42 protein-coding genes and 1 pseudogene (2 of these 43 cut by a window edge) are annotated in these 57671 nt (G+C 38.1%); 35 read left to right on the forward strand and 8 right to left on the reverse strand.

Features of this window, described 5'->3' with window-relative positions; translation table 11 throughout:
• From IPU53_RS09270 to IPU53_RS09295, 6 genes are all read left to right on the forward strand, one after another.
• A protein-coding gene (locus tag IPU53_RS09270; RefSeq protein WP_207450073.1) for an ABC transporter permease crosses the window boundary here: on the forward strand, positions 1-835 show its 3' portion. Its footprint begins 143 nt before the window's first position; 835 of the gene's 978 nt are visible here — the last part of the coding sequence; its start codon lies off the left edge, out of view; the stop codon is at positions 833-835.
• 15 nt (positions 836-850) lie between these two features.
• Positions 851-2344 carry a LamG-like jellyroll fold domain-containing protein gene (locus IPU53_RS09275; RefSeq protein WP_207450075.1) on the forward strand — a complete coding sequence of 498 codons (1494 nt, stop codon included), beginning with the start codon at positions 851-853 and terminating at the stop codon, positions 2342-2344.
• Between the two features lie 217 nt (positions 2345-2561).
• Positions 2562-3899, forward strand: coding sequence for an ABC transporter substrate-binding protein (locus IPU53_RS09280; protein WP_207450077.1), 1338 nt, complete (start codon positions 2562-2564; stop codon positions 3897-3899).
• A gap of 96 nt (positions 3900-3995) precedes the next feature.
• Positions 3996-4241 carry a hypothetical protein gene (locus tag IPU53_RS09285; protein WP_207450079.1) on the forward strand — a complete coding sequence of 82 codons (246 nt, stop codon included), beginning with the start codon at positions 3996-3998 and terminating at the stop codon, positions 4239-4241.
• Between the two features lie 207 nt (positions 4242-4448).
• The gene (locus IPU53_RS09290; RefSeq protein ID WP_207450081.1) at positions 4449-5342 is read left to right on the forward strand and encodes a carbohydrate ABC transporter permease; all 894 of its coding nucleotides are present in this window, start codon (positions 4449-4451) and stop codon (positions 5340-5342) included.
• Positions 5343-5364: 22 nt separating this feature from the next.
• Positions 5365-6966, forward strand: coding sequence for an extracellular solute-binding protein (locus tag IPU53_RS09295; RefSeq protein ID WP_207450083.1), 1602 nt, complete (start codon positions 5365-5367; stop codon positions 6964-6966).
• A 762-nt stretch (positions 6967-7728) separates the two neighbouring features.
• Here IPU53_RS09295 and IPU53_RS09300 read toward each other — a convergent pair.
• The 3 genes from IPU53_RS09300 to IPU53_RS09310 all read right to left on the reverse strand — a co-directional run bounded on the left by IPU53_RS09300 (position 7729) and on the right by IPU53_RS09310 (position 10994).
• Positions 7729-8622: a glycine betaine ABC transporter substrate-binding protein gene (locus IPU53_RS09300; RefSeq protein ID WP_207450095.1), complete on the reverse strand. Its 894-nt coding sequence runs from the start codon at positions 8620-8622 to the stop codon at positions 7729-7731.
• A 390-nt stretch (positions 8623-9012) separates the two neighbouring features.
• Positions 9013-10503, reverse strand: coding sequence for a PH domain-containing protein (locus tag IPU53_RS09305; protein ID WP_207450098.1), 1491 nt, complete (start codon positions 10501-10503; stop codon positions 9013-9015).
• Positions 10500-10994 (reverse strand): PH domain-containing protein, encoded by a 495-nt coding sequence (locus tag IPU53_RS09310; protein WP_207450100.1) that lies wholly within the window; start codon positions 10992-10994, stop codon positions 10500-10502. Before IPU53_RS09310 ends, IPU53_RS09305 begins: the two co-directional genes overlap by 4 nt.
• Positions 10995-11502: 508 nt before the next feature.
• Between IPU53_RS09310 and IPU53_RS09315 the strand changes: the two genes are divergently transcribed.
• From IPU53_RS09315 to IPU53_RS09350, 8 genes are all read left to right on the forward strand, one after another.
• Complete coding sequence (locus IPU53_RS09315; RefSeq protein ID WP_207450102.1) at positions 11503-13077, forward strand: FAD-dependent oxidoreductase; 1575 nt, start codon at positions 11503-11505, stop codon at positions 13075-13077.
• Positions 13078-13715: 638 nt separating this feature from the next.
• Positions 13716-14675, forward strand: a complete 960-nt coding sequence (locus IPU53_RS09320) for an ABC transporter permease (protein ID WP_207450103.1) — start codon at positions 13716-13718, stop codon at positions 14673-14675.
• 11 nt (positions 14676-14686) lie between these two features.
• The gene (locus IPU53_RS09325) at positions 14687-15556 is read left to right on the forward strand and encodes a carbohydrate ABC transporter permease (protein ID WP_207450105.1); all 870 of its coding nucleotides are present in this window, start codon (positions 14687-14689) and stop codon (positions 15554-15556) included.
• Between the two features lie 142 nt (positions 15557-15698).
• Positions 15699-17234, forward strand: a complete 1536-nt coding sequence (locus IPU53_RS09330; RefSeq protein WP_242698198.1) for an extracellular solute-binding protein — start codon at positions 15699-15701, stop codon at positions 17232-17234.
• Positions 17235-17280: 46 nt separating this feature from the next.
• Entirely contained in the window at positions 17281-18855 is a 1575-nt protein-coding gene (locus IPU53_RS09335) for an FAD-dependent oxidoreductase (RefSeq protein ID WP_207450107.1), read from the forward strand.
• A 114-nt stretch (positions 18856-18969) separates the two neighbouring features.
• Positions 18970-20784: a cache domain-containing sensor histidine kinase gene (locus tag IPU53_RS09340; protein WP_207450109.1), complete on the forward strand. Its 1815-nt coding sequence runs from the start codon at positions 18970-18972 to the stop codon at positions 20782-20784.
• Between the two features lie 32 nt (positions 20785-20816).
• Entirely contained in the window at positions 20817-22427 is a 1611-nt protein-coding gene (locus IPU53_RS09345) for a response regulator (protein WP_207450111.1), read from the forward strand.
• A gap of 913 nt (positions 22428-23340) precedes the next feature.
• A complete protein-coding gene (locus IPU53_RS09350; RefSeq protein ID WP_207450113.1) occupies positions 23341-23610 on the forward strand; it encodes a hypothetical protein in 270 nt (89 codons plus the stop codon).
• A 24-nt stretch (positions 23611-23634) separates the two neighbouring features.
• On the opposite strand, the gene IPU53_RS09355 is transcribed toward IPU53_RS09350, so the two are convergent.
• The gene (locus IPU53_RS09355) at positions 23635-23802 is read right to left on the reverse strand and encodes a hypothetical protein (protein ID WP_207450115.1); all 168 of its coding nucleotides are present in this window, start codon (positions 23800-23802) and stop codon (positions 23635-23637) included.
• Between the two features lie 1032 nt (positions 23803-24834).
• Here IPU53_RS09355 and IPU53_RS09360 point away from each other — a divergent pair.
• From IPU53_RS09360 to IPU53_RS09425, 14 genes are all read left to right on the forward strand, one after another.
• Positions 24835-26817, forward strand: coding sequence for an ABC transporter substrate-binding protein (locus tag IPU53_RS09360; RefSeq protein ID WP_242698183.1), 1983 nt, complete (start codon positions 24835-24837; stop codon positions 26815-26817).
• Positions 26818-26894: 77 nt separating this feature from the next.
• On the forward strand, positions 26895-27893 hold the full coding sequence (locus tag IPU53_RS09365; RefSeq protein WP_207450117.1) for an ABC transporter permease: 999 nt from the start codon (positions 26895-26897) through the stop codon (positions 27891-27893).
• Between the two features lie 3 nt (positions 27894-27896).
• A complete protein-coding gene (locus tag IPU53_RS09370) occupies positions 27897-29081 on the forward strand; it encodes an ABC transporter permease (protein WP_207450119.1) in 1185 nt (394 codons plus the stop codon).
• Between the two features lie 41 nt (positions 29082-29122).
• A complete protein-coding gene (locus IPU53_RS09375) occupies positions 29123-30175 on the forward strand; it encodes an ABC transporter ATP-binding protein (RefSeq protein ID WP_207450121.1) in 1053 nt (350 codons plus the stop codon).
• Positions 30168-31199, forward strand: coding sequence for an ABC transporter ATP-binding protein (locus IPU53_RS09380; protein ID WP_207450123.1), 1032 nt, complete (start codon positions 30168-30170; stop codon positions 31197-31199). The genes IPU53_RS09375 and IPU53_RS09380 overlap by 8 nt, the downstream gene beginning before the upstream one ends.
• Positions 31180-31740: an HAD family hydrolase gene (locus IPU53_RS09385; protein WP_207450125.1), complete on the forward strand. Its 561-nt coding sequence runs from the start codon at positions 31180-31182 to the stop codon at positions 31738-31740. Before IPU53_RS09380 ends, IPU53_RS09385 begins: the two co-directional genes overlap by 20 nt.
• A 188-nt stretch (positions 31741-31928) precedes the next feature.
• Complete coding sequence (gene iolG / locus IPU53_RS09390; RefSeq protein WP_207450127.1) at positions 31929-32954, forward strand: inositol 2-dehydrogenase; 1026 nt, start codon at positions 31929-31931, stop codon at positions 32952-32954.
• 40 nt (positions 32955-32994) lie between these two features.
• Complete coding sequence (iolB, locus tag IPU53_RS09395) at positions 32995-33810, forward strand: 5-deoxy-glucuronate isomerase (RefSeq protein WP_207450129.1); 816 nt, start codon at positions 32995-32997, stop codon at positions 33808-33810.
• Positions 33811-33832: 22 nt separating this feature from the next.
• Positions 33833-34828, forward strand: coding sequence for a 5-dehydro-2-deoxygluconokinase (gene iolC / locus IPU53_RS09400; protein WP_207450130.1), 996 nt, complete (start codon positions 33833-33835; stop codon positions 34826-34828).
• 12 nt (positions 34829-34840) lie between these two features.
• A complete protein-coding gene (locus IPU53_RS09405) occupies positions 34841-35707 on the forward strand; it encodes a class II fructose-bisphosphate aldolase (RefSeq protein ID WP_207450131.1) in 867 nt (288 codons plus the stop codon).
• An 11-nt stretch (positions 35708-35718) separates the two neighbouring features.
• Positions 35719-37179 carry a CoA-acylating methylmalonate-semialdehyde dehydrogenase gene (locus tag IPU53_RS09410; RefSeq protein WP_207450132.1) on the forward strand — a complete coding sequence of 487 codons (1461 nt, stop codon included), beginning with the start codon at positions 35719-35721 and terminating at the stop codon, positions 37177-37179.
• A gap of 216 nt (positions 37180-37395) precedes the next feature.
• Complete coding sequence (gene iolD, locus IPU53_RS09415; RefSeq protein ID WP_207450133.1) at positions 37396-39321, forward strand: 3D-(3,5/4)-trihydroxycyclohexane-1,2-dione acylhydrolase (decyclizing); 1926 nt, start codon at positions 37396-37398, stop codon at positions 39319-39321.
• A gap of 21 nt (positions 39322-39342) precedes the next feature.
• The gene (gene iolE, locus IPU53_RS09420) at positions 39343-40236 is read left to right on the forward strand and encodes a myo-inosose-2 dehydratase (RefSeq protein ID WP_207450134.1); all 894 of its coding nucleotides are present in this window, start codon (positions 39343-39345) and stop codon (positions 40234-40236) included.
• Between the two features lie 1087 nt (positions 40237-41323).
• Positions 41324-42343: a LacI family DNA-binding transcriptional regulator gene (locus IPU53_RS09425; RefSeq protein WP_242698184.1), complete on the forward strand. Its 1020-nt coding sequence runs from the start codon at positions 41324-41326 to the stop codon at positions 42341-42343.
• Between the two features lie 431 nt (positions 42344-42774).
• Here IPU53_RS09425 and IPU53_RS09430 read toward each other — a convergent pair whose 3' ends face one another.
• A complete protein-coding gene (locus IPU53_RS09430; RefSeq protein ID WP_207450136.1) occupies positions 42775-43749 on the reverse strand; it encodes a LacI family DNA-binding transcriptional regulator in 975 nt (324 codons plus the stop codon).
• A gap of 473 nt (positions 43750-44222) precedes the next feature.
• On the opposite strand from IPU53_RS09430, the gene IPU53_RS09435 reads away from it, so the two are divergent.
• The 4 genes from IPU53_RS09435 to IPU53_RS09450 all read left to right on the forward strand — a co-directional run bounded on the left by IPU53_RS09435 (position 44223) and on the right by IPU53_RS09450 (position 49775).
• Positions 44223-45467, forward strand: a complete 1245-nt coding sequence (locus tag IPU53_RS09435) for a sugar ABC transporter substrate-binding protein (RefSeq protein ID WP_207450138.1) — start codon at positions 44223-44225, stop codon at positions 45465-45467.
• 154 nt (positions 45468-45621) lie between these two features.
• Positions 45622-46509, forward strand: a complete 888-nt coding sequence (locus IPU53_RS09440) for a carbohydrate ABC transporter permease (protein WP_207450140.1) — start codon at positions 45622-45624, stop codon at positions 46507-46509.
• A gap of 10 nt (positions 46510-46519) precedes the next feature.
• Positions 46520-47341 carry a carbohydrate ABC transporter permease gene (locus IPU53_RS09445; RefSeq protein WP_207450142.1) on the forward strand — a complete coding sequence of 274 codons (822 nt, stop codon included), beginning with the start codon at positions 46520-46522 and terminating at the stop codon, positions 47339-47341.
• Positions 47342-47600: 259 nt separating this feature from the next.
• The gene (locus IPU53_RS09450; RefSeq protein ID WP_207450143.1) at positions 47601-49775 is read left to right on the forward strand and encodes a glycoside hydrolase family 3 N-terminal domain-containing protein; all 2175 of its coding nucleotides are present in this window, start codon (positions 47601-47603) and stop codon (positions 49773-49775) included.
• Between the two features lie 70 nt (positions 49776-49845).
• Here IPU53_RS09450 and IPU53_RS09455 read toward each other — a convergent pair whose 3' ends face one another.
• Both IPU53_RS09455 and IPU53_RS09460 read right to left on the reverse strand, forming a co-directional pair.
• A complete protein-coding gene (locus IPU53_RS09455) occupies positions 49846-52437 on the reverse strand; it encodes a heavy metal translocating P-type ATPase (protein ID WP_242698185.1) in 2592 nt (863 codons plus the stop codon).
• A 93-nt stretch (positions 52438-52530) separates the two neighbouring features.
• On the reverse strand, positions 52531-52902 hold the full coding sequence (locus IPU53_RS09460; RefSeq protein ID WP_242698186.1) for an ArsR/SmtB family transcription factor: 372 nt from the start codon (positions 52900-52902) through the stop codon (positions 52531-52533).
• Between the two features lie 202 nt (positions 52903-53104).
• Here IPU53_RS09460 and IPU53_RS09465 point away from each other — a divergent pair.
• The 3 genes and pseudogenes from IPU53_RS09465 to IPU53_RS09475 all read left to right on the forward strand — a co-directional run bounded on the left by IPU53_RS09465 (position 53105) and on the right by IPU53_RS09475 (position 55697).
• A pseudogene (locus tag IPU53_RS09465) lies at positions 53105-54149 on the forward strand (flavin-containing monooxygenase).
• A gap of 29 nt (positions 54150-54178) precedes the next feature.
• A complete protein-coding gene (locus tag IPU53_RS09470) occupies positions 54179-54757 on the forward strand; it encodes an SCO family protein (RefSeq protein WP_207450144.1) in 579 nt (192 codons plus the stop codon).
• A gap of 466 nt (positions 54758-55223) precedes the next feature.
• Positions 55224-55697, forward strand: coding sequence for a hypothetical protein (locus tag IPU53_RS09475; protein ID WP_207450145.1), 474 nt, complete (start codon positions 55224-55226; stop codon positions 55695-55697).
• A 205-nt stretch (positions 55698-55902) separates the two neighbouring features.
• On the opposite strand, the gene IPU53_RS09480 is transcribed toward IPU53_RS09475, so the two are convergent.
• Positions 55903-57671: the 3' portion of an ADP-ribosylglycohydrolase family protein gene (locus IPU53_RS09480; protein WP_207450146.1), read on the reverse strand. It continues 400 nt past the right edge of the window; 1769 of the gene's 2169 nt are visible here — the last part of the coding sequence; the start codon falls outside the window, past its right edge — the gene reads right to left on this strand; it ends in the stop codon at positions 55903-55905.

The following is a 57671-nucleotide window of genomic DNA, read 5'->3' on the forward strand; positions in this document are numbered from 1 at the left end:
TGTTTTTGCTTATATCCCGATGTACGGAATTATTATTGCCTTTAAGGATTACGATCTATTCCAAGGAGTGAATGGTTCACCGTGGGCAGGGTTCATTCATTTTAAAGAATTCTTTAATGACCCATTATTGGGGAATGTGTTAAGAAATACGCTTGTTATTAATGGACTGAATCTATTAATTGGATTTCCGGCACCGATCATTTTTGCCTTACTATTAAATGAGGTGACGAATAAGCGCTTTAAAAGTCTTGTGCAATCTATTTCTTATTTGCCTCATTTTGTATCATGGGTGATCTTTGGTGGTTTAATTTTAACGATACTTTCACCTACAAATGGAATTTTGAACTATATTTTACTTCAGTTAGATATTGTTGATGAAGCCATTAATTTTATTGGAAAAGATCATTATTTTTGGTTTATTCTTGTAGGCAGCGAAATGCTTAAAGGACTTGGGTGGGGAGCGATTATTTATATAGCCGCCATAGCAGGAGTGGATCAACAACTGTATGAAGCTGCCACAATGGACGGAGCGAGTAGGTTCAAAAAAATACGTTATATTACTATACCTAGCATTATGGGCACAGTCATTATCATGTTCATTTTTGCTATAAGTGCAATGTTAAATACGGGGATCGAGCAAATATTAGTATTACAAAATCCGTTGAATTTATCGACTAGTGAAACACTCGATACTTACGTATATAAAACAGGGTTGCAGCAAATGCGCTATTCCTATTCGACCGCGGTCGGGTTAACTAAATCAGTAGTTGCCGTGATTTTATTGGTCTTGGCCAATTACTTTTCTAAAAAAGTGACCGATAATAGTCTATTTTGAATGGGGAGGATCGACATGTCTAGACAAAGTGAAAATTTTGTAGAAGCGCCACGTTGGCGTATTGATTACGCAGGTGCAAAGGCTAGAAAAGTAGAAGGGATAAACGGACAAGCCCTTGATTTAAGTATGGCTAAACCGATACGAGAGTCGCTCTCTTTCGCGAACCCATTAAAAGGGTATTTAAATAATTTTACCGTAAGTGTATGGGTGAAAGGGGATAGCATCAGTGGTTTAAGCTCTTACTCGTTTGATGTGATCACAGCAACACATGATCATGATGAGGCGGACCGAACAGGTTGGAAAATAGGTGTTCAAACGAATGGAGCATGGTATTGGCAGCTAACAGAAAAAGAAACGTATATGTATGAACCGACCGTTTTTCGGCAACCGATTCGTGATGAAAAATGGCATTTTCTTTCCTTTACTTATTGTGCTGGCCAACAAGAAATTCGTCTTTATTATGACGGAGTGAACGTCGGAATCTACAGTGTTTCGTTAAACTCCGATCAATATTGGAAACAAGCTGAACAGCTTTGTGTTGGTGGAGATGCAAGGACTGACCACGGTACTATGTCTTTTCCAGGATTGATTGATGAGGTATGGATCGATGATCGGTCCCTTACGGTTGAAGAGATACGGAAACGCTATTCATTGCATCGATCGGTGAAACCAGTACCCGAAAAACGAACGCCTGACCTGAAAGTAATGACGTTTAATATATGGGATGGTGGCCGTGAGATGGGTGCAGAAATCGGTGTTCAACGTATTATTGATGTGATTAAAGAAAGTGGTGCAGATGTGATTCTGATGCAAGAGACATATGGTTCTGGACCAATTATTGCTGATGCGCTTGGCTATTATTTTTACTTAAGAAGTCACAATATATCGATTATGAGTCGTTATCCGATTATGGAGACGTATCCATACTTTGAAGCTTTCCACTGTGGTGGCGTGCGGATTCGATTGAATCAAGACTTATACGTGAATGCATTTTCCATTTGGTTGCATTATTTGAGCGATTATGCGCATGACTTGCAGCAACAAGCCGACCTTACGGATGAGCAATTGCTTGAAGGGGAGCAGAGGCGGATAACGGAATTACGAAAAATTATGAAAAGCTTAGAACCATTAGCCGAAAAGTCAGATCAAGAGCCATTGCTACTGGCTGGAGATTTCAACAGTGGTTCTCATCTGGATTGGATAGAAGCCACGAAGGATAGGCATAACGGGTATGTATTTCCGTTTCCTCAGTCACTTGAATTAACGGAGAAAGGGTATAACGATACGTATCGGGAAATACATCCCAATCCGGTTGCTGATCCAGGGGTTACTTGGTCGATGGTGGAGATGGAAGAGTATATTTTTGACCGGATTGATTTTATTTATCGTCACGGTTCAAGGCTGAGACCGCAGTCGGCAAAGACCATTGAAATACATCCGGTTCGTTATCCATCTGATCATGCGGCTGTCCTAGTTGATTTTCGCATTCATCAGGAAACGATGCCGTAATAAAGTGACGCTTTCTTTCAATGGGATTCATAGTGCCTGTTTAATTGCCAGTTAAATCGTGAAATAAAGGAAACGAATCTAATATTAGGTCTTCCCAAAAAAATCGTTGGAAGGCAATTAAGAAAAGTTTGGATTTGCATTTGTACAATCAATGAATTTTTGTTTAGTTATAATTTAGGAAATTCGAAATAATTGATTCAGGAAGTGGGGATAAGTCGTGACAAAATTAATAAGAAACTTCATTTTTTTGGTATTGGGAATCATGTTTGTATTCGCCTTAACCGCCTGCAATTCGAAACAGGGCCAAGCTGAAAGCAAGAAAGGAAAAAACGATGGAAATTCGGAGGTAAATCATACAGATGAAATCGTAACCATCAAGATATTGTATCCGTGGGGTGAAGATGCGTTTGAAGAAAGGTATAAAGCGATTGATGAAAAATTAGAGAATATTCAACTAGAACTTGTAGATTCACAAGCACAACTGGAACCATTGCAAGAGTTGAATGCCAAAAAAATTATTCCAGATGTGATTTTAGCCAACTGGGGTATTGAACCTTTAAAACAATTGGATATGATTCAACCCATCGACCAATTGATTGAGAAACATCAATTCGACCTCGATACCTTATTTCCTTCAGCGGTGGCAGGTGCACGGTCTCTTGGCTCAGAGGGACAGATGCCCGGTATGCCGATATCCGGTGGAGGATATGCGCTATATTACAATAAAGAAGTGTTCGATTTGTTCGGAGAATCGTATCCGTCAGATAATATCACCTGGGATGAAGTGGTTGAATTAGCGAGAAAATTAACCGCTGAAAGGAACGGAAACCAATACCGTGGTCTGGAAATGGGCTCGGTGCCAGCCGCAAGTTTCGATACGTTAGTACCTTTATTGGAGTTTGCTGTAAACCTCACCGATCCGAAGACGGGTGAGGTGCGAATCACGAAGGAGCCTGCAGTGCAACGGTATATGAATTTAATGCGGGATATTTTTGACATCCCTGGTTTGTACGATTCCACTGCAGAGGACGACTATGAGTTCCCACAAGGGACTGTAGCCATGTTAATCACATATATTGATTACCCAAGATGGGGCATTCCCGATACGGATTTCATAGAAAATATAGATGTAGTTCCAGTCCCTGTATGGGAAGATCAACCATTGGCACCACCAGTGAACCCATCCTTGCATGTCATTAATAAATACAGTGAACACCAGGATGAAGCATTTCAAGTGATCTCTGAATATGTATCAGCCGAGCATCAATCTTTTTTGGGGGCCAATTATGCTGAACCACCCGCTGTAATTGATACAAAAGCATGGGCTCAATACGGTTCTTCCTCTGAAAAATTTGAAGCATTAGATCTTGAAAAAGTATTTTCCCGGGATATGGCGCTTCCACCAAAGGAGATTAGTAAATGGGATGAATATGTAGATATTCAAGGGAGTTTAAAAGATTTTGTTGAAACCGATATGGACATTCCCAGTTTTCTACGTGTGCTGGAAGAGGAATCTGAAGCAAAGATTAAGGATGCCATGAAACAGGAACAGTAGTACCACTTTAGAGCCATGTTCAAATCCAATTGGATAGAAGCCACGAAGGATAGACATAACGGGTATGTATTTCCGTTTCCTTAGTCACTTGAATTAATGGAGGAAGGGTATAACGATACGTATCGAGAAATACATCCCGATTCGGTTGCTGATCCAGGGATTACCTGGTCGATGATGGAGAGAGAAAAGTATATTTTTGATCGGATTGATTTTATTTACCGTCACGGTTCAAAGCTGAGACCGCAGTCGGCAGGGATCATTGAAATACATCCGGTTCGTTATCCATCTGATCATGCGGCTGTCCTAGTTGATTTTCACATTCATCATGAAACGATGCTGTAATAAAGTGACACTTCCTTTCAATGGGATTCATAGTGCCCGTTTAATTGCTAGTTAAAAATAGAAAAAAGGCGATTAACTCGAAGTACGTTAAAGTTGTATTCAGGTGCTAATCCCCATGTTTTGGTAGACACTGCAAGGAATGAAGTAAGTAAGGGCTAAAGCCTATCATTTTCGTATAAAAAGCATGTGGGAGGAGGGGAAAGTTAAATGATAAAAATTAAATCAAGGGCGGACCGGATTTTCGATACGTTTGTTACAACGATCATGTTAGTGGTGATGATTGTCACCCTTGCCCCATTCTGGTTCTCTATTGTTGGGTCATTTAATGAAGGACTGGATTATTCACGAGGGGGAGTGTATTTCTGGCCAAGGTTATTTACATGGTCTAATTATAAAGCGGTATTTGTCGATTCCTCTATTTATCAAGCTTATTTTATTACGATTGCAAGGACTTTGATCGGGACGTTAAGCTCCGTTTTATTTACGGGGATTACGGCATACGCCATGTCTAGGAAATATTTGAGGTTTAAAGGGCTGTACATGATGATCATGTTGATCACAATGTTCTTTTCCGGAGGGTTGATTCCTACTTACCTACTATACAGGGACCTTCATTTACTAGATACATTTTGGGTGTATATCATTCCTTCGTTATTTAGCGTATGGAACATGATTATTATGATGAGTTTTTTTAGGGGCATTCCTGATACTCTTATCGAATCAGCCAAAATGGATGGGGCGGGTGAGTACCGTATTTTTTTTCAACTGATTATGCCATTATCGAAACCAGTATTAGCCGCCATTGCGCTTTTTAATGGTGTGGCTCATTGGAATACATATTTCGATTCCATGATGTTTACCAATTCACCTGATCTACAAACCATCCAGTTATTCTTAATGAGAATTGTAACAGATGCTGATTTTGCCCGTTCTGTTGGAGGAGCGGCTGCAGCGAATATACCAGAACAAGCCAAACAAATTAGTCCAGAAACTTTAAAGTTGGCCATGATGATCGCAACCTCCATACCGATTATTATCGTGTATCCATTTTTACAAAAATATTTTGTGAAAGGTGTATTAATAGGTTCGATTAAAGGATAAACCACATAAGGGAGGAATTCAGATGAAAAAAATAATAGGATGCATGCTATTTTTACTCGTACTCGCCACTGCTTTGTCCGGATGTAAATCAGAGTCAATAGAGGTAAGTAAAGGCAATAATAAGGATGAGAGTGAAAAGCCAATCGAAGTCGAATGGTTTATAGCATTTGATTGGTATAGTAAGCAATGGGATGACATTAATACTGCATTGGATAAGTATATAACCGAACAAACGGGAGTAAAATTCAAAATTACAACGGGGAATGAGGAGAAACTAAGTGCACTGATTGCAGGGAATCAACTGCCCGATATGGTTACTGTTGCCCATAGTTCTCCACAAAGAAAAATGCTTGAGAATTCGGGAATGCTTGCCCCTTTAGATGAATTAATTAAGGAATATGCCCCCGACTATAAAATACCGCAATCGATGCAGGAGTGGTTCCGTAATGAAGACGGCCATTTTTATGGCTATGTAAATTACTTTTATCCTCCGGAGGAACTTCAAGCAGAGGATCAACTTGAAACCCATACAGCGATGTACGCTAGAGCTGATATTATGGATCAATTGGGAATTACAAAGAAAGATTTTGAAACAAAAGAAGGTACGATTACAGCTTTAAAGAAAGTAAAGGATGCTAATATTGAATACAACGGATTTACAGTGATGCCTGCTTATTTTTCTACTGCAGATATTAGTCAGTTTTTTGGTGGTGGAAAGAGGGAAGATGAAGAAGGAAATTTAATCACAAGACCCGAGTCTGATTTGGAAGCTATTACATTTTTAAATGAACTTTATAGAGAAGGATTAATGCCAGAAGAAGCTGTTACTTTAACAGAGGATCAAATCGGGGAAAAGATTTCGGCAGGAGCCATCTTTGCGTTTACTGGACACCGAGTGATGACAAAGACAAAAGCTTTGACAGAGAGTGATCCCCATGCAAAACTTACACATATTGGTCCAATAAAAGGAGATGATTTTTCGGGAGATTGGCACATTCTACCGAACTCTCTTTCGGGTTGGACTATGACTTCTATTAACGCAAACTCACCGTATAAAGAGGAAATTGTGAAATTCTTCGAATTTATGACATCTGAAGAAATGTCATTAAATGCATGGTATGGTCCGAAGGGAATCACTTGGGATTATAATCAAGATGGTAAAGTGGAGTATTTACCGGATGTTCAGAAAGAAGTCGATGAAGATTATAATAAGGCAGAATTAAAATATGGATTAGGTAATTTTACTTGGTTTGTAGACATACTTCCAGTTACTAGAACTATGCCTGAACCAACGAATCCATTTGATGAATATTCAACAGAAGGGCCTGAATATTTTAACGAATTTACTTATGATGCATTAGCATTAGAAGGGGCTATTGTTGAGGGGGGGACACCCGAGTCCGCTATAAAAGCGAAAGTGGATGATTATACGGAAAAAATGACCGCCGAAATGATTCTTGCTGAATCTGAAGAAGAGGCAGAGAAACTATATGAAGAATTGATCAAAAATCAAGACAATCTCGGGTTTAAGGAATTATATGACTACCGAAATAAAAAATTCAAGGAAGCGAAAGAACGATTAGGTGTAGAATATATTTGGCCAGAATATCTCGATGAAAAATAAAACAGAATCAAAAAACGAAAAGCCGTGACCTTGGTGAAAATACGAGAGAATATTGAGACGGGGTGCCGGAGGTTTGATTTGGGGACAGGTCCTTTAAGGCGCTATTTGCCAAGAAGCTTATTTACATCGACTGAGAGGAGCATCCGTTTATAGTCTCAAGAAGAGCATGTTTTGATATTGCGTCATATCAAAACATGCTTTCCCTTTTACTCAACACGAGTTTTATTATTTCGCTCCATATACCACTTAAAAAGTGAATTTGCTAATGCGACTGGTACGTCGTTCACGCCTGAATGATGCACTGGCTTTCCCCTATTAATTGTCCCGATGGATGCGAGACCCAACATTGAATCACCCAAAAAGGGACAAAACAATAAAAAGTACGCTGGTTTAAACTTTGTATCACGCTGCTTAAATCCTTTATCCTCAGCCAATTGAGTGATGTTGTCTTTCGAAAAAACTTTGTTCAATTCTTCAATAAATCTTTTTGTTTCTTTATCGTTGATCGAAGAACAAGCTCCTCTCTAATATTTTTTCCTATTAGAGAGAGTATAGTAAGGATTTTCCAGTTACACAAATTTGCTTAACTTGATGGCTATGGGACCTGACCCCTTTAACCATGATGGAGAAAACGAGGGATCCATGTAAAAAAATGATTCTCAATTGAAAAGGGCCCAAGAATCGCTTTACAAAGCAACATTCTTGGGCTCTTCCTTTGGGTAATCTTTCTTCTTCAGGAGACTCTTTATACAGCTTTACTTCTTAATCTTTCAAATCTTCGATAGAATTAACGTCTTCCATATATGCTGGAACACCTAAACCTTGACGTACACCTTCCATATTTGCACCTAGGTCGTCCAATTCACCTTCATACTCTTCGATGTAATTTTGATGGGTGACTGGAAGCCAAGCAGCCATTGTTGCATCTGCACTTCCATCCGCAACACCCGCGAACATCGGTCCAGGTTCTACTGAAGATATGGTTACATCATATCCTATACTTTCTAGTACTTGCTTCATCATGAAATGGCTAGCAACTTCACTATCCCATGGGGCGTAGGCGAGTTTAATTTTATCCCCGTCCACCTCAGGTACACCTTCCGTCCATTCTGCAACCTTGTCCTGATTATCATTTACCCAATTCTGTGCTGCAACTTCCGGTTCTTCTCCGTCTTCAATGTCTACCATAATATCGCCCATATCTTCTGTCTCCCAATGAAAACGTTCCAATATGGTGTAGGCTTCAGGCATGTCCTCTTTTAATCCTATTCTAGCAAGTGTGTGAATTTCTTCTTCATCCCCATATACTAAATCTGGATCATCCAGGAATTTGAGATCATATTTTATAAACTTCCAATGTGGACTCCATGCAGCAAATACAATTGGCTCCTGTTTATCATAAGCCTTTTTCAGTGCAGCTGTCATAGATGCCCCAGACCCCGTAATGAGCTCCCAATCATCAAGCCCATAATCCTCCATCGCTTTTTCTGTTTCTTGCATAAGCCCGGAGCCAGGATCGGTTCCAACGATCGTATAGTCAACCTGTTCTCCAACAGTTTGATCTTCTGCTTTTTCATCATCGCTACCACAGGCTGCAAGTCCAATTGCTAACAATGTGGCTATTCCCATTCCTTTAATTAGTTTGAAATTCTTCATAATTGTAACCCCCCTAGTAGTATGTCTAGTTAGCTGTATAAAGAGGGGGAAGGAAAAATATAGTGAGTATAAACGGACTACTTTGCCTATCTATTTACGCTCGCAAAAAGCGTATAAATTAAACTATAGTGTGTATCTTCTTTTGGGGCAACGCGCATATAGATACGTTATCGATGTGGAACGAACGTAGGGGCGTATTTAATGGACAATTAACGACGTTAACTTATAAATACTAGTATATCCTTTGATTATAGGCATGTTATAAAGTAAAGAACTATGATAATGAAGTTAAATCGTTGTTAAATAACCAAGATTGGGGACTGACCCCCACCATGGTAACGCTGTACCACGTTGGGGGTCAGTCCCCTTAAAAGGCCCCTCAAAATAATGTCACTCAACATGAATTTCATTATTTCGCTTCATATACCACTTGAAAAGTGTGTTTGCTAATTCAACTGGTACGTCGTTTACGCCTGAATGATGCACTGGTCTTCCTCTATTAATTGTCCCGATGGATGCGAGACCTAGCATTTTTTGAATGAGGTTTCGTGTGACTTTCACTTCGATCACTTTTTCTCGTTTTGAGACGAATAAGGAAGTCGTGAGTGCTCCTTCTTTAAACTGAATAAATTGATCATTAATCACGTAACGGGTATGGTTAAAATTTAACCATCTTGATACTACAATACAAATTAAGAGAATTGTTGATAGGACCATCCAAGCCTGTTCCACATCCAAAATGGTTGGCTTAAAATAATATAAAACTCCTGTTGCAATGATCCAGAGCCAGCTTGGCCGTAATAAGCGAGCCCAAAGGGACTTTTTTGGAAGTCGAATCATTTCTTGTGTAATCGCGTAGGATGGCAAAATTTCTGATACCATCTTATATGCCTTGTTAACTGGTAGAAAAGGATAGAGTGTATTCACTTCGAGCGTATCTTCCTCAGACCTTAAATTACCTGCACTTGTTAGCTTTACCTCAGCGAGCCCGAGTAGTCTTTTCATCAAGGACTGTGTTATTTCAATGGCCTGCACCTTTTCTTTGGAAATGGAAAAGGCTGTTTCATCGATAACCCCTCTAGTTATATAAATGAGATTCGAATCTGAAGATATTTCATATTTCCCATACTTTAAATAGGTTCTTACCACTCCAAAGGTGGCAGAAGCAATAACGAGTACGATCACAATAATAGTCATAATCCACCAGGAGCTGATCAACTTTTCAAAGAATCCTTGTGCCGTACCTTCCACATGAAAAACTTCATTGATTTTGTAATAAAATGAACCAATTAAAGGGATTAGCACTAAAAAACTTAAAGATGAAAAGGATGCTTTTAAAATGTCCTTTTTCGTTGCTTGAAAATGAATCGTTCGATTCGACTCTGGATGTTTAACTTCAACCTCCGAATCGTCAAATTCATGATTTTGATCTTCAATCTCCTGGTCCGCACTTTTAAGGTGTGCTTCTATCCGCTCAGCTTCTGTTTGAGAAATGACTTCGAACTTTATATTCGCATCTTCATCTGTCATCGCCGTTTCAAAACGAACAGAGGTTAAATGAAAGATACGATGGATAAAAGACGTGCGGTGATGAATGTTTTGAATTTTAGAGAACGGAATCGTTCGTTCTGATTTGTTGAAAAGTCCTTTGTAAAGGTGAAATGCCTGATTATCAAGCTTGTATTTGTGAGTAAACCATTTATAGATGGTTGAAAAAAACATCAATCCAACCACGACCAAGAAGACCATCCTACCGTATTTGATAAAAGATGATTCTGAGCCCGTCTTTAACACATATAAATAAAACACAAAGACAAGTGAATTCCGTAATAATTTCCCTAAATCAAAAAGCATTACAAACGGAGAATAACGTCTAATCATTTCTCCACTTCCTTAATTTTTGCGTATTGAGCAATTTGATTTCTTAACTCAACAGCCACCTCTTTTGGTAGAGCAGGTATAGTGTGAGAAGATCCCATTGTTTTAACTGATACGGAGCAGAGTCCGTATTTTCTAAGAATCGGCCCTTGCTCAGTCATGACCGATTGAATTTTTGTCATCGGCACGAGTTGATGCGTTTCGTTAATTGCCCCTGATTTTAGTTGCAGAAATTCCTCATCTACATCATAACGCCAATTTTTATAAAGTATAAAGGGACTGATCAATGACCAAATTCCAGCAATCAAAGCAAAGACTGTTATAATGATCAATATCCACCCAATCCATTCCTTCCATGAAAAACGATAATCAAGGTAAAATAAAGCACCCAGAATGATAAGGCCGATAATATTCTCAACCGTCTCGCTGATAAGCCAAACCTTAACTGCATCCTTCGATAAACGTCTCTGGGGTGCATCCAATGGAGTATACAAAAAAACACCTCCTATATATCTATTTTAATCTACTTACCTTACGTCTGCTAAAATTCTAGCTTAATTTCACCTTAATTCTTTAATGGCTTTCGGATATTGAGATTTTATATAGTAGGTAGAACAGAATAAATCTCTTGTTCAACAAAAAGCCCCTCTAACCTTAAGGATTCATAAGGGTTAGAAGGGCTTAAGTTTTTACAAAACAAATGGGACATTTATAAAAAGAATAACAATCCAAGATCAACTACTTGTATTTGCTATTAGGTCTCTTTTTTCATAAATTCCCAAAATCTTTGTAGTTTTCCACATTTTCCTTAAAGCGTAGTTCTAATTCACTTAGTGATAAATCGTCACTAATCGTATATTGCACAAGGGGATTGGGAAGAGAGACTCAGACAAACTATGCAGAAAATCAAATTAATACTATAAAAGGTCATACAATTCCTCTTTAAAAATATACTTATTCCAGTAAAGTTAAGGGAAATAAGGTTATTGGAGGTAAGAAGAATTGGTAAAGGAGCTAAATGCTGATATTGTCATAGTTGGAGGAAGTACAGGTGGGTGCGCGGCGGCGTTGGCAGCATCAAAAATGGGGAAAAAAGTTATTATGACTGAAGAAATGCTTTGGATTGGTGGACAATTAACAAATCAGGCAGTGCCACCAGATGAGCATCCATGGATCGCACAGTTTGGTTGTACGAGAAGTTATCGTGAATTCCGAAATGGTATTATGAATTTTTATCGGAGAAATTTCCCGCTTACACCTGAGGCTAGGAAAAAGGTAAACTTTGATCCCGGTAATGGTGGAGTAAGCAGAATATGTCATGAACCAAAAGTTGCTTTATCTGTCATTCAAGATTTGCTAGCCCCTTATGTTCATAGTGGAAAACTAACGATTTTAACGAAGCATAAACCAATTCATGCGGAATCGACAGGAGATTTTATCAGATCTGTACGTGTTCAAAGTCTTGAAACGAGTAACGAAATTATCTTAACGGCGCCCTATATCTTAGATGCGACAGAGTGTGGCGATCTTCTGTCATTGGCAGGGGTAGAATATGTAACAGGAGCGGAATCTCAATCAGAAACAGGAGAAGAGCATGCACTTCCAGGTGATGCGGACCCGTTGGATATGCAGGCAATTACCTATTGTTTTGCAATGGATTATCTGGAGGGGGAAAATCATACCATTGATCGACCAGCCGATTATGATTTTTGGAAGGGGTATCAGGCTGATTTTTGGCCAGGTAAGCAATTAGGGTGGGTATCTCCGCATTATATTACTCATGTCCCAACCACATATAGCCTCTTTCCATCAAAAGGCAAAAAGGATAGATGGATCTATAGAAGAATTATTGATAAAGGGAATTTTGCCCCTGGCGTATTTGATAGTGATATCACACTAGTAAACTGGCCGCAAAATGATTATTGGCTTGGCCCCATTTTTGAAGTGAGTGAAGAAGAAAGAAATAAACATTTGTATCAGGCTAAGCAACTAAGTTTATCTTTATTATATTGGTTACAAACAGAATCTCCTAGACCAGATGGTGGCGAAGGATACCCAGGGTTAAGGCTTAGAAAGGATATTGTTGGTACAGAGGATGGTCTGGCAATGTCTCCATATATTCGTGAATCTAGAAGAATCAAAGCAGAATATACGATTGTTGAACAGGATATTAGTGCGAAGATGAGAGGGGACAGAGGTGCGAAAGTATTCCATGATTCAGTAGGAATCGGTTGTTATCGAACTGATCTTCATCCAAGTACTGGAAACCGAAATTATATTGATCTATCTAGTTGGCCTTTTCAAATCCCGTTAGGTAGTTTATTGCCAGTTCATATGGAGAATCTTTTACCTGCTTGTAAAAATATTGGTACAACTCATATTACGAACGGAAGTTATAGATTACACCCTGTAGAATGGAATATTGGGGAAGCTGTTGGTTATTTAGCTTCCTATTGCTTAGAGAAGAAAATTCCTCCCCGTAATGTTCGATCAAATCAGCAGCATTTAAATGATTATCAAAAATTACTAACACAAGAGGGAATTGAATTGACTTGGCCTAAATTAAGAACAGTTTAATAAGTAGGCTCTAACAGTAATATCAAAGTTATGTTGGCAAGACTTATGAACTGAAATTAGTATAATAAGAGAGAATATAAGATAAGTAGAGAGGTTGGGACATAACTAAAATGTTAAGCTTCCAAGACGAACAATGCATTACCTTAGCGAAGTATATTTTCGGAGCGAGTATATGCATCATACTAGTTCGTTTTTTTCTTTAGTGAAAACACTTTTGTCCCAGCCTCTTTCATGTTGCGATCCCCGTAGAATTTCACCTTGTAACCACGTTCTATTAGAACATTGCTGCTTTGGGCAGCTGTGTTACACCATACGCCCCCGCAGAAACAATCATTTCCTTATCTTTCGGAATTTCATTTAAAAGTATTAATTGCCTTAACTTGTGTCAAGCTCAATTAATCTATAGGACTAATGATTGTTTCTAAGCATGCGTGAACATAATCATGTGTGTTTATTAATATTTACCTCCAGTTTTAATGTGTAGACCAAAGAGTAAAAGAATTTTTTTAATTCCAATCGAATTAATAGTCATAAAAGTACCAAGATAGGTAAACAAAATATCTATTTTTAGAAATCGCTTTCAAATATAATGAAATCAATCATTAATAGCAAAAAATGATCAGAGAGGTGGTGAAGCAATGAAAGAAGAAGGGGTGAAATTTGCTAGACAGCGACCTTCATTGAACCACATTAAGGTTAAACGTAATATTTCTTTTTCTAAATATTGGAGTTTATATCTAATTATGGTTCCAGGAATTATTTATTTTATCTTATTTAAATATTTGCCTATGTGGGGAGTGATCATTGCTTTTCAAGATTACAGTGTATTTGGAGGGCTCTTAGAAAGTACATGGGTTGGTTTGCAACATTTTAATCATATGTTTCAAGATCGAGAGTTTTATCAAGTATTATGGAACACTTTTATTATTAGCTTCTATAAACTATTATGGGGATTTCCCGGGCCGATTGTGCTGGCAATTTTATTAAATGAGATACGAAACATGGGGTACAAGAGAGCTATTCAAACACTTGCCTATTTACCCCATTTTCTTTCTTGGGTGATTGTTGGTGGAATCCTCATTAATATCCTTTCCCCATCTACGGGTATAGTTAATGAAGTCATAAAATTTCTAGGGATGAACCCTATATTATTTTTAGCGGATACAAGTTGGTTCCGATCTGTACTTGTTGCAAGTGACATTTGGAAGGAAATCGGCTGGGGCGCTATCATTTATTTGGCAGCGCTTGCAGGAGTTGATCCACAACTATACGAGGCAGCTACAGTGGATGGAGCAAATAAGTGGAAACAATTATGGTATGTAACGATACCAGCATTACTTCCAACGATTGCCATCCTATTCGTCCTTCGTCTGGGGAATGTATTGGACGTTGGGTTTGAGCAAATATTTGTATTATATAATCCCGTAGTATATGAAGTGGCTGATGTAATTGAAACCTATGTCTATCGGGCTGGTATCGAACAGGCGCAATTTAGCTATACAACGGCTGTTGGATTATTTAAATCAGTAATCGCTTTAGTCTTAGTATATTTAGCAAATAAAGCAGCGAAGAAAATGGGACAAGAAGGGATTTGGTAGGGGGTGAATAGATGAAATTATCACAGGGTGAAAAGATATTCTCATATACGAACTATTTCATACTGGGGATATTTGGGATATTGGCTTTAGCTCCATTCATTTATGTTATGGCCCAATCGTTTAGTAGTCAACGTGCCATTGTGTCAGGAGAGGTTATCTTTTGGCCGGTAGAATTTAATGTGAATGCATATAGCGAGGTCCTAAACGATGATGCATTTATTAAAGCATTCGTAGTTAGTGTAGGACGTACGGTAATTGGAACGTTTATCAATGTCTTTCTTACTTGTTTATTAGCTTATCCACTTTCTAAACCCTACATTAAAGGCAGGGGGATCATCCTATTCCTAGTTGTTTTTACAATGCTATTTAGCGGAGGAATGATCCCAACTTATCTGACCGTAAAATCTTTGCATCTATTAAATTCGTTTTGGGCATTTATTATCCCAAGTGCTATTAGTGCCTTTAACGTGATTATTATGAAAAACTTTTTTCAAAGTGTTCCCTATGAACTTGAGGAGTCAGCACGGATAGATGGTTGCTCTAATCTCGGAATTCTTTTCAGAATTGCTGTGCCACTATCCATGCCGGCTTTAGCAACAATTGCATTATTTCATGCTGTTTTTCATTGGAATTCATTCTTTGACGCTATGCTATATATTAATGATCGCGGGTTATTCCCGCTACAAATTTATTTAAGAGAATTAATCCAGTTTAATCAAACAGACATTAATTTAATGGACAATATGGAAAAACAATTAATTGCTACAGAGTCGTTAAAGGCTGCGGCCTTGATCGTAAGTACAATTCCAATACTAATGGTTTATCCATTTTTACAAAGGCATTTCGTGAAAGGAATTATGCTTGGCTCGGTTAAAGGATAAAGTAAAGCTTCAATCAGTGGTTTTTTTCGACACAAAGGATGTGCTAGTCGCTAGGAGCTGGAGCTAGATTAGGAAGTGTATCCCTCTCTTATGTCTTCTCCGTCTTCTCTAAAGTCTTGAGTGAGGGGATTACTGCTTGTTAATGCGGATAAAAATTAAAGGGGTTGAAATGATGAAGGGGAAATATTACCGGTTGAGTTTGATTGTGATGCTACTCCTAACTTTATTGATAGCATGTTCTTCTAATCAAGAAGCTGGGATTAGCAAGAAGGACAATGAAGGGGGAGACAAAGAGCAAATAGAAATTGTTTTGAATAATGCAAGCAGGAATTATCCAAAAGGAATGGATGCAAATAATAATCCTTATATCGAATATATTAGGGACAATACTGATCTGGACATTAAGGTTACTACTCCTTCAAGTGACGGTTATAATGAAAAATTAAATGTGATGATGGCGTCCGGAGATCTCCCAGATATGATCTATACTACTGATCCTTCATGGGTAGTGAATTATGTCAATCAGAATGGTTTACAGCCGTTAGATGATGCGATTGATAAATATGGTGAAGATTTAAAAAAGAATATACCCGAAGAAGCATGGGAACATGTGACAATCGCTGGGAAAATTTATGCAATTCCAAGTGTAAATACTTATCCAGGGACGATGATTATGTATGTTCGGAAAGATTGGTTAGATACACTAAATTTAGAACCACCCAAAACATTAGATGAATATACAGAAGTGATGAGAGCTTTTAAAGAGGAAGATCCGGATGGCAATGGAAAAGATGATACATTAGGTTTGGTAATAGCGGAAAACTTAGCACGAACAGAGCCATTTTTTGGTGCATTTGGTATTCAAAGAAATCAATGGATTGAAAGAGATGGAGAATTGGTATATTCAAGTATTCTTCCAGAAACGAAAGAAACATTAGAATATCTCTCTACCCTTTATCAAGATGGATTGTTAGATAAAGAGTTTGCTCTTAATAAAACTGAAAATTTTGAGGAGAAAATAGCAAGTGGTAAAGCAGGATTATTTGCAGCTACTTGGTATGATACACGTGGGCCAATTCTTACGAATGAGCAGAATGATCCGGAAGCTGAGTGGATTTCGTTAGACTTTCCTCTTGGACCAAATGGAGAATCCGGGACAGATGGCACTGCACCAGTTAGAGTTTATAATGTCGTACCTGTAACAAGTAAACAGGCTGATTCCGTTGTCAAAATGTTGAATTTTATGATTGGAGAAGGATATGAAACACTGAAATTTGGCTTTGAGGACGATGTTTATACAATGGAGGATGGAAAAATGCTAACCGATTTTGAAAAACATAATAACCATCTTTACCGTTTAACATTGGCAGAGATGATTGAGCCTGATAATTTGGATTTAGTCAAACTACGGCTTGATTCCTTAGGGGAAGAATTTCATTTATATGATAACTTGCAAAAGATTAAGGAAAATGCGATTTACGATGAATTTCTCGGAACTCCGACAGAATCGATGGGGAAATTTAACGCAAAGTTAAATAAATTGGAAGCAGAGGTTTTTACCAAGATAGTCATGGGAGAAGCGCCACTTGATAAGTTCGATCAATTTGTGGATGAATGGAAAAAAGAAGGGGGAGATCAGATTACGAAAGAAGTAAATGAATGGTATAGCAATAAATAAAACAGTTAAAGGAACTTAATTATTTGGATATGAAAGGACGGATAGAATGTTAGATTCATCTAAATTGAATTATTATACCCAGCAAACTAAATCCAATCAATTTGTCAGAATTGAAACTGATTTATGTATTTACGGAGGTACTTCAGCGGGTGTAACCGCAGCTGTGCAAGCTAAACGAATGGGGTTAGATGTTGTGATACTAGAATTTGGTAGGCATTTGGGTGGGATGACTTCAAGTGGTTTAGGTGCAACAGACATTGGCAATAAGGAGGCAATCGGTGGAATATCACGTCAATTTTATCGTACGCTTGGAAAGTACTATGAAAGTGATGAACCTGATGGAGCTGCATGGAAATTTGAACCTTCAGTAGCGGAGGAAGTTTTTAATACATGGATCGATGAGCAAGGTATCAATGTATTCTATGAACAACATCTAGAATCTGTACAAAAGGAAGCAGGACGTATTAAAAGCATTGAAATGGAAAATGGTGATGTTTTCTCCGCGAAAATATTTATTGATGCTACTTATGAAGGGGATCTACTAGCGAAAGCCGGGGTTTCTTATCATATAGGCAGAGAAGCGAATTCCGTATATAAAGAAACATTGAATGGTATTCACTTTGGAAATCCCAATCATAATTTTAAATCTTGGGTAGATCCTTATGTGGTAGAGGGGAAACCAGACAGCGGCTTATTGTATGGTATAACGAATGATACACTCGGTTATCAAGGGCAGGGAGATTCATCCATTCAGGCCTATAATTTTAGAATTTGTCTAACAGATCGATCTGACATCAAAATGCCATTTCCAAAACCAAACAATTATGATCCCAATAAATATGCCTTACTTGCAAGGTATATTGATACAGGTGTATGGGATGCCATGCAACTTCATAGAGTTTTACAAAATAGAAAAACAGATTTAAACAATTACGGAGGAGTTTCAACTGATCATATAGGATTCAATTATAACTGGGCTGAAGGTGATTACGAAACACGCGAAAAGATATTTCAGGATCATGTTGACTACAATTTAGGGATGCTATATTTTTTAAGTCATGATGAAAGGGTGCCTACTACTATTCGCGAAGAGGTTTGTAGCTGGGGATTACCAGCAGGTGAATTTCCTGAAACTGGCGGGTGGCCACATCAACTATATATACGCGAGGCTCGTAGAATGATATCAGATTGTGTGATGACGGAGCGCCATTGCCGAGGATATACTACTGCAGAAGATTCAATTGGGCTAGCAGCCTATACAATGGATTCTCATCATTGTAGGAGAGTGATCATAGACGGCAGAGTGATTAATGAGGGAAATGTAGAGATTTCTCCAACTGCACCATATCCGATCTCTTATCAGGCTATTGTCCCAAAAGAGGATGAATGCTCCAATCTAATTGTTCCTGTTTGCCTTTCGAGCTCCCATATAGCCTTTGGTTCTATAAGGATGGAACCGGTATTTATGGTATTAGGTCAGTCTGCTGCAACGGCTGCCGCATTAGCTATTGAGGATGATGTATCGGTTCAACATGTAGAATACCAAAAGCTAAGGAATAAATTAATAGAAGATAATCAAGTATTGGAGTGGAAACGGAATACATTAAGTACAACTAAATGAGTATAGTGTTAAAGCTTAGTTTGTTATTTAAAATCTAGCATTCTAAGTATATTGACAACTCAATTGGGGTAGGACAAAATAAAATTAATTGGTTAGCCGAAGTGGGGATAGGGAATGTGGAAGCGACTAAATAGTAGTTTTAAAACATCAATCCAATTAAAGCTTACTGTTTACTTTCTATTAACTCTAGCTCCACTTATTTTTATTAGTGTATATTCGAATATTCAATCTTATAAAGTTTTAAAGCAACAATTAAGCAAACAAGCAACAAGTGTCATGCATTCAGAAGTAGAGTATATCGATATGATCATGCAAAATATAGATGAATTATCTGTACTTATTAGCACGGATCAAACGATTAATCATTTGTTGAATCAAACAACTAGTGAGTTAACACCAGCATCTATCCTTGATCTTAAACAAATCCTGGATAAGGTGACAAAATTCTCCGATGCCAATAATTATATTTCAAATATATCCATATTCCATACTTCCTCGAAAACAATGTTGTCTTCTGAATATGGAGGTAAAAGAGGTTTAAATATTGAACAAGAATCCTGGTTTCAGCAAACAATGGAAGCAAATGGTCAAACCGTTTTGGTCATTCTTCCAAGGACAGAGGAAGAGCATTCAAATTCAATATTTGATCCGGATGATTTAATTTTTATGAGATTACTTGATATTAATAATCCTGTGAAAAACAATAATATATTGGCCATATCAGTACCTCAAAGTAAGTTCTTACATTTTGCAAATGAGTTTGCAGCTTCCAATCATACCCAGTTTTATCTTTTTTCTAATGAAGGGAAATTACTTTCTACTACAGTTAAAAATAATAAGATTCAAACTGAAACAGAATTACAGCATATACAAGAGGGGGATTTTTTCAAAATTGATGTGAGCTCTCCTTATTCCCATTGGAATCTAGTCATGATACAACCGAAGGATGAATTTTATAAAGAATTAGATACGATCTCACTTTTTACAATCTTTATTATTAGTTTAAGTTTTTTGTTGGCAATCTGGACTTCTTGGTTAGTCTATAAGACGATTGCTTCTCCATTGGGGAACCTATCTCAAGGGATGAAAAGGCTTAAACAGGGAGAATTAAATATCCAGTTGAAGGAAGGTAGAAAAGATGAATTTGGATATTTAACGACAGCCTTTAATCAAATGGCGCTTGAACAGAAACACTTAATTAAAGATATTTATGAGAAACAGCTGAGGATGACAAAAACGGAATTGAAATTTCTCCAGTCCCAAATCAATCCTCACTTTTTATATAATACTTTAGATTCTGTATATTGGATGGCCAAAGATCATAATGCAGAAGAAATTAGTGAAATGGTCTTTAATTTATCAAAATTTTTTCGACTGAATTTAATGAAAGCAGATGAAACAGTATCGCTTGAAGAGGAGATTAAACATTTACATTACTATATTCGAATCCAGCAAATAAGGTTTATGGATCATTTTGAAGTAGATTATAAAATAGCAGAAAATACGAAATATATCCCGGTAATAAAACTATTATTACAACCATTAATCGAAAATGCCATTTTACATGGATTGGAACGTAGGAAGAGTAAAGGAATTCTTACGATTGAAACAAGTATAGTTGAAGATAGGTTAAAGGTTGACATTATTGACAATGGAATCGGGATACGAATCGATCGTTTGCGCTATATTCTTGATGAATTAAATCATATAACGATCGAAAGGTTAAAGAACTTCAATAATTACCAAGAATTTAAACCAGATGTTTTTGGGTTAAGAAATGTGAAATCAAGATTAAAACTCTTTTACGGTGATCAAGGCGATTTATTTATAGATAGTAAGGAAAATGAGGGGACGGTCGTAACCATATATATTCCTTTTTTGAATTTCCGTAACGGAAGCTCACATCCTAATAGATCTGTTCCTTATTGATTTTCATTTTCAAGGGAGGATTCTGAATGAATTTGTTAATTGTTGAAGATGAGATTCGACTTTTGAATGGGATTACAAATAATATACCATGGAAAAAAATTAGTATGGAAATAATCGGCGCAGTTTCCAACGGATTAGAAGCATTAAAGATCGCAGAAGAAAAAAAGGTAGATATTATCTTACTTGATATTCGAATGCCGGAAATAGACGGGATAACGCTTGCTAAGCTGGTTTTAGAAAAAGATCCAAGCATAAAGATCATCTTTTTGACTGGACATGATGATTTTAATTATGCACAAGAAGCTATAAATATGGGCGTTTATAAGTACCTTTTGAAACCAGCTGGTGATAAAGAAATATTAGAGTCAGTGAAAGAGGCAGCTGTACAAAAGGAATTAGAATGGGAAAGGAAGCATAAACAAGTAGTGTTAAATAGAAAGTGGAATGAGCATCTGCCTTATCTTCAAGAGCTTTTCTTACAGAGGTTGATTCTTGAAGGCTTTGAAGACCGGGAAGTTAAGCAAAAAGCAAAAGAATTGATGATAGACTTGCCAGAGGACCCAAAATTTATTATCGCGGCTTTGGATATTGATTCTTTGGTTGATGTAGAGAGGGTGCGCTCTGAAATAAGATTACAACAATATTCCATTTTTTATTTTTCGCGGGATTTTTTAGAAGGATATTCATGTGAGCTTTTTAGAGACTCCAATCATTTAACTATAATTTTATTTTCTTGCGATCACGATAATGAAGACGATGAGTTCATAAAGGAAATTATTAACAAAATAACTGAATTACTACTGAGGATTCAAGATTATTTGCAGGTTTCAGTAAGTGTGGGAATGAGTCAAACTGTAAAACTGACGAAAGATCTTCCCAGTTGTTACCAACAAGCATTGAAAGCACTACAAGAAAGGGTTGTTTATGGCCGGAATGCAATCATTCCATTTGTCCAAAAGATGAAGCAAGATTACACCCAAGCAACTACCATTATGATTGATCCTCATATCGAAACATTAATTATTTCGGGAGAGTTAATCAAAGCGACTAATCAATTTAATTCTTTTATTGATGGTTATTTACATCAAATTACCTCTTTTAAAGAGGTAAAGGAATTTATTTTATTTATTTATCACTTTTTAACCAATATTATTTATGAAAGAGGCTGGTTAATAAGTGAGGTACTTAAAGATGAATCTTTTTATCTTATAACAGCAGCAGAGAAATTTAAATCTAAGCAGCAAATAAAAGACTGGGCCAACAAAATAATAATTCGCATTGTAAAATATGCTGAATATCAGAGAAACATTAACCCCAATCATTTAATTAAATCTACTCTTTCTCAAATTGAAAAAAGTATAGAGTTGGAAGAGGAGATAACATTAAACTCAGTTGCAGAAAAGCTATTTATTAATCCATCTTATCTTAGCCGTCTGTTTAAACAAGAAACAGGAAGTACCTTTTCAAAATATTTATTAGAACGAAAAATGAAGCGAGCAAAGGAGTTACTTAATAGAGGAGAAAGGGTCTATGACACTGCGAGCTTTTTGGGATACAATGACGTCAGCTACTTTACAAAAGTATTCCGAAAATATTGGGGGACCACTCCAGGAGAAATTAAGAAGGCTAGTGCTGTAAAATAATAAGAGTATATATAAGGGCATCAAACAGCGAGAACGAAGAAAAGAGGTTTTGGCTTAATATTGCGGGAGAAGTGTTAGGAGCACTTCTCTTTTTATATTTATTTTTGAACTAGTTTTTAGCGGAACATTAGCTTTCAAATCAATGCCGTTGCAGCTAATAGCGCAAAAAGGAGGACGCGATAGGTCAGACCGTCCCCGTTATTGTGGAAAAGTACAAAACAGAATGCACTAAATAACTCTGAACCTATGAAGAAGAAATCTCCTTCATAGGTTCAAGATCCCCCACTGACTTTATTATCTTTTTCCTTATCTCTCACCCCCACCCGCAACTTCCTTTTAGATCGTAATTTGAGAATAATCTAAATGTTTAAAAAATTGATGTGATTAATATATCTAAAAATTCTGTTGCGGTCAATTGGTGATGGCTGTTGAAAGTTTCCAAATAGCTTTACAGTCAAAGAGAGCAGACTGCACCTTGGTTAAAAATTTAAGGAATAGATGAAACAATCGATCAATTAAATTTTCGGATTAGCTAAAATGGTGTTTTGACCTCTACATTGCAGCTAAAATGAAATACTAACTTGTTAAAATAAAAGGATCGTCCATAAAGGTGTCTCAAAATCTCATTTTCTCGATTTTATGAAAACTATCTTCTGTGATATCCTCATTTTAAATGCAGATGAGGGAGGGGGAAAGGATGGGACATGTAGTAAGTGGACGTGAATATACCAACAAATCTGATACTTAAAAAATAAAGCAGCACTACTAGTTTCCCCTTAAGATCTCGCGATAAGTCCCTCAAACCATCAGTGGGGTAAAGAAAACTCTACTGATGGTAGTCTTGTTTTATTAGCTATTCATGCTATGTTTGGTAGAATATATAGTAAGAAAAATGTGCGAAGGAGGAGTTCAAATGCTTTGGGAAGAAGTAAAAAAAGTGTCCCCAGACCAATGGGTTGTGTTTGAAGCAATTGAGGCACATTCCGATAATCATTATCGTATTGTTGATGATATAGCTGTGATTGATTCCTTTGATGACTCCATGGATGCATTCCGCCGCCATTCGAAATTACATAAGCAAAAAACATATCATGAATTTTACTTTTTCATATATCAAGAGAAAATTTGGATACCCAAGAAAAGATGTAGCATTTTTTATCTAATCATAGTCACTGTTGTCTAACACTTTTGAATACGATGATTATTATTATGCTTGTACGAACTCAACCGTCATGGCTGCCATTTGCGCCTCTGGGAAGCATCCACCATCGAAATGTTCTCCATCAATATCCCCTTGTATATCAATCATTTGATCAAGTAAATCAAGATACTTAGCAATTACGGGTTGATTTAGAAGGACTCGCCGTTGCTGCATCTGTTTTGTTAATCGCGAGTGGCATAAGTGAGACAATTAGGGTTGGCTAGGTTAATCCTTTTATAGAACATTGCGCCCCTCCTGTTAGCTCTCCTCCTAACTTCGAGGTTTCTTGAGACATTCCAGAGAGAATACCTGAAAACCTTGAGCAAACATTCCTCAAATTCCTCGCGACTAGACCCTGATTGTACAAACTCTAACGTGATATAAGAAGGCAGTTTATTGTTCTCTAAAAGAAAATAAATCTAGCTTGCTGTGCGGAGGTAAATAACGGCCAAAAGTTAGTAAGGTGATTTTCCTCACTAACTTTTTACACAAAAAATACAATTTTTAAATAGAAAACGAGTTAAACGCTTAACTGGAAATCTCGATATGTATGTGAGGATGAATAGTTCAAATGGATAGAGAAATAAGCTTTCGCAGTTCAAATTCACACTGACAGTGTTAGTTTGAAAGTAAAAATAAAACTCTTGAGATTCACTGATATTCTTGTAATGGCAACGCTTATTTTGATTTCCAAGTATCTATAATTGATTAGTATTAAATGAAGTGACAAAATATAAATGCATGGCAATTATATAAAATTTTCAAAGAATATATTGCATTAATAATTGAAAGAATGTATTATAGGGAAAACGCTTACCCTAACCAGTTGCTTAGGGATAGAGTTTGCTTCAGTATTTATTATTAGTAATGAAAGCGCATACTAAGAGAGACCTCTAAAAGGATACATAGTTTATTTTTGCACTTAAATATAGTTTAACTATTTGGTATCTTTCCACACACACTGACAGAATAGTCCACCTCAGAATTCGAATTTACCTAGGAGTATTAGTCACCTGATATACATAGAGATTACCTACTTAACTGGAAATCTATTAAACGATAATTAAAACAAATACATTTTATCCCAATAATTAGATGTTTTCGTAGACATATGTATTTGTTTTTTTATAAAAATTGATAAAAGGAGGGGTGTGACCGTTTGTTCGCTAATGAGTTAAAAGATTGCTTTTAAGGGGGAGGATTAGTTTGAAAAAGAGGTTGAAGATATTTCTTATCTTTGCTTTTCTTATCTTGTTTCTAACTGCATGTATGAGTGCAGGAGTCGATGAGGCATCTAAGAATGTAGAGAACGAAACAAATAAAGAAGCAAATAACGAGTCTGCCGCACCTGCAGACCCAGCGGACATAAGTGAATATAAAGAAGCACCTGAACTAAAAGAGCTTGTTGATTCGGAAGAACTGCCACCAGTAGAAGAACGCATACCGGTTGCTGAAGATATTATGGTTGAAGACGTACATGAAGAATTAGGTACTTATGGTGGAAACATATCCATGTCGTGGGGTGGCCCTGATGACAAGTGGGCCGTTGGTAAAATTACTGAAGAAGCACTGTTTCGCTTTAATGAAGACGGGAGTGATGTTGAGCCCAATGTAGCTAAAGGTTATGACGTTAATGAAGATGCAACAGAATATACTATCTATTTAAGGGAGGGGATGAAATGGTCCGACGGTGTACCTTTTACAGCAGATGATGTGTTGTTCTATTGGGAGCACATGTTGACAAAAGAAACGTTCGGTAAATCAGTATATGATGCCTATTTTACAATTGATCCTGATAATGGCGAGAGGAAAATGGCTGAAGTTACTAAAATTGATGATAATTCATTCAAAGTCACACATGCTTTTCCTAGTCCGGATTTCTTAAAGCGTGTCGCAATCGATAACAAATGGTTTTTTGCTCCAAAACATTTTCATGAAACGATATTACCGGAATTTGTCGGTGATGAAAAGGCTCTAGAGATAGCTAAAGAACATGGATACCCTGATGTCGGTACATACTTGGTAGATACAGGGTATTACTATTGGATTAATGAAGAAATTCCAACGCTCCGACCGTGGGTGGCAAGTAACGACCCCCACAATGAAGACTTTGTGATGAAACGCAATCCTTACTACTGGAAAGTAGATGCAGAAGGTAATCAGCTTCCCTACATTAATAATTTAGTAGCTAGTAAGATACAAGATCCAAGTCAAAGTGTACTTGGTATGTTAGGTGGAGACTTTAACTTAGGTTGGTTTAATGTCAATGATTTTACCGTATTAAAGGAAAATGAAGAAAAAGCAGGTTACCGTGTACTGATGTGGCCGACTGCTAGCCTTACTAGTGCTGCGATTCAGTTGAACCAAACAGTTCAAGATGATAAGCTGCGTGAATTGTTCCAGGATATCAGATTTAGGGAAGCACTTTCCGTTTCTGTCGATCGTCGAGAAATAACAGAGATTGTAACAAATGGTATTGCGGAACCAGTACAGGCGGCCGTTATTGAAGGGTTATTTGGTTATCAAGAAGGATGGAAGGACCAATGGGCTGAATATAATCCAAAACGTGCCGAACAATTGCTTGACGAAATCGGTATAACAGAGAAGAATACCCAAGGCTTCCGATTGTTTGATGATGGTTCGGTTGTAACACTTACAATTACAGAGCAAAATCAAGCTAATGCTGATTTTTTGGAATTGGTAAAAGATGCGTATGAAAAAGTCGGCCTAAAAGTCAACTTAAAATTTGTTGATGGAGGAACCTTTCAAGATTTGAAATATAGTAATCAGGTAGAAATTTCTACAGAAGGTGGAAACATAGTCAACGTGATATTACGTCCAGAATTACTTGTACCATTGCGTGTGCTAACACCATGGCAAGGGGATTATGGATTATATGTTACATCTAAAGGTAAAGAAGGAACAAAGCCTGAGGGTGATGCTGCTAAGTTACTAGAATATTGGGATAATTTAAGAGCCTCTACAACAGAAGAAGATACAAATCATTGGGCTAATGAAATTTATAAGCTCCACATGAAAAATCAGTGGATCATTGGTTATGCAGGTGGAACGCCTGCCGTAGTCGTTGCGGCAAATAGTTTACGGAATATTCCGGAGAGTGTTACTCACTCTGATGAATTCCGAGAACTTGGCCATGGTCATCCAGCACAATTCTTTATTAAAGAATAAATCACGGATCAGAAGTTAGTGGGGATATTTATCCCTACTGACTTATTACAATCCTAAATGAAAAGAGGGTAAAGAGGGTGCTTAAGTATATATTTAGAAGGATTTTGTTAGTAACACCGGTTCTCATAGCAGTTTCTATTATCGTTTTCTTTATCATTCAGCTCCCACCAGGAGATTATGTCACGCACTATGCTGCACAAATGTCAGCACAAGGTGAGAACATGACTGCTGCAGAAATGGCTGATATGAGAGCCAGGTTAAATTTAGATAAACATTGGTTTATCCAATATATGTTGTGGATGCGAGATATCATTGTCGACTTTGACTTCGGTCATTCTTTTAATTATAACGAGCCTGTCACTACCGTTGTTGGACGTTATATGGTATTGACATTAATTGTGTCTCTTGTAACGATGGCATTCACCTACTTGGTTGCTATTCCGATTGGTATTTATTCCGCGGTCAGACAATATTCAATCGGTGACTACATCGCTTCCACAATTGGCTTCCTTGGTATGGCAACACCGAACTTCTTATTAGCAATAATTCTGATGTATGTTTCATATGTGAATTTTGGTGATCCACTATTAGGGCTTTTCTCGAATGAATTTGAAAATGCTCCATGGACGTGGGCAAAGGTTTGGGACTTAGCTAAGCATATGGTGATTCCAGTTATTGTTATTGGGACAGCAAGCACAGCAGGGTTAATCCGTATTATGAGGGGACAAATGCTTGATGAAATTAATAAGCCAAATGTTGTGACAGCTCGATCGAAAGGTTTATCTGAGACGAAAATTTTATTTAAATATCCGACTAGAGCAGCTATGAATCCGATTGTTAGTACATTTGGCTGGACCTTATCAAGTATATTTACAGGTTCAACTATAACTGCGATCGTTTTAAATTTACCAATACAGGGACCGGTTATGTACAACGCACTCTTGGGTCAGGATATGTATTTAGCAGGAACTTGGTTGTTATTTATGGCTATTTTAACTGTTATCGGTACATTAATCTCGGATATATTACTTGCATGGCTTGATCCAAGAATCCGAACCGAGATACGAGGAGGGTAATGAATGAAAAAGTTACGTTTATTAAACAAATTATTTAATAAACGGAAAGACAATGATGCTGTTGATTCTAAAACAAACGAGTCCGTTGATTCTACGGTAAAAAAAGAAGGTTACTATGACTCACAATGGAGTTTGATTTGGAAGAAATTAAAGAGGCATAAGTTAGCCCGTTTTAGTTTATTCCTCTTAGTTTTGTTTTACATAGGCATTATTTTTGCCGATTTTATCGCACCACAGGGATTACAAGAATATAAAAGTGATTATGCAAATGCACCACCAATGAATATTCACTTTTTTGATACAGAAGGTAATTTTCACCTTCGTCCATTTGTCTATGGCATTGAAAGTACACGACATCCTGACACATTTAGAAAGATATTCGTCGAAGATCGAACCGTGATGTATCCAATCCAATTTTTTGTAGAAGGTAGAGAATATAAATTTCTTGGATTATTCCCAACCAATAAACATTTATTTGGTGTAGAAGAACCTGGTAAATATTTTGTCTTAGGTACAGATGGGATGGGTAGAGACTTATTTTCCCGTATTGTGGTAGGAAGTCGCGTATCTTTAAGTATCCCACTAGCTGGGGTAGCCATAAGTTTAATCATTGGTTTGATTCTTGGGGGTATTTCTGGCTACTTCGGTGGTTGGATTGATGCGATTATTCAACGTATCATAGAAATCTTTCGTTCTTTCCCAACTTTACCTTTATGGATGGCTTTATCTGCCGCAATTCCAGCGGGCATAGATGTGGTTATGATGTATCTCTATATTGTGATTATTATTTCGTTTATTGAGTGGACAGATTTAGCGCGGGTTGTACGTGGACAGTTTATGTCATTGAAAAATGAAGAATATGTCCTAGCGGCTAGAATTGCAGGTGTTAGTACACCGAAAATTATTTCGAAACATCTCGTACCAGGAATTGTTAGTTACTTGATTGTCTCAATTACGTTAGCCATACCTGGAATGATACTTGCGGAAACAGCAATGAGCTTTTTAGGTCTTGGTATTCGCTCACCAGCAACAAGTTGGGGAGTGTTACTTCAAGAAGCACAGCAAATTGATAATGTTGCGCTTTATCCATGGAAGCTAATTCCACTACTTTTTGTTGTCTTTGCAGTCTTATGCTTTAACTTCTTTGGAGATGGTTTGCGTGATGCCGCCGATCCATACAAAAGCTAGACATTTTTGGTTGATATATTAAATTAGAGTGAGGAGATATTATGAATGTAAAAACTTCAAAACCGCAACCAGAGGAAAAAACTATTCTTTCCGTTGATAACCTTAAAATTAATATTCAGGTGGATAATGCAGTTCTGAATGCAGTCGATGGGGTTGACTTTACTATTGAGAAGGGAAAAACACTCGGCCTAGTAGGAGAATCTGGTTGTGGAAAAAGTTTAACTAGTAGAGCGATCATGGGGCTTAACCCGAAAGAATGCGAAACGACAGGTGAAATTTTATATAATTCTACTGTAGATAAGAAAATGAAAAATATAAATATTTTGGATTTAAATCCAACTAGAAAAAAGTTTCGTTCGATTCGAGGGAAAAAAATATCGATGATTTTTCAAGAACCGATGACAGCCCTTTCACCATTGTATACCGTTGGGAATCAAATTGTTGAAATAATTTTGCTACACCGTACGAAAGATAAAAATGAAGCAAAGCAAATTGCGCTAGAAATGTTAAGTAAAGTAGGGATATCTGACGAAGAAAAACGATTTAATCAATATCCACATGAATTCTCTGGTGGTATGCGTCAACGTGTAATGATAGCAATGGCATTATCTTGTAATCCGGAATTGCTTATTGCAGATGAGCCAACTACTGCATTAGATGTTACCATCCAAGCACAAGTAATGGAGCTTATGAAGGATTTGCAAGATGAATTTAGTATGGCTATTCTGCTTGTGACTCATGATTTAGGGGTTATTGCCGAAATGTGTGATGAAGTAGCAGTGATGTATTTGGGTAAAATTGTTGAAAAAGCATCGGTAAAGGAGATTTTTAATAATCCAAAACACCCTTATACCCAAGGCTTAATCAATTCGATGCCAAAATTAGGGCATAACAAAAAGCGCCTTGAGCCCATCGAAGGGACAGTGCCACTTGCAATCAATATGCAGAATAAATGTGGATTTTACGACCGTTGCAAACATCGAATGCCTGGAGTTTGTGATGTAAATGCGGTACCAAATACAACAGTATCTCAAGATCATACCGTAAGATGTTTTCTTTACACAGAGGAGGGGGAGGAAAAGAAAAATGCCTGAGCGTATTTTGAATGTGAAAGGGTTAAATAAAGAATTTAAAGCTAAATCTACTAAACTATTTAGTAGAGCGATACCCATTAAGATTTTAAAAGATATATCCTTTGACTTATTAGAAGGTGAAACGTTAAGTATCGTTGGTGAGTCTGGTTCTGGAAAAACGACGCTAGGTAGATGTGTTTTAAAAGGCATGGATGCAACCTCTGGTGAGGTTATCTATCGAACGGAAGATGGGAAAGAAGTCGATTATTTACATTTAGCAAAAGTAGACTATAAGAAATATCGGAAAGATCTCCAAATGATTTTCCAAGATCCATATTCGTCACTAAATCCTAGGATGACTGTTTTTGATATTATCTCAGAGCCGCTGATTACCAATTTTGATGTGGGAAAGAAGGAAATAGAGAAACGTGTTGCAGAAATTGTCAAAAAGGTGGGACTTAATCCAACATTGCTTAAACGTTATCCACATGCTTTCTCCGGTGGGCAAAGACAACGGATAGCGATAGCTCGTGCATTAATTACTCAACCGAGGATCATTGTTTGTGATGAAGCGGTGTCAGCACTTGATGTATCAATTCAGGCACAGATTATTAATCTGCTTAGTGATCTGCAAAAGGAATTTAGAATTACGTATATCTTTATTTCACACGATTTATCGGTAGTTCAAACAATATCTGATAGGGTTGCTGTTATGCACTTAGGAAGAATCGTTGAGCTTGCATCGGTTGATTCCATTTTCGACAACCCCAAGCATCCTTATACAGAGGCACTATTATCGGCTGTACCGAAGCCAGATCCAAATGTTAAGAAAGATAGAATCATTTTAGAAGGTGAAGTACCAAACCCTGGAAACCCGCCGAGCGGGTGTGAATTCCATCCAAGATGTCCATACGCAACAGAAAAGTGTATGACTGAAGTTCCAGAAATAAAGGCGATAGGTAAGGGTAGAAGACATTTTGTAGCATGCCACTATGCTGAAAATTTACAATTGAAAGGTGTAGACTATGGATCAAAAGCTCAATAACGAAAATAATAAGAAGTTAATAGTATTTTTAGATTGCGGGGATACGTTAATTGATGAGGGCACGGAAATCCGTGATGACCAGGGGGTGGTGATAGAAGCAAATCTGATACCTGGGGCAGATACAATGGTCAAGACGCTTGCTGAGCAAGGGTATACCCTTGCTATTGTAGCTGATGGGCTTGCGCAATCATTTAAAAATATACTAACCCAGAATGGGCTATACGATTATTTTACCACGATGATTTATTCAGAAACGATCAAAGCGGATAAACCAAGTACTCGAATGTTTAAAGCGGCAATTGGAGCATTAGATCTTAGTGAAAAAGACCGCTACCGTATTGTGATGGTAGGTAATAATTTGAGCCGAGATATTGCAGGTGCTAACCAAATGGGATTAACAAGTGTTCATTTAAATTGGACAACTCGATATCCCAAGCAACCAACTCACGAAGATGAAGTGCCAGATTATACAATCAGTGAACCAATAGAGTTGATTGACTTAGTAGATCATATCAATCAGCAATTAACTATAAATCAATGAATATAATTAAATAATCTTTAATATGTTAAACTACTATAAAGAAGACAGTTTTACTTCACACATAATGATGAGTTGATACTTAAGCGCTTACCCTAAAACACGATTATTTTAGAGGGAGGATTGTTATTTAACGTTGAAAACACAATAGTAAGCGCTTTGTATCAAACTAACCTCTAAGGAGAATGGCTGTGAAAAAATTAACGATAGGTATTATTGGGGCAGGAAGAATCGGGCAATTGCATGTAACAAATGCTTTAAAATCTAACAAGATAGTATTAAAAGCGATAGCTGACCTTTATATTGACCATCTAAGCGAAAGTAATTTTGCACAGGATGTTCCAATCATTACACAAAATCCGGAGGATATTTTTAATGATCCTGAAATAGATGCTGTGTTTATTTGCTCAAGTACAGACACTCATGTTGATTTTATTAAAAAAGCGGCTCGCTCGAAAAAACATATTTTCTGTGAAAAGCCGATAAGTATGAATGTGGAGGAAACAAAAGAGACATTAGAAGTAGTAAAAGCTTCTGGAGTTAAATTCCAGATTGGCTTTAACAGGCGGTATGATAAGCACTACAAAACTGCATGTGAAGCTGTGCGTAATGGGAAGATTGGTAATGCCCATCTGATTAAAATTACTTCTCGTGATCCAGAAACACCTCCAGAAAGCTACATTAAAAAATCAGGCGGCATGTTTATGGACATGACGATTCATGACTTTGATATGATTCGCTATTTAGCTGCAAAAGAAATAAAGGATATTACGGTAAAAGCTTCTTCACTGATTGATGAAAAATTTGTAAGAAATGATGATGTAGATACAGCTGTGATCACAGTAACGTTTGAGGATGGATCACTAGGTGTTATTGATAATAGCAGGCAAGCTGCCTATGGATATGACCAACGAATTGAAGTTTTTGGTAGTAAGGGCGTGGTGACCGTTGGAAACGAGAAACCTACGAATGTCACGATTAGCACAAAAGAGGCGGTTGTTTCTGATAACCCTAAATATTTCTTTCTTGAGAGATACAATGATGCATTTATCGAAGAAATTAATTCTTTTGTAGCAGCTGTTCTTGAGGATGTACCTATCCTATCTACTATTGACGATGGATTTAAAGCCCAATTGCTAGCAACTGCAGCAAGAATTTCTTGGAAGGAAAATAGAACCGTAGAATTAGCAAATCTATTTAAGGAATTACAAGTGTAAGCGTTAAAGTGTACTACAAATATCACTTAGGAGGTATTCGATGTCAAAATTAATTGTTAAACCAACACAAAGAGATCAAGAAGGAAAGATTCTTTCTGTCACCCCAGAATCAGCAGGATGGGAATACGTTGGTTTTGAAGTGTATTCGTTAAAAAAGGGAGAAACCCTTTCAAAAAAAACCTTTGACAAGGAAGCGTGTTTAGTTCTTTTATCTGGAAAAGCTACAGTAAAAACTTCTGAAAAAACATTTGAAGATATCGGGAAACGAATGAGTGTGTTTGAAAAGATTCCACCATACTCTATTTATGTTGCAGCTGGTGACAATTTTTTTGTAACCGCCAATACTGATCTAGAGTTAGCTGTTTGTACAGCACCGGGAAAAGGCAACCACAAAACTCGATTCATTTCACCGGATGATATTGGTGTGGAAGACCGTGGTCATGGGAAGATGTCGAGAAAAATCCATAATATTTTACCAGAGGAAAAGGCAGCGGATAGTTTACTCGTCGTTGAAGTGTATACTCCTGATGGCAATACATCCAGTTATCCACCACATAAACACGATCAAAACAATTTGCCGCATGAATCTTATTTGGAAGAGACGTATTATCATGAAGTGAATCCAGATCAAGGTTTTGTATTTCAACGTGTATATAATGATGACCGCAGCTTAAACGAAACGATGAGCATAGAGAATCGCAATGTCGTACTCGTTCCAGAAGGATATCATCCGGTCTCCTGTGTACCTGGTTATGAATCGTATTATTTGAATGTAATGGCTGGCCCTGTGCGTACGTGGAAGTTTCATAATGAACCCGCTCATGAGTGGCTATTTCAGGGAGTCATGAAAAAGTAATCATTATACAAGGAGGTAAACCATGTATCAATTAAATTTTAAAAAAGGAAAACCGATAGATCTAATCGGTATTGGTAGGCTTTGCATTGATTTGAATGCCAATGAATTTAATCGTCCAATGGAGGAAACAATGTCATTTACCAAATATGTTGGTGGCTCTCCGGTAAACATTACGATTGGTGCTTCAAGATTAGGATTAAAAACTGGTTTTATCGGAAAAGTATCAAATGATCAAATGGGAAAATTTATTACGAACTACCTTGAGGATGACAATATTGATACATCCAATATTGCGATTGATAACACAGGGGCTGTGACAGGACTTGCATTTACAGAGATTATAAGTCCGGAAGAGTGCAGTATACTAATGTATCGAGACAATGTGGCTGATTTAAAATTAACGACTGACGATGTATCCGAAGACTTCATTAAACAATCGAAAGTGCTGCTAGTTTCCGGTACAGCACTCGCTGCTAGCCCTTCGAGGGAAGCGGTATTTTTAGCATTAGATTATTCAAGAAAACATGATGTAGTTGTTGTTTTTGATCTCGATTATCGTCCGTATACATGGGCTTCGGATAAAGAGACAGCAACCTATTATAATTTAGTAGCGGAAAAAAGTGATGTTATCATCGGTACACGCGAAGAGTTTGATATGATGGAGCAATTTGAATCCGATAACAACTCTGATGACCATCTGACTGCACAAAAATGGTTTAATTACCAAGCGGAAATTGTTGTAATTAAACACGGGGGTGCTGGTTCGATTACCTATTCTAAAGATGGGTCAAAGCATATAGGTGGGACATTTAAAACGAAGGTGCTAAAGACATTTGGTGCTGGTGACTCTTATGCATCTGCATTTATTTACGGATTAATGAACTATTGGGATATTCCAAGAGCAATGGAATTTGGAAGTGCCTCGGCAGCAATTGTTATTTCTAAGCACAGCTGTTCCGATGCGATGCCGACTGTAAGTGAAATTGAAGATTTCATAAAATCGGCAGAGAGAGACTAAGGAGGGAGAGGATTGTTAGCAAAGCTTAATGAGGTATTAAAAGATACGTTAACACATGATTATGCGATTCCTGCATTCAATGTATTTGGGTATGAAGATGCAATAGCAGTGATTGCTGCGGCTGAAGAGATTAATGCGCCAGTGATTCTTGCGACGAATAAAGTAGCTATTGAGTTTATGCCAATCACTATTTTAGGAAAGCTGTTGATAGGTCTTGCTGAGGAAGCATCTGTTCCAGTCGTTGTTCACTTAGACCATGGTAAAGATTATAAGACTGTTGCTCAAGCGATCGAAGTTGGATACAGTTCGGTGATGTACGATGGATCGTTACTACCATTTGAAGAAAATGTTAGAAATACCAAAAAAATTGTTGAGTTAGCGCATGGGTTTGGCATTCCGGTTGAAGCCGAAATTGGCACGGTTGGGTATAGTGATAAAGCTGGAATGAATGGTGCGTTGACAGATCCTGAAGAGGCAGCAGCTTTTGCAAAGCAAACGAATGTGGATGCATTAGCAGTTGCGGTTGGAACAGTTCACCGAATGGAACAGCAGGTGGCATCGTTACAATTTGATCGAATTGAACAAATTGAGTCGCTCGTAAATGTTCCATTGGTGATGCATGGTTCGACTGGCATTCCGGATGATGAATTGCGTAAGCTTCCATATACACAATTTGGAAAAGTCAATATCGGAACAGCAATTCGGATGGCTTTTGGGAAAACACTGAAGTATGAAATGTTAACAAATCCAGATACATTTGACAGGCTTAAGTTGTTCGAAGCACCAATCGAAGCGGTTAAGCAAGAGGCATTAAAAAAGATGAGATTATTAAACTTAGAAAACTATTTTTCTGATAAATTGGTGTTTAAAAATAAATAGGAGGCAATAAGATGAAAGACACTGCAATAAAAGCATTAAAAAACTATGTTGCTGGCGAATGGGTCAATTCTCTCACGACAAAGACTGAGGAAGTATATAATCCTGCAACAGGTGAAGTAATTGCCCAAGTGCCTATTTCTATCAAAGAAGATTTAGACCATGCAGTGGATGTTGCTCAAAAAGCGTTCAAAGCATGGAGCGAAACAGCAGTACCGAAGCGAGCAAGAATTCTATTTAAATATCAGCAATTATTAGTCGATCACTGGGATGAGTTAGCAGAGTTAATCACAGTCGAAAATGGAAAAAACTTTACAGAAGCGAAAGGGGAAGTGCTTCGCGGAATCGAATGTGTAGAGTTTGCTGCTGGTGCACCAACCCTAATGATGGGTTCACAATTGCCCTCGATTGCAACCGGCTTGGAATCAGGGGAATATCGATATCCAATCGGTGTAGTTGGTGGAATTACTCCATTTAACTTCCCAATGATGGTTCCTTGCTGGATGTTCCCAATGGCAATTGCGATGGGAAATACATTTGTCTTAAAGCCATCGGAACGCACACCGTTGCTTGCCAATCGGTTAGCAGAACTGTTGGAGCAAGCTGGATTACCGAAAGGTGTATTTAATATTGTGCATGGTGCTCATGAAGTGGTTAATGGCTTGCTCGACCATAAAGACGTAAAAGCCATCTCTTTCGTTGGCTCTCAGCCTGTTGCTGAATATGTGTATAAAAGAGGAACAGATAATTTGAAAAGAGTTCAAGCGCTTGCTGGGGCGAAAAATCACTCGATTGTATTGCATGACGCCAATTTGGAAAACGCAGTAAGTCAAATTATAAGTGCGGCTTTTGGTTCTGCTGGTGAGCGGTGTATGGCCTGTTCTGTAGTAGCTGTCGAAGAGGATATTGCAGATGATTTTAGCGACATGCTCGTTGACAAAGCTAACAAAATTCAAATTGGTAACGGTTTAGATGAAAATATCTTTTTAGGACCAGTTATTCGTGATCAACATAAACAAAGAACATTAGACTATATTGCAATAGGGGAACAAGAAGGCGCGAAACTGGTTCGTGATGGCCGTAATGACCAGATTGCCCAAAACAAAGGGTATTTTGTTGGGCCAACTATTTTTGACAATGTGACAAAAGAAATGAAGATCTGGCAGGATGAAATCTTTGCACCAGTGTTATCGATAGCACGCGTGAAAAATTTAGATGAAGGAGTGGAAATGGCAAACCAATCGACATTCGCCAATGGTGCTTGTATTTTTACAAAAGATGGCGGAAGTGTAAGACAATTTCGTGAAACAGTGGATGCAGGAATGCTGGGGGTCAATATTGGTGTACCAGCTCCGATGGCTTTCTTCCCATTCTCCGGTTGGAAGAATTCCTTCTATGGTGATTTGCATGCCAATGGTAAGGATGGAGTTAATTTCTATACAAGGAAAAAAGTAGTTACTGGACGATGGGTATAATCATGTTTTCCCTGCTGTAACCGTCCGTAGGAATCCTTCTAAAAAAGTGGATGTTTTAAGTTGGAGTATACGAAGACTAACCCTTCAATTGGTGCAATTAACAATTAGTCGGAAGAGCAAGAATCCCGGACTGATTGAAGTTTCACTTTAACGAGCCGGATAGGCACCGACCTATCTGACTCTATTTAAATAACTAGCTCTTTATGAGGTGATAGGATGAAATTAACAACAGCTCAAGCGTTAGTAAAGTTTTTAAATCAACAATTTGTCGAGGTTGATGGAAAACAAACGAAGCTTTTCAAAGGGATTTTTTCAATTTTTGGTCATGGTAATGTACTAGGAATGGGGCAAGCACTAGAAGAAGATAGTGGCGGCCTCGAAGTATACCAAGGCAGAAACGAACAGGGGATGGCGCATGTTGCTACTGCATTTGCCAAGCAAAACCATCATAAACAATTGATTGCTTGTACATCATCAGTTGGCCCGGGTTCGGCAAACATGGTCACTGCTGCTGCAACAGCTACAGCCAATAATATTCCATTGTTATTATTACTAGGTGATACGTTTGCGACTCGCCAACCAGATCCAGTCCTGCAACAAATCGAACAAACTTATGATGCAAGTATTACAACAAATGACGCTTTCCGCCCCGTAAGTAAATATTGGGATCGGGTTAGTCGTCCGGAACAATTGATGTCTGCGATGATTAATGCCATGCTCGTCTTAACAGACCAAGGTAATGCTGGTGCTGTCACGATTGCCTTACCACAAGATGTGCAGGGTGAGGCGTATGATTATCCTGATTACTTTTTCAAAAAACGTGTGCACCGATTTGAGCGTAGACCCTCATCAGAAAGTCAGTTACAAGATGCAGTCGAAGTAATTAAATCGAAGAAAAAGCCTTTAATCATCTGTGGTGGAGGTGTTCGCTATTCGGAAGCAGGCACAACATTAAAAGCATTTGCTGAGAAATACCGGATTCCGATTGCGGAAACACAAGCTGGGAAGAGCGCAATTGAGGGCGATCATGAGTTGAATCTTGGCGGAATCGGTGTCACTGGAAATTTAGCGGCTAATAAAATAGCAGCTACGGCAGATCTGATTATCGGAGTGGGAACCAGGTTTACCGATTTTACGACATCTTCCAAATATTTATTCCAAAATGAATCAGTGGAATATATAGCGATTAATATATCTAATTACCATGCCAACAAACTGGATGCTGTGAAAATTGTGGCAGATGCAAAAGAAGGGTTAACCCAGTTAACTCTAAAATTAGATGAGATTCATTACCAGGCAGGATACGATACAGAGATCACTGATGTGAAAGAAGAGTGGGGCAAAGAATTAGAAAGACTGTACCAAACAAACTATGAAGCTAGTGATTATAAACCGGAGATTGCTGGGCATTTGGATGAGGAACTGGAGGAATATAAAAACACATTTGGCTCTTCGTTAACGCAAACAGCTGTGATTGGTGAGCTTAATACATTAATTGATCCTAATGCGATTGTAGTTGGATCATCTGGTAGTTTACCGGGGGACCTACAACGGATGTGGGTAAGTCGTAGGCCAAATACATATCACATGGAATACGGATATTCTTGTATGGGATATGAAATTGCCGGGGCGTTAGGAGCTAAACTTGCTGCACCTGATCAAGAGGTATACGCCATGGTCGGGGATGGAAGTTATCTCATGCTTCATTCCGAACTAGTCACGAGTATTCAAGAAAATAAAAAAATAAATGTGGTGTTATTTGATAATGCTGGCTTTGGTTGCATTAATAATCTGCAAATGGGCAATGGAATGGGGAGCTTTGGAACCGAATTTAGAAAGAGAGATCCTGAAACAAATCAACTTACTGGCCCAGTAATCCCACTTAACTTTGCCCAAAGTGCTGCAGGCTATGGTGCGAAAACTTACTCAGTTAGAAATCTATCAGAACTACATGAGGCGATTATGGACTCTAAGAAACAATCGGTGTCGACATTAATTGATATTAAAGTGTTGCCAAAAACGATGACGGATGGCTATGACTCTTGGTGGAATGTTGGTGTTGCGCAAGTATCGAAAAAGGAAGCGATTGCAAGTGCATATGAAGAAAATGTAGCGCAATTAAATAAGGCACGTAAATACTGATAATGGGAAGGATGATTACACATGTTTAAACAAGATGCAGTGAAATTGGGAATTGCTCCAATTGGATGGACTAATGATGATTTACCAGAACTTGGAAGTGAAAATACGTTTGAGCAATGCATTAGCGAGATGGCACTAGCTGGATTTAGCGGGACGGAGGTGGGAACTAAATACCCTAGGGATACGGATAAATTGAAAAAGGCATTATCACTAAGAAATATAGAAATTGCTAGCGCGTGGTTTAGTGCCTTTTTAACAACCCAATCGTTGGAACAAGTGAAACAAGAATTTATACTCCACCGTGATTTTCTTGCTGAGATGGGTGCCAAAGTCATTGTCGTCTCTGAACAAGGACATAGTATACAGAAAGAGGATTTACCCTTGTTCGAAAACAAACCTGTTTTTACAGAGGAAGACTGGACGAAATTAGTCAGTGGTTTACATGAATTAGGTCGTTTAGCCAAGGAAAAAGGGATGGATATTGTATTTCATCATCATATGGGAACTGGCGTACAAACAACAGAAGAAATTAATCGATTGATGGAACAGACGGATTCAGAACTCATTAGTCTCTTATACGATACAGGTCATCTTTATTTGTCAGGTGAAGACCCAGTAGAAGTATTGAAACATCATCTTCCTCGCATTAAGCATGTGCATTTAAAGGATGTTCGTTCAGATGTTGCCAAAAAAACACACGAAGAACATCTTTGTTTCCTTGACGCAGTAAAGTTGGGAGTATTCACGGTTCCTGGTGATGGTGCATTTGATTTTACACCAGTTTTTCATGTGCTTGCGAATTCGGATTACAAAGGATGGATGCTGGTAGAAGCAGAACAAGATCCTGCGAAAGCAAATCCATTTGAATACGCTAAGATGGCTAGGACTTATATAGCCGAAAAAGCTGGTGTATAATACACAATTAGATTTATAATATATGCAAACTCGATATATGGTCTATGTGTAAAATTTCGCTCGACAAATAATACTTGTAATGCGTGTTCAAAAAGGAGGATAAAAAGGACCGAGAAGTTCGAGGCGGCGAAGCTTTGAGCACCGGAATGTACGACAGTAGGTACATGAGGAGCGGAAAAGCGAGCCAACGAAGAAATTCGAAGTGTCATTTTTACCGGACTTTTTGAACATTCTCTTGTAAAAAATGGGAAGGCGCTCTATTCTAAAAGTACGCCCTGTAAAGCGGTGCTTAAAAGAAAGAGGCCTTCCCATGAAATCTGTCATTAGCCGATAGAGTTGACATTGGGGTAGTACCAATTGAAAAGGTGAACAAGAGATACATAATGGGCCTTTAGATGAGTCAATCTAAGATATCTACATATACTTAGTAAAAATCTCTAAGAAGCGATATCAGTTAAGATCTGAACAAAAGGTATAAGGAAGTGGAGAATGGCTCTCTATTCGGCAGGCTGTTCTTTTATGCCAAATTAACTGGCAGTAAGCCCGCCATTTCAAGAATTCGAGGTAAAAACGAGAATTGTAAGTGGGGGACAACTGCCAGTAAATACCCGATTGGTTCAACTAGCATTCAGTGTGGGATGGAAAAAACCCCCATTGAATGAAGTTTCACTTTATTTCGAATGAAATTATAGAGGTGGCAAGTACCGCGATTGACGGATGTACATATAGAATGATACCAAAACACCCTGCTATAAATTCTATCGAGAAAAATTTGAAAATGTACTAATTTTTAATAATAGTGCGTGTTTAAAAAGGAGGATAAAAAGGACCAAGTCGGTTAAAGACGCTGACGTCCTGTCAGCAACACCGATACTGGTACATCCTGTACGTCGAAAGTTCGAGGCGGCGCGGTTTCGAGCAGCGGAGAAACAAGCCAACGAACTTCCACAGGATGTGGTGACTTCGACGTTCGACACAGGACGTGTCGGCACTTAGTCGAAGATCCTTTATCTCGTAGTGTCATTTTTACCAGACTTTTTGAACATCCTCTAATACGTGACAGTTATAACAAAAGAAATGAGGCTTTATGGTGAAAATAACTATTTATGATGTAGCAGAAGAGGCGGGTGTTTCCATTGCGACCGTTTCCAAGGTAATTAACAATACTGGTAGAATAGGAAAAGTGACACGAGAAAAGGTTCTGCAGGCAATGGAAAAACTAAATTATCAACCAAGTTTTGTTGCTTCAGCCTTAACTGGGAAAAAGACTGAAACAATCGGCTTATTAGTTCCTGATATTTCTAATCCCTTTTTCTCAGAAATCGCACGTACAATCGAAGATCGAGCACATGAACGAGGGAAAAGTGTCATTATGTGCAGTACGAACTACAACGAAAAGAAAGAGAAAAAGTATATAGAATTACTGCAAAGGAAACAAGTAGACGGAATAATTGTTACATCGGGTTTCCAGAACAGGACATTAGTTCAGCAAATGCAGCAAAATGGTACACCTTTAGCTCTTTTAGCCCAAGATGATCCTATTCTGAATGTTTCAGTTGTATCTGTTGATGATTTTAAAGGTGGCTATATGGCAGCATCTTTCTTGTTTGAAAATGGTCATACGAATATTGGGATTATTGGTGAGAAAGTTCAGTCGAGTAAAATGAGGGTTTATGGTTGTCTAGAAGCGCTTGAGATGGAAGGAATTCAGGTGGAGAAAAAGAATGTGATTAATACAACTGCTTCCATAGAAAATGGCAGGAAAGGTATTCTTCAACTACTGGATTGTGACAATCCTCCAACAGCGGTATTTGCTGTGAATGACTTGATTGCGATCGGAGCAATTAAAGGTGCAAGAGAAGTGGGAGTACTTGTACCAGAAGATCTGTCTATCATTGGTTTTGATAATACTATACTTGCAACTACTACTGTTCCTGAACTCACTACGATAGCTCAACCAATGCGTGATATGGGAAACAAGATCGTGGACATTTTAATAGAAGAAATTGAAACAGAAAACAGTACCAAAAACAAAGAAAGAATTTTATTTGTTCCCGAATTAATTGTTAGAGGGACTACTGCGAATTTATTAGTAAATAAAATTTAAATGAAACAGGGACGTTTCTATTAATGATAAGGAATTGAGAACAGTCAATTTAGACTAGTTCCATGAAGAAACATATAGCAACAAACTAAATAATGTCGAATGGAAAAGTCAATAACTTATTTGGTTTGGCCTCATTGCCCCCTAAACGTTCATTTTTTTTATTGCTTTGTCCCCCATAATATTTGGATCTAAAAAATTATCTACTACATCATGCTAGAAAACCACTCGACGCCGTTGAAGGCGTTTTGACACACTCCGAAAACTATTTTTGTAAATCATTCAAAGGCCTTATAATGGGGAATCCTTATAAGGCCTTTGAATGATTCTTTTTGCTAAATGTGGCAATGAACTGGTTTGGAACTTCCTGTTGTGAAAGTCGATAAAACTTCCATTTTTGGATTCTAACTCCTGCGCAGTTTATTAATTCAGCCTCAATCCAACGCCCCTTCTCCTACCGAGTTTCCTTCGACTAAATTCACATTAATAAGGCTTTCTTTTACAGGTTGCTCTTTTATCATGTTCAATAATTGCTCGGCTGCTACTTTCCCCCATTGTTGACGGGAATAACCAATGGTCGTTAATGTTGGTTGGATGTATTGGGAAAGTTCAATATTGTCAAAACCAATAATATGGATATGTTCTCCAATACGCAAATCTGTCTTAAGGAACTCATGATACATGCCAATCGCCATTTCATCGTTAAAACAAAAAACAGCGACAGGTTGCTTGTATTCTTGAATGATCTGTTTTGCAGCTCGTTTGCCGCTTTCCTTTACAAAATCCCCACTAATCTCAGTGTAGTCAACATGTAAATAGTTGCTTACTACTTGTCTGGCAGATTGGAGACGCTTTCTATTATCAAAATTATTTTCAGGTCCCTTTACCATATAAAGCTTTTGATGGCCTTTTTGAATCAAATGCTCAATCGCTAATTTTGCCCCTTGCTGATTATTGAGAAGAACGGGGTGTATGTTTGGGTGGTCTAAATCTCGATCTAAAACGACCATTTTATGTCCTCTACTAGCATAGTCCAATATTTTTTCGTTTGAAAATGAAATATCTAAGATGACAGCACCATCGAACATTCGCTCAGGGATAAATCGATGCGATTTTATCCCGCTACAAACAACCAATTCATAATTATGAGCGTTCAACGCTTCCCGCATTCCTTGAAGAATTTGACCGAATATAGGAGCCGTGAAATCGTTAATAAAAGCTCCAATCACATTTGTTTCCTTCTTTTTTAAATTCCGCCCCGCAGCATTGGGTATATAATTGAGGTCGTTGGCGATCGCTAAAATTCTTGATCGCGTCTGTTCAGAGACTCTTGTATTCCCGTTGAGCGCATAGGATACCGTCGAAATAGAGACCCCAGCTTTTTGTGCTATATCTTTAATATTCACCATAAAATTGATTCTCCTTAACGTGCTAAAGCAATCTGTATTTTAATTATAAACAAATTCTTTTTGTTTTGATATTGTTTAGTAGATGACAAATAGAAACGTTTCACTTAAATTTAACTAAAATCCTATATGTTTGAAAAGTATTATAAGATAATTATACCCTAATTTATTAAAGATTCCTATATTTTATAGAGAAACGTTTCAGCAAATAATAGGTTGGGGGATATGAATGTTAATAATTTATGTTGTCATAGCAAGATTTGAAAAATATTTGAAATCGCTTTCGATGTGTTCTATAATCTTTTGTAGAAACGTTTCAGCAATTTTTTAAAAAAGGGGGCTAAATTTGCTAGAAAGGGATTGTGAATCTATTGTTTCATTTTAATGATAGATTCATTTGTTTCAAGTTTAATAATGGCATGATGTCCATTGGAGCTGTGGGAATATTAAAATACTAAAAAAGAGGTGGGATAGAGATGAAAAAGATGAATATAAAGCTTTTCACGATGATAATGCTGTGTGCGATCCTGATTCTTGGTGCATGCGGTGGTAATCAAGATTCCAGTGATAAAGAAGGCGGAAAATCCAGTAAAACCTTAAAAGTATGGCAAATGGGTGACTCCGGTTGGAATGAGATCATTGGACCGTATGAAGAGGAAACAGGTATCGATGTCCAAATCCAAGGGATACCTTGGGATAGTGGGCATGATAAATTATTGACAGCTGTTGCTTCCGGAAAAGGTCCGGATATCATATTGATGGGTACAACGTGGATGCATGAATTTGTCGATGCTAACACATTCGTTGATTTAACGGATTATCTGGATGAATATCCTAATCTAGCAGCGGATGACTTTTACGATGGTGCGCTGGAAGCAAGCGTGTTTGATGGAAAAACATATGGTATCCCTTGGCATGTTGATACACGAGTACTTTTTTATCGAAAAGACTTATTAAGCGATATCGGTTATCCCGATGGCCCTGAAACATGGGATGATCTGGAGGATGCTGCCAAGCAGCTTGTGGCCAGTGGTGATGGAAAATATGCCGTTGATTTACCTCCAAAAGATATAAATCTAATATATCCTTTCGCATGGGAACAGGGATGGGATTATGAACCCGATATGGGAGCCGACAATTTTACAAAACCAGAATTCAAAAAGACGGTAGAACTGTATAAAACTTTCTATGAGAATAAGTATTCTCAAATCGAAAAAGGCAAGGAAATGGTCCAAGCTTTTGAAGATGGGACAAAACCGATGTTCTTTAGTGGACCTTGGGATATCAAAACGATTGAAGAGGGTGCACCTGACCTTGATGGAAAATGGGATGTCCGTTTAATGCCCGATGGAGGTACCAATCGATCGATGATTGGTGGCTCACAAATAACCATTTTCAAAAACTCAGATAATGTTGATCAAGCACTTGACTTTATTAACTGGTTGTCTGATCCAGAAACACAACTTGCTTGGTATAAAGAAAAAAATGAACTTCCATCTAGAAAAGAGGCTTGGGAGGATCCTCTCTTAGCTGAAGATCCTATGTTTTCTGTATTTGGTGAACAACTGGAATCAGTTGAAGCATCACCTACGATGCATGGAAGCGATAAAATAGCACAAGAAATTACGAAAATGATTGAGAAAGTTGCTCGAGGTGGAGAAGATATCGATAAAGCACTGAACGATTTGCATCAAAAAGTAGAAAAAATTCTTAAAGATTAATAGAGGCAAATTTTTGGGATATTAGCGTTCGTTGTCACCACTTAGATCTCATTAGAATCTAAGTGGGGTCTTACGGACGGTTGCACAGGGGTAAAGATCTTGGGGCATATACACGGTGATGCCCCAGAAAAATAATTTTAAAGGAGGGGACGAGATGAATAAACTAAAAATGAAGATGATACCTTTCTTTTTCATTATGCCAGCCGTCCTATTATTGATCGTTTTTTCTTTTTTTCCGATTATTGTTGCCGCTGGAATTAGTTTTACGGATATGGATTTACTTGGGCTCGCAGATTGGTCCCAAATTAATTTTACGGGTTTCGAAAACTATATTGAGTTATTCAAAGACGAAGAATTCCTGCAAGCTATTTATAATACATTATTTTACGTGATCATAGGAGTGCCACTGGCGGTCGGGAGTTCGTTCGTTATTGCTTTTCTTTTAAATCTTGTGAGTAATTGGTTATCATCTTTTTTTCGGGTAGTGTTTTACATGCCGTCCGTTACAAATATTGTGGCGGTTGCGGTGATCTGGGGATTTCTTTATAACAATGAATACGGTTTATTCAACTATATTCTTTCTCTTTTTGATATTGGTGCAGTTCCATGGTTAGAAAGCACCCAAATTGCTAAATTATCACTCATTTTGTTAGCAGTATGGAAAAGTAATGGTGTCAGCATGTTGATCTTTTTAGCAGCATTACAGTCGATACCCAAAATGTATTACGAAGCGGCAGATATTGATGGAGCCAATAGATGGCAGAAATTAACGAAAATTACCCTTCCTTCCGTCAGTTTTGCAACCTTTTTTGTTGTCATAACCACAATGATCGGTTGGTTCCAATTTTTTGAAGAGCCGTTTGTGATGACAGAGGGAGGTCCGCTGAATAGTACTAATTCTATGGCCTTATTTATCTACCAAGAAGGGTTCCAATATAATGAATTTGGGTACGGTGCTGCCGGTTCATTTGTCCTCTTTGCAATTATTATTGTGGTAACTCTTATTCAATTTAAAATTAGAAAAATAGAACAAAAAAGGTGAGGTGACGATCATGCAGTTAAAGAATAATGCTGAAAAAGCTTTGATAACGATTGTTCTTTTTATTGGTAGTATCCTCGTTGCATTGCCGTTTATTTGGATGATGCTCAGTTCCTTTAAAGATAGTAGTGAGGTACTAAGAATTCCACCGACCATTATTCCGGAAAATCCAACGATCCAAAACTTTATTGAATTGTTTCAGAATCTTAATTTTGATGCTTATCTGATTAACACATTAATCATCGTTGCTTGGTCCATGTTTGGTTTGCTACTGAATACAATGGCAGGTTACGGGTTTGGTAAGTTTCAGTTTCGGGGGAAAGAAACATGGTTTATCCTCGTGCTTATCACGATGATGTTACCGGGACAGATTACGATGATCCCAACCTATTTGATTCTGAATGAAATGGGACTAACAAACTCGATGACTGGTATCGTGTTACCAGGTCTGATCTCGGCGTTTAACATATTTCTAATCAGGCAGTTTATGACGACGATCCCTGATGACTTGATTGAAGCTGCAAGGTTGGATGGAGCTGGGGAATTTTACATTTTTTTACGATTGATTATCCCATTATCTAAGCCGATTCTGGCGGTACAAGTGATTTTAACCTTTATTGGTGCATGGAATAGTTTTCTCTGGCCGTTGATTATCGCCAATGATGAATCTTTATATACCTTGTCTGTTGGTTTATCACTCCTGCAAGATCAAAATGCAACGAATTATGGTTTGCAGATGGCAGGCTCAGCAGTCATGGTAATTCCGATTTTAATCGTTTTTACCATCTTCCAGAAACATCTTATCGAAGGTTTCAATGTATCGGGGATAAAGTGAAACTTCAATCCGTGGGGGCCTTCATCTCTCACTGATTGTTAGTTGAACAAATCGGGCTTTTACTGGCTGTTGATCCCCCACTTACAATTCTAGGTTTTTCCACAAATTCTTGAAGTGGGGGTCTTACAGCCAGTTAATGCGGGATAAAATAATAAGTATTTGCTGAATGGGACTATGGTTAAAGTGTTTAACAATATAGATATTCACATTCACTCTCAAAACATAATAAATTGAACATAACTGCTAGGAGAGATAATCGATGGAACAGCAGAAGCTTGAGAAGCTTTTATCAAATATGACGATAGATGAAAAGGTCGGTCAACTTATGCAATTTGCTGGTCACTTTTACGCGACAAATGATAATAAAGACCCGGTGACAGGTCCCGATGATTTACAAGTCAGTTCCAAATCAGTCAATCATAGTGGATCTGTCCTAGGAAGTGCTGGGGCAGAAAGGAACAGAGAGATTCAGGAGCGTTATTTAGCACAAAGCCGATTGAAAATCCCCCTGCTTTTTATGGCAGATGTTATTAATGGCTTTCGTACGATATTTCCGATCCCGTTGGGACTAGGAGCCTCATGGGATCCGAAGCTTGTGGAGCAAGCTCAAACGGTTAGTGCTAAAGAAGCTTCAAGTGCAGGAATCCATGTGACTTTTGCACCGATGGTTGATTTGGTACGAGATCCTAGATGGGGCCGGGTAATGGAGTCAACAGGAGAGGATTCCTTTCTAAATGAAGAATTCGCCAAGGCAAGTGTTCGCGGATTTCAAGGGGAGAATCTACAAGCTGATTTAAATAGAGTGGCAGCCTGTGTGAAGCATTTTGTTGGCTATGGCGCAGTAGAAGGCGGGCGTGATTATAATAAGGTAGATTTATCCGAACGTGAATTAAGAGAAAACTATCTGCCTGCTTTTCAAGCGGCATTAGAAGCTGGGTGTGAATTAGTTATGACGTCTTTTAATACCATTGATTCGATCCCGGCTTCTGGAAATCAAAAATTGATGAGAGATATTTTACGGGATGAATTTAATTTTGCAGGTGTGCTGATTTCAGATTACGGGGCTGTTGAAGAGCTCATCCCTCATGGGGTTGCGGCAGATCGGAAAGAGGCTGCCCAAAAAGCAATTTATGCGGGTGTGGATATTGAGATGATGAGCTTGTGCTATGAACATGGCCTTAAGAAACAGATTGAAGATGGGAAAGTTCCCGAAGAACTACTTGATGAAGCGGTGTTACGAATTCTTAACTTGAAGAATAAATTAGGACTTTTTGAAAATCCGCACAGAAACGCCAGTATTCAAAAGCAAAATGAATATTTATCTTGCCCACAACATAGAGAAATCGCCCGGGTAGCGGCTGAGAAAAGTTGTGTATTGTTAAAAAATAATGATGTCCTGCCCCTTCGCAATGAAAAAATTGCTTTGATCGGCCCTTATGCCGATAATCGAGATATTCTTGGAGAATGGTCTATTTTTGGTAAAAAAGAAGAGGCTGTAACTTTAAAGGAAGGAATTGCTAAACAGACTGCAAACTATGAATACGCGTTAGGTTGTCTTATGTATGAAAGGAGCGAAGAGGCACTTGCCAAAGCCATAAAAGTAGCAAAAGATGCTACTCACATTATTCTTGCGTTTGGAGAAGGCAGCGATCGAATTGGCGAAGGCAGAAGTCGATCCAGTATCACATTGCCTGAAAATCAATTGGAATTATTAAGGGAATTAAAGACGATTGGAAAACCGATTACCGTCGTGTTGTTTAATGGGCGTCCCCTTGATTTAACGGAAGTAGAGGTGTTAGCGGATGGGATCCTAGAGGCTTGGCATCCCGGATCAGAGGGAGGAGCGGCCGTAGCTAATCTATTATTTGGGCAAGTGAATCCCTCCGGAAAACTAACCATGTCTTTTCCACGAATAACGGGACAAATTCCCGTGTATTATAATGCGTATAGTACAGGTCGCCCTCTACCTGAAGGAAGTACAGAGCGATTTTACTCCAAATATATTGATACTCCAAATGAGCCGCTATATCCATTTGGATTTGGATTAAGCTACGCCGACTTTCAATATGAATCACTACGATTATCGGCAAACGAACTTGCACCAGGTGGATCGATTGATGTGCAAATTCGCGTGAAAAACCACAGCGATTATTCAGGGGAAGAAGTGGTCCAGCTGTATATTCGTGATCTGGTTGGAGAGGTAGTACGTCCGGTAAAAGAACTAAAAGCTTTTCAAAAAGTATTCATTCCAGCCAATCAAACCAAACAGGTGAGCTTCTCTATTACAGAAGAGATGCTGCGCTATCATCATGCAAACCTAGAATATAAAAGTGATGCGGGAGAATTTATGGTGTTTGTTGGAGGAAATAGTTCAGATGTTGTAAGTCAATCGTTTTATCTGAAACCGTCTTTTTCTTATTTGAACAGGCACTAATAGATTTCTCTATTTGTCAGTCCAGGAAAAAAACAGGGATGTTTCTAAAAATAGAAACATCCCTTAATAGCTATTTTTTAAAATTTAATAGTCTTAGTGCATTTAAAACGACGATCAAGGCTGCGCCTGTATCGCTTAAAACGGCCATCCAAAGGGTAAGCCAACCAGGAAAAATAAAGACAAGCGCGATGACTTTAATCAGGATTGAAAACCAAATATTTTGCTTAATGATTGTTAAAGCCTTTCTGCTCAATTTTATTGTATGAGGAAGCTTATCGATATTATCGGCCATTAAAACGATATCTGCTGTCTCCATGGCAGTATCCGTTCCTGTTCCTCCCATAGCGATCCCTAAGTCTGCCGTTGCAAGAGCTGGAGCATCATTAATTCCGTCCCCGACCATGGCTACATTGTATCCTTCAGATTGTAATTTCTTTATGGCATCCACTTTATCTTCCGGCATTAATTCTGCGAAATATCGAGTAATATTCGCTTCCGCTGCAATCATTTTGGCCGTTCCTTCATTATCTCCAGTCAACATGACAGTTTGACTGATTCCGCTTTGTTGCAATGTTTTTAAAGCTTGCGCTGTTGTATGGCGGATTGTATCGGAAACCCCAATTATTCCCATAATTTGCTTGTCTGTTCCGATCATGACCACCGTTTCTCCGTTACTCTGTCTCTTATGAATATATGTTTCGACATCCTTTATGGATACATTCAATTCCTCGAATAATTTAGCGTTTCCAGCGTAATAGATGGTCTCGTCAAGGGTCGCTTGAACGCCCTTTCCAACAATGTTTTTGAACAATACCCCAATTTTCCCTTGAATTCCTTTTTCCTTTGCATCATTCACCACCGCTTTTGCAATCGGGTGTGTTGAGTACTTTTCCAATGTGAGAGCAATGGAAAGGAATTCTTTTTCTGGAAAGTTGAATGTTTTGATATATGAAACTTTAGGTTTCCCCTCAGTCAAAGTTCCGGTTTTATCAAATGCAATGGCCCCAATCGAGCCGGCGATTTCCAAGAAAGATCCCCCCTTGATTAAAATTCCGTTCTTCGCTGCATTTCCGATGGCAGATACGATGGTAACGGGAGTTGAAATCACTAAAGCGCAAGGACAAGCGACAACTAATAATGCGAGCCCTTTATACAGCCACTCTCCCCATAGGCCAAAGCCAAATAGTGGCGGCAGCACCATCATAGCTAAAGCTAGAATAAAAACAATAGGTGTATAAATACTGGCGAATTTATCGACAAAAGCCTCTGTTGGTGCTTTTTGTTCTTGGGCTTTTTCAACCATATGGATGATTTTTGCTATGGTTGTATCCTCAACCAGTTTTGTCACTTTTATTTCGAGTGATCCATTTTCATTTATTGTGCCTGCATATACTGTATCCCCTAGGACCTTAGCCACTGGAATGGATTCTCCGGTAATTGGGGCTTGGTTTACACTGGATTCCCCTTGTACGATCTTACCATCCAAGGGGATCTTATCACCTGGTTTGACAATGATAATCTCGTTGATAGCTATTTCTTCTATAGTTTTTTTGATCAGGTCAGACCCATTTTTCACCCAAGCCTCTGAAGGAGCTAAATCCATGAGGGAGCGGATAGAGTTCCTTGTACGCTCAATTGATTGATTCTGAAGAAAGTTGCCGATCGCAAATAGCCAGACAACGGTAGCTCCTTCGAACCATTCTCCTATTAAGGCGGCACCAATCGCCGCTGCAGACATGAGAACATTCATGTCAAGTGAGCGACTTTTAATAGCGTAAAAAGCACTTTTGACTGGCTTATGACCACTCAACACAATTGCTATGGCATAAAGAATAGTAGAAACAATTGCTGGAAGTCCGGTATACGATCCGATAAAACCAAAAGCGATCAGTAGGCCAGAGAGGATAATGCTACTACGCTCCCCATTCCCTTTACTTGTCTGGATCGATTGATTTTTTAAACGTAATGTAGCTTGATAGCCGATTTTAGATACTTCCGCAATAATTTCATCAACATTATTCACATGCTCAATGGCCATTGTTCCTGTTGAGAAGCTTACACCGACATCTTTAACTGATGGATTGGCGATAAGATGGTTTTCAATGCTTTTTGCACAACTGCCACAGTCCATCCCTTCGACGGTATAGGTTCTGACATTTCTTTTCTTTTCGATCGGTTCGATCGAATAGCCAAGCTTTTCCATTTCATTTTCAACTTGAAACAAGGCTTCTCCTGTACTTGCAGCAACCTGCATTTTCGCTGTACTATAATTTACCTTTACGTCCACAATTTCATTTAACTTGTGTAAACCATTTTCGATTGTTTTCGCACAAGCTGGGCAATCCATTCCAATCACTCTAAATTTTTTCTGTTCTAGAAGTGTATTGGCATTAGGGATGGTTTCAGTACTCTGTAGCTCATTACTTTCATTATTACAACAATGAGACTTCTCAGAGCTCACTTGGTCATGACTGCAACCACTGCTCGTTTTTCCCGCATTCTCGTTGGATTGAGGACTACTACTGCAGTCAGCGGCTTTCAGTGATTCTCTGGATATAGTAATAGAAGGACTGACCGCATCCTTGTTACTTGCACAACAACTTGATGTTTCTTTTTCCGTTCTTTCCATTTCTTTATTGGTACTGCAACATTTATCGGCCATTTTAACACCTCTTAACTATATGTGGTCGCAACAATACATTTGTCGACCGATGATAAGAAATATTGACTTTAGAATAAAAGTCAAAGTCCGAGCTTACTTAACTTCTTGTTGATGGACAATGGCGATGTTCACAATCTGACGAACATGCTCATCCTGTAACGAATAGTATACTAATTTTCCTTCTTTGCGATATTTGGCAAGTCCCATATTTCGAAGGTACCGCAAGTGATGGGAGGCCGTTGCGGTCGTTGAACCAATGATTTCCGCAACATCACAAACGCATAATTCATTTTCCAAGGTAAGAGCATATGCCACTTTTAATCGCGTAGCATCGGCCAAGGCCTTGAACAGTAATTCCAAGTCATTTACTTCATTTATCCTTCCTTGTACCCGAGTGACTACATCATGATGATAACAATTGGTTTCACAGGTATCGGGTATTACCACTTTTGTTTTTTCAGCCATAAAATCCACCTCATTCAAATGGTTGTTTGATTAAAGTATATGGTTCATTCATATAATTGTCAATTCTAATATTCAAATGATTGTTTTAATGTTATGTGAATGCTGATACAATAAGATCGGGATTTTTAAAAATATTAATCATATGAAAGGCAGCGCCTGGATGAATGATTCATTAGTTTGATGGTAATAAAAGGAGGAGAAAATGAAGAGATATCATACAGTGGTAATTGGAGCTGGGCAAGCGGGATTGGCAATGGGTTATTATCTTCAACAGTTAATCATTCTTTTATTATTTTGGATCGGGCAACAGAAATCGGAGCATCCTGGAGTTCAAGATATGATTCCTTAATTCTGTTTACTCCGAGACAATACAGCTCTTTACCTGGTTTAAAGATCGCTGGCAACCTGCATGGGTATCCAACAAAAAATGAAATAGCTGATTATTTAATTACCTACTTTCAAACATTCCAACTGCCTGTTCAATTTAATACAGATGTAATTCGTGTTCAGAAGGAAAACAACCACTTTTATAATTGAAACTAATAAACAGAATTACGAAGCAAAAAATGTAGTTATTGCGACTGGCCCATTCCAGAAGCCACGAATACCTGCTTTTGCAGAGAACTTATCATCTGATGTTTTACAATTGCATTCTTCTGAATACAAAAAACCAGCCGATCTATTAGAAGGAAATGTTTTGGTTGTGGGTGGTAGTAGCGGCGGCCAAATTGCCATCGAACTGTCTCAAGAAAGGAAACCCATTTATCCATTGGTCATAGGTTAAAGTATCTGCCTTTGAAAGTCGGAAGCAAAAGCATTTTTGGTGGTTAGAAAAATTTGAAATTACGAAAGCACCCACTGATTCGTGGCTGGGAAGAAAAATCAGAGAAAATGGTGACCCGATTTTCGGATATGAATTGAAAAGAGCAATAAAGCAAGAAAAAGTAATTTCAAAAAGAAGGGTGATTTACGGAGGAGGAACCACGATACAGTTTGAAGCCGACTCTACTTTACAGATGCAAAACATCATATGGGCAACTGGATTTCAATTAGATTACAGCTGGATCGACATAAAAGGAGTGCTTGATGAACAAGGCAACCCACTACATAAAAGTGGAGTGACGAAGATACCTGGTCTATACTTTTTAGGTCTATCCTGGCAGTCTTGCCGTAGTTCAGCACTTTTGCTGGGTGTAGGCAAGGATGCTCAACATCTTGCTGATCTTATTAGAAAGAGCGACTATTAAAACGAATTTTTTTCAAAGGAGTTTGTGTGATGAAGAGATTTTTACCAATGATTTTATGCTCATTATTTATTATATTGCTTAGTGCCTGTTCATCTATCCCTAAAGAAGGTCAGCCTATACAGGACTTTACGTATACAAAGCAGGATGGGGAAACATTTGGACTCGAGGATCTAAAAGGAAAAGTTTGGGTAGCCGATTTTGTTTTTACAAATTGTACGACGGTTTGTCCGCCAATGTCAGCAAATAAAAGTCAACTTCAGCAAATGGTAAAAGATAAAGGGCTAAAAGACGTTCATTTTGTTTCTTTCAGTGTAGATCCCGAATCTGATACGCCAGATGTATTAAAGAAGTTCTATGAAGAAGGATTCAATGTTGATTTTTCGACATGGCACTCCTTAACTGGGTATTCGCAACAAGAAATTGAGGAGTTTGCACTAGAAAATTTTAATGCACATGTAAAAAAACCAAGGAACGATGACCAAGTTATTCATGGTGTCGATTTTTACCTAGTCAATAAAAAAGGAGAAGTCATTAAAGATTATCCAGGCAACATAGATGTACCGTATGACCAGGTCATAAAAGATATCAAGGCTGCATTGAAGCAATAATACGTGGGGACAGTCCCTCAGGTGAGCACAGCGTTAATGTGATAAAGGAAAATGCTGCCGGCTGTGCCCGGCAGTCATGGATTTTTGATGCTCGGAATGTAATAAATTAGTAGAACAGAAATAAATAAATACTTGCCACAAAAGATACCAATGAAACGCTTCATATATTGGAAATACCTGATCTTTTACAATTATATTAAGACGGTGTGCGGAAAGGACCAAGAGTCTGGCAACGTGTTCAAATACTATAGTCTAATCACTTCACCCGTAATACGGACCCTCCTTCGATCAGATCTCCACTAATGCGTACATGCTCGAAGGGAGAATTGGGATTTGCGATTCTCCATAGTATACGTTCAACTGCCCGTTCTCCCACTTCCTTAACTCTAAATTTATAACCCGTTAGGTTGGGAGCTTCTACTTTTTCAGACAAATACTTGAAAAAAATAAAGAACATCACGATGCCGTGTTATATGGCTATTTTGGAAAAGATATCAATCTTACAGATAGCACCTATACCTACTGTCGACAGTTAGAAGAGGGATCTGTTATTTATGAGCATACAGCAATGCCTGTGGGCGCCGTATGGGATCAAAAAAGCTATAAAAAAGCAGAAGTAGGCCACATGCCTGTCTATCGAGTACCCGCCAAATCAACCAGACATCATAACGCACCTGCTTACCATTTACTTTATAACATCAAAGAAGATCCATCCCAACAAAAGCCAATACATAATCCAGAACTGGAAAGAAAATATGCTACTACATTACATGAGCTTTTGATTCGTTACGAGACACCTGCTTGCCAATTTAGTAGGATGGGTTTAAGTAAACAAATTGAATGGCAGAAGAGATCTGAGGCATTCGATCGTAATGAACTGAAGGATAACAAACAAATAACTCATAAAATGGGGATTAAAAGACATCTTCCAATTTTATGAGCTACAACTTAAACACTTGAACTACCTAGTATGAGAACCATACGATTGGTGGCATGAGAGGTAGAGGCTGGGACAAAAGTGTTTTCACCAAAGAGAAAACCGAACTACTATGGTGCTTATACTCCACACCAGCAATATACTTCGCTAAGGTGATGCGTTGTTTGGTTTTTTAGTTCTGTCTCAGCCTCTTCTACTCGATTTTTTATTAAATCCCTTTTAATGAAAAGAATTTAAAATGGGTATGACTCCCTTGAGCATTTCCAAAACCTATTTGTCCTGTCAGGTAAGGGGAATTCTTGTCCTCATAGCTTATTAGTAGTTGTTCATCAATGGATACCTCAATCTTATTATCAATAACGGTTACTTTAATTGTATAATCAATTTCTGGTTCCCAATGAAAATTAGCTGTAGACAAAGTATGATACCCTTTATTATTTTTGAAGAGAGTAACTTGGTCGTTTGCTGTTAGACCAACCGCATAAGAACGAATCCCACCTTGAACTCTGAATAGAATCCGATGATCTTCACCTAATTTAGGTGTAACACTTGCCGTTAATGTATAATCTTTCCATTGTAGATCTCCTGTATAACATTCTGCCGGCTCTCCCGAATAACTTCCGCTTAATTCTCCATTTTCCAATGTCCATATTCCTTTTAAATTAGTAAATTGACTGACTGCCTCATGCAAATTTGTCCACTTTTCAATTCTTTCTTGGTTAAAGTCAACCCTATAGTCAGGTAATCCATTAAAATCCATACGGTCTAAATAAAATACGATCCCATTGTAAGAGGGTTCTTTTGTAATAAATTCTATTCCAGCTTCTTCTATACATGCCCCATCCATATAGGGAATATTGAACTCCAAATCAGCCCAGTCCCCATTTATAAGTTCAGACCATTCACTATAATGTAATTGATTTTGATTCCCATCTTTTATATATATACGTGCTCGGGCATCTACATTATTATTCCCTGCGGGTTTAATCGATGCTGTTATTGTTTGACCAGGGTAAAGTTTAGGCGAAAACTCTGGGTCATATCGACTGTCATCGAAATCATTGGGACGATAATATGTTTGCTGATAAAGATGATAGGGTTCTCCAGCAAATACTCGATCAATCGTTAATTTCAGGGAGCGGTTCCCAGTTTTGCAGGCTTCCTCTGTATTGACAATTTTCATTAATGTTTTTTCAGAATCTGCTCCAGCATTGGTTCGAAAAGCATGAGTTGATCCGGGAAGCTGAAAGTGAAATGCTGGTCCGCTTCCTGCTAGAATATCGCCCCAATTTTGTTCAGGATTTACATTTGCGATTTTATAACCAAAGTTAGCTGTGTACAATGCAATAGTAGGAACATCTAGTATATTTAGTGTACCAATTACCCCAGAACAACATAGAAAATCATTAATAGGTTCGCGCCATGTAGTATCTATACCGTCTAAACCATTGCGAACCCCCATAATCGTTCCGACATTTGCCACATTACAATCTGTATCCCAACCACACATATTGCAAATATTAATAGAGTTGGAAAAGTCTCCATCTCCATATAATAATGATAAAATAATAACAGCACTGTTTGGTATAATATGACAATTCCCGGGATAACGATCGTAGCCAAAGTTGTCTTTCACATATTTAAAACAATCCCTCCAGTTTTCAGGGTTTCTGTCGTAGTAATCAAGCACTGCTCTTACCACTCTTGTATACTCACTATCTTTCGGTATTACACTTAAACCAGTTTCAATGATTTTTTGTATATCATTTTCTCCGAAGGCGCTTGCAATACAAGCAGCGATGAATTGCCCTCCATATATTCCATTTCGGTCATGAGAAACGCTTGCGGCTTTTCTAGCATATTCTGCTGCTAATTTCGGTTGATTGGGTGTAATTAAGCCCCATACATCTATAAAGATTTGCCCACCTATTTGTTCAGCAACTGTTGGACCATTCTGCTCAATAGAACCAGATCTTG

This window comes from Bacillus sp. SD088, from assembly GCF_017355205.1.
Lineage (GTDB): Bacteria > Bacillota > Bacilli > Bacillales > Bacillaceae_C > Lederbergia.

Bases quoted from the DNA above. Each gene is read 5' to 3' on its own strand.
- IPU53_RS09290 (WP_207450081.1), top strand. From the start codon at position 4,449: ATGATAAAAATTAAATCAAGGGCGGACCGGATTTTCGATACGTTTGTT.
- IPU53_RS09335 (WP_207450107.1), top strand. From the start codon at position 17,281: ATGTTAGATTCATCTAAATTGAATTATTATACCCAGCAAACTAAATCC.
- IPU53_RS09355 (WP_207450115.1), bottom strand. From the start codon at position 23,802: ATGCAGCAACGGCGAGTCCTTCTAAATCAACCCGTAATTGCTAAGTAT.
- IPU53_RS09380 (WP_207450123.1), top strand. From the start codon at position 30,168: ATGCCTGAGCGTATTTTGAATGTGAAAGGGTTAAATAAAGAATTTAAA.
- IPU53_RS09340 (WP_207450109.1), top strand. From the start codon at position 18,970: ATGTGGAAGCGACTAAATAGTAGTTTTAAAACATCAATCCAATTAAAG.
- IPU53_RS09425 (WP_242698184.1), top strand. From the start codon at position 41,324: ATGGTGAAAATAACTATTTATGATGTAGCAGAAGAGGCGGGTGTTTCC.
- IPU53_RS09375 (WP_207450121.1), top strand. From the start codon at position 29,123: ATGAATGTAAAAACTTCAAAACCGCAACCAGAGGAAAAAACTATTCTT.
- IPU53_RS09285 (WP_207450079.1), top strand. From the start codon at position 3,996: ATGGAGGAAGGGTATAACGATACGTATCGAGAAATACATCCCGATTCG.
- IPU53_RS09435 (WP_207450138.1), top strand. From the start codon at position 44,223: ATGAAAAAGATGAATATAAAGCTTTTCACGATGATAATGCTGTGTGCG.
- IPU53_RS09410 (WP_207450132.1), top strand. From the start codon at position 35,719: ATGAAAGACACTGCAATAAAAGCATTAAAAAACTATGTTGCTGGCGAA.
- IPU53_RS09430 (WP_207450136.1), bottom strand. From the start codon at position 43,749: ATGGTGAATATTAAAGATATAGCACAAAAAGCTGGGGTCTCTATTTCG.
- IPU53_RS09320 (WP_207450103.1), top strand. From the start codon at position 13,716: ATGAAAGAAGAAGGGGTGAAATTTGCTAGACAGCGACCTTCATTGAAC.
- IPU53_RS09295 (WP_207450083.1), top strand. From the start codon at position 5,365: ATGAAAAAAATAATAGGATGCATGCTATTTTTACTCGTACTCGCCACT.
- IPU53_RS09460 (WP_242698186.1), bottom strand. From the start codon at position 52,902: ATGGCTGAAAAAACAAAAGTGGTAATACCCGATACCTGTGAAACCAAT.
- IPU53_RS09455 (WP_242698185.1), bottom strand. From the start codon at position 52,437: ATGGCCGATAAATGTTGCAGTACCAATAAAGAAATGGAAAGAACGGAA.
- IPU53_RS09305 (WP_207450098.1), bottom strand. From the start codon at position 10,503: ATGATTAGACGTTATTCTCCGTTTGTAATGCTTTTTGATTTAGGGAAA.
- IPU53_RS09445 (WP_207450142.1), top strand. From the start codon at position 46,520: ATGCAGTTAAAGAATAATGCTGAAAAAGCTTTGATAACGATTGTTCTT.
- iolC (WP_207450130.1), top strand. From the start codon at position 33,833: ATGTATCAATTAAATTTTAAAAAAGGAAAACCGATAGATCTAATCGGT.
- IPU53_RS09325 (WP_207450105.1), top strand. From the start codon at position 14,687: ATGAAATTATCACAGGGTGAAAAGATATTCTCATATACGAACTATTTC.
- IPU53_RS09470 (WP_207450144.1), top strand. From the start codon at position 54,179: ATGAAGAGATTTTTACCAATGATTTTATGCTCATTATTTATTATATTG.
- IPU53_RS09300 (WP_207450095.1), bottom strand. From the start codon at position 8,622: ATGAAGAATTTCAAACTAATTAAAGGAATGGGAATAGCCACATTGTTA.
- IPU53_RS09370 (WP_207450119.1), top strand. From the start codon at position 27,897: ATGAAAAAGTTACGTTTATTAAACAAATTATTTAATAAACGGAAAGAC.
- IPU53_RS09385 (WP_207450125.1), top strand. From the start codon at position 31,180: ATGGATCAAAAGCTCAATAACGAAAATAATAAGAAGTTAATAGTATTT.
- iolD (WP_207450133.1), top strand. From the start codon at position 37,396: ATGAAATTAACAACAGCTCAAGCGTTAGTAAAGTTTTTAAATCAACAA.
- IPU53_RS09440 (WP_207450140.1), top strand. From the start codon at position 45,622: ATGAATAAACTAAAAATGAAGATGATACCTTTCTTTTTCATTATGCCA.
- iolB (WP_207450129.1), top strand. From the start codon at position 32,995: ATGTCAAAATTAATTGTTAAACCAACACAAAGAGATCAAGAAGGAAAG.
- iolE (WP_207450134.1), top strand. From the start codon at position 39,343: ATGTTTAAACAAGATGCAGTGAAATTGGGAATTGCTCCAATTGGATGG.
- IPU53_RS09275 (WP_207450075.1), top strand. From the start codon at position 851: ATGTCTAGACAAAGTGAAAATTTTGTAGAAGCGCCACGTTGGCGTATT.
- IPU53_RS09330 (WP_242698198.1), top strand. From the start codon at position 15,699: ATGCGGATAAAAATTAAAGGGGTTGAAATGATGAAGGGGAAATATTAC.
- IPU53_RS09350 (WP_207450113.1), top strand. From the start codon at position 23,341: ATGCTTTGGGAAGAAGTAAAAAAAGTGTCCCCAGACCAATGGGTTGTG.
- IPU53_RS09450 (WP_207450143.1), top strand. From the start codon at position 47,601: ATGGAACAGCAGAAGCTTGAGAAGCTTTTATCAAATATGACGATAGAT.